Annotated in this window: 56 protein-coding genes and 1 tRNA gene (2 of these 57 running past the window's edge); 25 read left to right on the forward strand and 32 right to left on the reverse strand. The window is 60.7% G+C overall.

Annotated elements, in window-relative coordinates; translation table 11 throughout:
- The 4 genes from IG629_RS15525 to IG629_RS15540 all read left to right on the forward strand — a co-directional run.
- Positions 1–561: the 3' portion of a sensor histidine kinase gene (locus tag IG629_RS15525; protein ID WP_193172849.1), read on the forward strand. It extends 1,374 nt beyond the left edge of the window; 561 of the gene's 1,935 nt are visible here — the last part of the coding sequence; its start codon lies beyond the left edge, outside the window; it ends in the stop codon at positions 559–561.
- A gap of 641 nt (positions 562–1,202) precedes the next feature.
- Entirely contained in the window at positions 1,203–2,225 is a 1,023-nt protein-coding gene (locus IG629_RS15530; RefSeq protein ID WP_193172850.1) for a hypothetical protein, read from the forward strand.
- A 111-nt stretch (positions 2,226–2,336) separates the two neighbouring features.
- Complete coding sequence (locus IG629_RS15535; protein WP_193172851.1) at positions 2,337–2,795, forward strand: hypothetical protein; 459 nt, start codon at positions 2,337–2,339, stop codon at positions 2,793–2,795.
- Complete coding sequence (locus tag IG629_RS15540) at positions 2,792–3,481, forward strand: HTTM domain-containing protein (protein WP_193172852.1); 690 nt, start codon at positions 2,792–2,794, stop codon at positions 3,479–3,481. The genes IG629_RS15535 and IG629_RS15540 overlap by 4 nt, the downstream gene beginning before the upstream one ends.
- Positions 3,482–3,582: 101 nt before the next feature.
- Here IG629_RS15540 and IG629_RS15545 read toward each other — a convergent pair.
- Positions 3,583–3,659: transfer RNA gene (locus IG629_RS15545), tRNA-Pro, on the reverse strand.
- 88 nt (positions 3,660–3,747) lie between these two features.
- Complete coding sequence (locus IG629_RS15550) at positions 3,748–4,764, reverse strand: polyprenyl synthetase family protein (protein WP_193172853.1); 1,017 nt, start codon at positions 4,762–4,764, stop codon at positions 3,748–3,750.
- Between the two features lie 154 nt (positions 4,765–4,918).
- On the opposite strand from IG629_RS15550, the gene IG629_RS15555 reads away from it, so the two are divergent.
- From IG629_RS15555 to IG629_RS15565, 3 genes are read left to right on the forward strand one after another with little or no spacing between them, the layout of a single operon-like run.
- On the forward strand, positions 4,919–5,137 hold the full coding sequence (locus IG629_RS15555; RefSeq protein WP_193172854.1) for a putative signal transducing protein: 219 nt from the start codon (positions 4,919–4,921) through the stop codon (positions 5,135–5,137).
- Complete coding sequence (locus IG629_RS15560) at positions 5,115–5,888, forward strand: tRNA1(Val) (adenine(37)-N6)-methyltransferase (protein WP_319025103.1); 774 nt, start codon at positions 5,115–5,117, stop codon at positions 5,886–5,888. Before IG629_RS15555 ends, IG629_RS15560 begins: the two co-directional genes overlap by 23 nt.
- 12 nt (positions 5,889–5,900) lie before the next feature.
- Positions 5,901–6,758, forward strand: coding sequence for a S49 family peptidase (locus IG629_RS15565; RefSeq protein ID WP_193172855.1), 858 nt, complete (start codon positions 5,901–5,903; stop codon positions 6,756–6,758).
- 1 nt (position 6,759) lies between these two features.
- On the opposite strand, the gene IG629_RS15570 is transcribed toward IG629_RS15565, so the two are convergent.
- A complete protein-coding gene (locus tag IG629_RS15570) occupies positions 6,760–7,743 on the reverse strand; it encodes a zinc-dependent alcohol dehydrogenase family protein (RefSeq protein ID WP_193172856.1) in 984 nt (327 codons plus the stop codon).
- A gap of 297 nt (positions 7,744–8,040) precedes the next feature.
- Here IG629_RS15570 and IG629_RS15575 point away from each other — a divergent pair, with 297 nt between their 5' ends.
- Complete coding sequence (locus tag IG629_RS15575; RefSeq protein WP_193172857.1) at positions 8,041–8,268, forward strand: hypothetical protein; 228 nt, start codon at positions 8,041–8,043, stop codon at positions 8,266–8,268.
- A 43-nt stretch (positions 8,269–8,311) separates the two neighbouring features.
- On the opposite strand, the gene IG629_RS15580 is transcribed toward IG629_RS15575, so the two are convergent.
- Complete coding sequence (locus IG629_RS15580) at positions 8,312–9,094, reverse strand: Fe2+-dependent dioxygenase (RefSeq protein WP_193172858.1); 783 nt, start codon at positions 9,092–9,094, stop codon at positions 8,312–8,314.
- A 115-nt stretch (positions 9,095–9,209) separates the two neighbouring features.
- On the opposite strand from IG629_RS15580, the gene IG629_RS15585 reads away from it, so the two are divergent.
- Entirely contained in the window at positions 9,210–9,896 is a 687-nt protein-coding gene (locus IG629_RS15585; RefSeq protein WP_226886805.1) for a GntR family transcriptional regulator, read from the forward strand.
- A 110-nt stretch (positions 9,897–10,006) separates the two neighbouring features.
- Entirely contained in the window at positions 10,007–10,930 is a 924-nt protein-coding gene (locus IG629_RS15590; protein ID WP_226886806.1) for a DMT family transporter, read from the forward strand.
- Positions 10,931–10,939: 9 nt separating this feature from the next.
- On the opposite strand, the gene IG629_RS15595 is transcribed toward IG629_RS15590, so the two are convergent.
- Positions 10,940–11,794, reverse strand: a complete 855-nt coding sequence (locus IG629_RS15595) for a DMT family transporter (protein ID WP_193172859.1) — start codon at positions 11,792–11,794, stop codon at positions 10,940–10,942.
- 111 nt (positions 11,795–11,905) lie between these two features.
- Between IG629_RS15595 and IG629_RS15600 the strand changes: the two genes are divergently transcribed.
- On the forward strand, positions 11,906–12,613 hold the full coding sequence (locus IG629_RS15600) for a helix-turn-helix transcriptional regulator (RefSeq protein WP_193172860.1): 708 nt from the start codon (positions 11,906–11,908) through the stop codon (positions 12,611–12,613).
- On the opposite strand, the gene IG629_RS15605 is transcribed toward IG629_RS15600, so the two are convergent.
- The 8 genes from IG629_RS15605 to IG629_RS15640 all read right to left on the reverse strand — a co-directional run bounded on the left by IG629_RS15605 (position 12,583) and on the right by IG629_RS15640 (position 20,765).
- On the reverse strand, positions 12,583–13,470 hold the full coding sequence (locus tag IG629_RS15605) for an endonuclease/exonuclease/phosphatase family protein (RefSeq protein WP_193172861.1): 888 nt from the start codon (positions 13,468–13,470) through the stop codon (positions 12,583–12,585). The two genes, IG629_RS15600 and IG629_RS15605, sit on opposite strands and share 31 nt — an antisense overlap.
- Before the next feature lie 98 nt (positions 13,471–13,568).
- Positions 13,569–14,012, reverse strand: a complete 444-nt coding sequence (locus IG629_RS15610) for a GNAT family N-acetyltransferase (RefSeq protein WP_193172862.1) — start codon at positions 14,010–14,012, stop codon at positions 13,569–13,571.
- Between the two features lie 18 nt (positions 14,013–14,030).
- On the reverse strand, positions 14,031–14,999 hold the full coding sequence (locus IG629_RS15615; protein WP_193172863.1) for an ABC transporter ATP-binding protein: 969 nt from the start codon (positions 14,997–14,999) through the stop codon (positions 14,031–14,033).
- Positions 14,996–16,000, reverse strand: coding sequence for an ABC transporter ATP-binding protein (locus IG629_RS15620; protein WP_193172864.1), 1,005 nt, complete (start codon positions 15,998–16,000; stop codon positions 14,996–14,998). Before IG629_RS15620 ends, IG629_RS15615 begins: the two co-directional genes overlap by 4 nt.
- Before the next feature lie 36 nt (positions 16,001–16,036).
- Positions 16,037–16,945, reverse strand: coding sequence for an ABC transporter permease (locus IG629_RS15625; protein WP_226886808.1), 909 nt, complete (start codon positions 16,943–16,945; stop codon positions 16,037–16,039).
- A gap of 4 nt (positions 16,946–16,949) precedes the next feature.
- Entirely contained in the window at positions 16,950–17,867 is a 918-nt protein-coding gene (locus tag IG629_RS15630) for an ABC transporter permease (RefSeq protein ID WP_193172866.1), read from the reverse strand.
- Positions 17,868–17,972: 105 nt separating this feature from the next.
- Complete coding sequence (locus IG629_RS15635) at positions 17,973–19,490, reverse strand: ABC transporter substrate-binding protein (RefSeq protein ID WP_193172867.1); 1,518 nt, start codon at positions 19,488–19,490, stop codon at positions 17,973–17,975.
- Between the two features lie 213 nt (positions 19,491–19,703).
- A complete protein-coding gene (locus IG629_RS15640; protein ID WP_193172868.1) occupies positions 19,704–20,765 on the reverse strand; it encodes an Ldh family oxidoreductase in 1,062 nt (353 codons plus the stop codon).
- A 94-nt stretch (positions 20,766–20,859) separates the two neighbouring features.
- Between IG629_RS15640 and IG629_RS15645 the strand changes: the two genes are divergently transcribed.
- Entirely contained in the window at positions 20,860–21,771 is a 912-nt protein-coding gene (locus tag IG629_RS15645) for an SMP-30/gluconolactonase/LRE family protein (protein WP_193172869.1), read from the forward strand.
- Here IG629_RS15645 and IG629_RS15650 read toward each other — a convergent pair.
- Positions 21,768–22,838, reverse strand: coding sequence for a radical SAM protein (locus IG629_RS15650; protein ID WP_193172870.1), 1,071 nt, complete (start codon positions 22,836–22,838; stop codon positions 21,768–21,770). The genes IG629_RS15645 and IG629_RS15650 overlap by 4 nt on opposite strands.
- A gap of 235 nt (positions 22,839–23,073) precedes the next feature.
- Between IG629_RS15650 and glk the strand changes: the two genes are divergently transcribed.
- Positions 23,074–24,030, forward strand: a complete 957-nt coding sequence (glk, locus tag IG629_RS15655; protein WP_193172871.1) for a glucokinase — start codon at positions 23,074–23,076, stop codon at positions 24,028–24,030.
- On the opposite strand, the gene rocD is transcribed toward glk, so the two are convergent.
- Both rocD and rocF read right to left on the reverse strand, forming a co-directional pair.
- Positions 24,027–25,235 (reverse strand): ornithine--oxo-acid transaminase, encoded by a 1,209-nt coding sequence (gene rocD, locus IG629_RS15660; RefSeq protein WP_193172872.1) that lies wholly within the window; start codon positions 25,233–25,235, stop codon positions 24,027–24,029. The genes glk and rocD overlap by 4 nt on opposite strands.
- Positions 25,236–25,274: 39 nt before the next feature.
- Complete coding sequence (gene rocF, locus IG629_RS15665; protein ID WP_193172873.1) at positions 25,275–26,210, reverse strand: arginase; 936 nt, start codon at positions 26,208–26,210, stop codon at positions 25,275–25,277.
- Positions 26,211–26,358: 148 nt separating this feature from the next.
- On the opposite strand from rocF, the gene IG629_RS15670 reads away from it, so the two are divergent.
- Positions 26,359–26,799: an Lrp/AsnC family transcriptional regulator gene (locus IG629_RS15670; protein WP_193172874.1), complete on the forward strand. Its 441-nt coding sequence runs from the start codon at positions 26,359–26,361 to the stop codon at positions 26,797–26,799.
- Positions 26,800–26,807: 8 nt separating this feature from the next.
- Here IG629_RS15670 and IG629_RS15675 read toward each other — a convergent pair whose 3' ends face one another.
- Complete coding sequence (locus tag IG629_RS15675) at positions 26,808–27,368, reverse strand: TetR/AcrR family transcriptional regulator (protein WP_193172875.1); 561 nt, start codon at positions 27,366–27,368, stop codon at positions 26,808–26,810.
- A gap of 171 nt (positions 27,369–27,539) precedes the next feature.
- Between IG629_RS15675 and IG629_RS15680 the strand changes: the two genes are divergently transcribed.
- Both IG629_RS15680 and IG629_RS15685 read left to right on the forward strand, forming a co-directional pair.
- Entirely contained in the window at positions 27,540–27,833 is a 294-nt protein-coding gene (locus IG629_RS15680; protein WP_028467296.1) for a DUF1330 domain-containing protein, read from the forward strand.
- Between the two features lie 131 nt (positions 27,834–27,964).
- A complete protein-coding gene (locus tag IG629_RS15685; RefSeq protein WP_193172876.1) occupies positions 27,965–29,125 on the forward strand; it encodes a mandelate racemase/muconate lactonizing enzyme family protein in 1,161 nt (386 codons plus the stop codon).
- On the opposite strand, the gene IG629_RS15690 is transcribed toward IG629_RS15685, so the two are convergent.
- From IG629_RS15690 to IG629_RS15700, 3 genes are all read right to left on the reverse strand, one after another.
- A complete protein-coding gene (locus tag IG629_RS15690; protein WP_226886810.1) occupies positions 29,122–29,784 on the reverse strand; it encodes an alpha/beta hydrolase family protein in 663 nt (220 codons plus the stop codon). The two genes, IG629_RS15685 and IG629_RS15690, sit on opposite strands and share 4 nt — an antisense overlap.
- 184 nt (positions 29,785–29,968) lie before the next feature.
- On the reverse strand, positions 29,969–30,493 hold the full coding sequence (locus IG629_RS15695) for an NUDIX hydrolase (protein ID WP_226886812.1): 525 nt from the start codon (positions 30,491–30,493) through the stop codon (positions 29,969–29,971).
- Positions 30,494–30,591: 98 nt separating this feature from the next.
- The gene (locus tag IG629_RS15700) at positions 30,592–31,554 is read right to left on the reverse strand and encodes a pirin family protein (RefSeq protein WP_193172878.1); all 963 of its coding nucleotides are present in this window, start codon (positions 31,552–31,554) and stop codon (positions 30,592–30,594) included.
- Positions 31,555–31,797: 243 nt separating this feature from the next.
- Here IG629_RS15700 and dusA point away from each other — a divergent pair, with 243 nt between their 5' ends.
- On the forward strand, positions 31,798–32,778 hold the full coding sequence (gene dusA, locus IG629_RS15705; protein ID WP_319025104.1) for a tRNA dihydrouridine(20/20a) synthase DusA: 981 nt from the start codon (positions 31,798–31,800) through the stop codon (positions 32,776–32,778).
- A 21-nt stretch (positions 32,779–32,799) separates the two neighbouring features.
- Here dusA and IG629_RS15710 read toward each other — a convergent pair whose 3' ends face one another.
- The 8 genes from IG629_RS15710 to IG629_RS15745 form a co-directional block, all read right to left on the reverse strand.
- The gene (locus tag IG629_RS15710) at positions 32,800–33,981 is read right to left on the reverse strand and encodes an MFS transporter (RefSeq protein ID WP_193172879.1); all 1,182 of its coding nucleotides are present in this window, start codon (positions 33,979–33,981) and stop codon (positions 32,800–32,802) included.
- 21 nt (positions 33,982–34,002) lie between these two features.
- On the reverse strand, positions 34,003–35,679 hold the full coding sequence (locus tag IG629_RS15715; RefSeq protein ID WP_193172880.1) for an ABC transporter permease: 1,677 nt from the start codon (positions 35,677–35,679) through the stop codon (positions 34,003–34,005).
- Positions 35,673–37,685: an extracellular solute-binding protein gene (locus IG629_RS15720; protein WP_193172881.1), complete on the reverse strand. Its 2,013-nt coding sequence runs from the start codon at positions 37,683–37,685 to the stop codon at positions 35,673–35,675. The genes IG629_RS15715 and IG629_RS15720 overlap by 7 nt, the downstream gene beginning before the upstream one ends.
- Positions 37,686–37,746: 61 nt before the next feature.
- Entirely contained in the window at positions 37,747–39,171 is a 1,425-nt protein-coding gene (locus IG629_RS15725; protein ID WP_193172882.1) for a DUF4856 domain-containing protein, read from the reverse strand.
- A 240-nt stretch (positions 39,172–39,411) separates the two neighbouring features.
- Positions 39,412–40,518 (reverse strand): molybdenum ABC transporter ATP-binding protein, encoded by a 1,107-nt coding sequence (modC, locus tag IG629_RS15730; RefSeq protein ID WP_193172883.1) that lies wholly within the window; start codon positions 40,516–40,518, stop codon positions 39,412–39,414.
- A gap of 7 nt (positions 40,519–40,525) precedes the next feature.
- Positions 40,526–41,203, reverse strand: coding sequence for a molybdate ABC transporter permease subunit (gene modB / locus IG629_RS15735; protein WP_193172884.1), 678 nt, complete (start codon positions 41,201–41,203; stop codon positions 40,526–40,528).
- A complete protein-coding gene (gene modA / locus IG629_RS15740) occupies positions 41,200–41,997 on the reverse strand; it encodes a molybdate ABC transporter substrate-binding protein (RefSeq protein ID WP_193172885.1) in 798 nt (265 codons plus the stop codon). Before modA ends, modB begins: the two co-directional genes overlap by 4 nt.
- Before the next feature lie 68 nt (positions 41,998–42,065).
- Positions 42,066–42,467 carry a winged helix-turn-helix domain-containing protein gene (locus tag IG629_RS15745; protein ID WP_193172886.1) on the reverse strand — a complete coding sequence of 134 codons (402 nt, stop codon included), beginning with the start codon at positions 42,465–42,467 and terminating at the stop codon, positions 42,066–42,068.
- A gap of 78 nt (positions 42,468–42,545) precedes the next feature.
- On the opposite strand from IG629_RS15745, the gene IG629_RS15750 reads away from it, so the two are divergent.
- Positions 42,546–43,334, forward strand: coding sequence for an enoyl-CoA hydratase/isomerase family protein (locus IG629_RS15750; RefSeq protein WP_193172887.1), 789 nt, complete (start codon positions 42,546–42,548; stop codon positions 43,332–43,334).
- A gap of 25 nt (positions 43,335–43,359) precedes the next feature.
- Here IG629_RS15750 and IG629_RS15755 read toward each other — a convergent pair whose 3' ends face one another.
- Positions 43,360–43,821, reverse strand: coding sequence for a GNAT family N-acetyltransferase (locus tag IG629_RS15755; protein ID WP_028467309.1), 462 nt, complete (start codon positions 43,819–43,821; stop codon positions 43,360–43,362).
- Positions 43,822–43,946: 125 nt separating this feature from the next.
- On the opposite strand from IG629_RS15755, the gene IG629_RS15760 reads away from it, so the two are divergent.
- The 3 genes from IG629_RS15760 to sbmA all read left to right on the forward strand — a co-directional run bounded on the left by IG629_RS15760 (position 43,947) and on the right by sbmA (position 48,270).
- Entirely contained in the window at positions 43,947–44,780 is an 834-nt protein-coding gene (locus IG629_RS15760) for an amidohydrolase family protein (protein WP_193172888.1), read from the forward strand.
- 152 nt (positions 44,781–44,932) lie between these two features.
- Positions 44,933–47,152: a PAS domain-containing sensor histidine kinase gene (locus tag IG629_RS15765; protein WP_193172889.1), complete on the forward strand. Its 2,220-nt coding sequence runs from the start codon at positions 44,933–44,935 to the stop codon at positions 47,150–47,152.
- A 107-nt stretch (positions 47,153–47,259) separates the two neighbouring features.
- Entirely contained in the window at positions 47,260–48,270 is a 1,011-nt protein-coding gene (gene sbmA / locus IG629_RS15770; protein WP_193172890.1) for a peptide antibiotic transporter SbmA, read from the forward strand.
- 58 nt (positions 48,271–48,328) lie between these two features.
- Here sbmA and IG629_RS15775 read toward each other — a convergent pair whose 3' ends face one another.
- The 3 genes from IG629_RS15775 to IG629_RS15785 all read right to left on the reverse strand — a co-directional run bounded on the left by IG629_RS15775 (position 48,329) and on the right by IG629_RS15785 (position 53,085).
- Positions 48,329–49,360 (reverse strand): siderophore-interacting protein, encoded by a 1,032-nt coding sequence (locus tag IG629_RS15775; protein ID WP_193172891.1) that lies wholly within the window; start codon positions 49,358–49,360, stop codon positions 48,329–48,331.
- A 112-nt stretch (positions 49,361–49,472) separates the two neighbouring features.
- The gene (locus IG629_RS15780; protein ID WP_193172892.1) at positions 49,473–51,368 is read right to left on the reverse strand and encodes a bifunctional sugar phosphate isomerase/epimerase/4-hydroxyphenylpyruvate dioxygenase family protein; all 1,896 of its coding nucleotides are present in this window, start codon (positions 51,366–51,368) and stop codon (positions 49,473–49,475) included.
- Positions 51,369–51,420: 52 nt separating this feature from the next.
- On the reverse strand, positions 51,421–53,085 hold the full coding sequence (locus IG629_RS15785; protein WP_193172893.1) for an alpha/beta hydrolase fold domain-containing protein: 1,665 nt from the start codon (positions 53,083–53,085) through the stop codon (positions 51,421–51,423).
- A gap of 193 nt (positions 53,086–53,278) precedes the next feature.
- Between IG629_RS15785 and IG629_RS15790 the strand changes: the two genes are divergently transcribed.
- The 4 genes from IG629_RS15790 to IG629_RS15805 all read left to right on the forward strand — a co-directional run.
- Positions 53,279–54,166 carry a shikimate dehydrogenase gene (locus tag IG629_RS15790; protein ID WP_193172894.1) on the forward strand — a complete coding sequence of 296 codons (888 nt, stop codon included), beginning with the start codon at positions 53,279–53,281 and terminating at the stop codon, positions 54,164–54,166.
- A gap of 49 nt (positions 54,167–54,215) precedes the next feature.
- Positions 54,216–55,208, forward strand: coding sequence for a TRAP transporter substrate-binding protein DctP (gene dctP / locus IG629_RS15795; protein ID WP_226886817.1), 993 nt, complete (start codon positions 54,216–54,218; stop codon positions 55,206–55,208).
- 63 nt (positions 55,209–55,271) lie between these two features.
- The gene (locus IG629_RS15800) at positions 55,272–55,775 is read left to right on the forward strand and encodes a TRAP transporter small permease (RefSeq protein ID WP_205620708.1); all 504 of its coding nucleotides are present in this window, start codon (positions 55,272–55,274) and stop codon (positions 55,773–55,775) included.
- Positions 55,762–56,055, forward strand: the 5' portion of a protein-coding gene (locus tag IG629_RS15805) for a TRAP transporter large permease (RefSeq protein ID WP_226886819.1). 1,008 nt of this gene lie beyond the right edge of the window; 294 of the gene's 1,302 nt are visible here — the first part of the coding sequence; it begins with the start codon at positions 55,762–55,764; its stop codon lies beyond the right edge, outside the window. Before IG629_RS15800 ends, IG629_RS15805 begins: the two co-directional genes overlap by 14 nt.

The raw sequence follows: 56,055 nt of genomic DNA on the forward strand, positions 1-56,055 counted from the left end.
AATCTGCTGACGCGGGCCGGCATTGCGATCGACAAGGCGATCGGTATGGTCGGGGGGCTGCTTGAATATTCGCTGGCAACCGGTGGTGAGAAGATACACAAACCGGTATCGACCGCGTCCGTTCTGACCGATGTCCAGGCGAACCTGGCTCAGCTCGTCAAGGATACCGGCACCCGTATCGACGTTGAAAAACTGCCGCCGGTCGTCGGCAACGAGATCCAGCTTCTGCGGCTTTTCCAGAACCTGATCGAGAATGCGATCAAATACCGCCGTCAGGACGTCGCGCCGCTGATCCGTGTGGCGGGCCGGCGGGACGACGTGGACGGGCACTACGTTTTCACCATTGAGGACAATGGCCTCGGCATGTCCGAGGCGGATCAGAAGAGAATATTCGAACTTTTCACCCGGCTCGAGAGTGGCAACAGCCAGCCCGGGTCGGGGATTGGCCTGGCGCAATGCAAGAAGATTGTCGAAAAGCATGGCGGGTCGATCAAGGTGAGCAGTGTTCCCGGTGAGGGAAGTACTTTCTCCATCTCCTTGCTCGCGGCGGCTGCAAGCTGATCCGATAAAACAGCGGCGCTCGCCAGTGCAGGTGCTCTAGAGCAGGTGTTGATAGGCGGGAAGCTTGTCCGGATCGACTCCCGCCGTAGCTGGCCGGGCTACGGCGCCGCCGCGTCGAGGATTGCTAGCGCGCGCCGCTTGGGCGCCAAGCCGCTCGTCATGGCCTTGGCGTGCCAGTGGCGGGCAGGTGGGCCTGCGGGATCCGTTTTTCTGAAAAGCGGAAAATGGAAATTTGACACCGTCTCTGCCATGTCTTCTGGCACTGCCGCGTAGAGCCGATCCCACATCCGCACCTGCCGCGCCAACACCTAACTGCAGATAACGGTGCCGCCACCAAGCTATATCGGGAGGTGTTGGAAGTGGTTTGGAATTTTTGGAATTACCAATAATGACAATCTATCAATTTTTCGTTGTATTTAATCTGAATGAAACATCAAAAGAAAATACACGTTAATTATTGTCTTTTATTGATAATACTCTGGGAAATAGTGGGGATTATCACTGTCTAGTAATGATCATGCTACAATGCGGCTTCATTTTATCGCGCTGGTTCACTATATATAAGGGGTGAGGCGCGTGCCTCTGATTTCCAATTTTTCCAAAGGGTTTCTGGATTGAAAGGCTCCGACCGGATGAAAGGTGTGACTCAGAGTTTCGCCGACAAGCTCCGGCTGATTTTGCTGGTCACCGGATGCGAGACCCAGAAGGAGTTCTACGCCAAGCTGAAATCCGTTAGCCCGGAGACAGGATACGATCCGGTCAGGGCGTACAAGTGGGTTCAGGGCCGCTCCAGCCCGCGTAACCATTCAGTCTATGAAGATCTCGCCCGCCTGATCGATCTGGGCATCAGCGGCGACGAGCTGCGCACCTGCCCTTTTGAAGATTTCTACCGCCTGCTTCTTGGGCGTTACGGTGACCTGTTGGCGGATATACCCGCGCCGGACGCCGCCTCGGATCGCAACAATATAGCGGCGCCGGTGGAACGTGACGAGGCGCACCCGACCTATCCGCTTCCCGGGTATCTTGTCGGCAGGTATCTGACGCTTTCGCGGGCCTGGTCGCCGCACCGGCCCGGATGCCTGATCACCGGGGTGACGGACATCTCGCGCGGGCCGGACGGTGGCCTTTTCATAAGCTATATCGAGAATCTGCCCTGGGGCAGGCTGAAGCTGAACGGCCCGGCACAGCGGATCGGCCGCAACCTGACCACCCAACTTGTCAGCCGCGATCAGGAAATGGTGCTCACCTTTACCTACGCACTACCGCCGGCGCCGGGCGTCGTGCTGGCCGGAATCCTGAGCGGTGTGACTATGCACGATGCAGAGATGCGCCCGGTGGCGGGGCGCGTCATTGGTCTGCGGCTTCCGGAAGGATCTGAAGCCGGGATAGAGGCCGGGGCCGACGGGTATCTTGGACTGACAGCCGAAGATATTGCCGAACAGCTGGTGCGTTTTGATATGAAACCCGAGCAGGCGGCACCGCTTGCACCGGATATTCTGGAATTTCTGGTCGATACCGGTGATCGCGGCCTGATCGAGGCACCTGTCACCGCGATCAATACGATTATGGGCAAGGCCCTCAGCGAGCCTCCGGCGCCGACGACACCGCCTGTTCCGCCGAAATTCTATGTCGTGGATAAAAAATCCTCGACCCGAAAGCGCTAGGTCGAAAGCGGTAAGTTGGCGGTAGCCTGTTTCGCTCGATCTGGTCGATACTTGCAATACGCATGTGCGTACGACCTGTGTCACTAAGCGCTTCAGGAGCGGGCTGAGGTTTTGGCTATTCTGAAATTACTGAAACTGCTTTTGCCCGCTCTGTTTCCGTCATGGCGTTTCTTTGACGTGATCGGACCGTCCCCGCGCGTTGAGCTTTGCCTGCTCGATAACCCCGAAGACGATTCCGCAATTTGGCGGGAATGCCGCCCGAGGCCGGCGCGGCTCGGGTTTCGGGACAGGCTGACGGGTTTTTTCTGGAACGCGCGATGGAACGAAACGCTCTACCTGACGAATTGCGCCGAGCGGTTCATTCAGGGACAGGAGGAGCATGCCAGCCGTGAGATCCGGCGGCGCCTGCGGGGCGATCTATTGCGTGATGTGGGCGAGGGCGATGGCGAGGCCATGCCTGCGTTTTTCCGCTTCAGGATGGTATTTGTCAGCCGTGACGATGACCGTCTGAGACGGGACATCGCCTTCGTCTCACCGCCATATCAAACTGTCGATCCGCTCGACCGATGAGCCTGGAACTCGCCATCCGCCTGACGGAAATCCTGCTGTCGATCGCTCTCATCCAGCAGAGCCTGGAGCACGTCTTCGGGCTGCGAGACGAGCGGGTGCATTATTTCGTGCGCCTGGTGCTGAGCGTGTTGCTGCTTATCGGCATCCAGCCGCAATGGGTCTGCGTTGCCCTGTTTATCAACGCGCTGTTCATTCTGAGACGCTTTCAGGGGCCGTATAACGGCGGCAGCGATCTGTTGAGCGTGCTGTTGATCACATGCCTCTGCGCCGTACACCTGATGCCGAACGCGCAATGGCAGGAATATGTCTTCGGATACCTGGCGCTTCAGGTGGTGTTTTCCTACTTCAAGTCCGGCTGGGCCAAGGTCATCTACCGGGACTGGCGAAGCGGGCAGGCGCTGCGGGATGTCTTTGAATTTTCCGTCTATCCGGTCAGCGAAGCGACCAGAGAATGGGCCACACAGCCGCGCTTGCTCTGGGTAATGTCGTGGGCCGTCATCCTGCTGGAATTGCTGTTTCCACTGGCAATGCTGTCACCGGAGGCACTTGCGGCCGGACTGGTGCTCGCCATGGCGTTCCACGTCGCCAATTTCATCATGTTTGGATTCAACAGGTTCGTCTGGGTATGGGCGGCTGCCTATCCGTCCCTGATATGGCTCCAGGGGCGATTGGATTTGCTGGGCTGAAGACGGACTTCATGCGGGGCGATTATGGACGAGCGCATTAAACGCTAGCCCTGGCCACGTCAGTCAGATCAGAAAATTGGGGAGAGGCAGTGAGGTTTAAATGGTCGGGGAGAGAGGATTCGAACCTCCGGCCCCTGCCTCCCGAAGGCAGTACTCTACCAGGCTGAGCTACTCCCCGACCGAGGAGAGGCCGCTATATAGCGTGGCCTCCCGAGTGCATCAAGCGCTGTTTTACACTTGTGCGCATGTTTTCTCAGCGGCCCGTTTCAGTAGGCCCGCTCGACACAGAAATCGACCACGTCGACAAGGGCGTCCTTGGCGGGGCCATCTTCGAACAGGCCAAGGGCATCGCGGGCGATGGATGCATAGTGGCGCGCCCGGTCGAGGCTGTCGGTCAGCGTGTTGTGCTTTGCCATCAGCTCCTGGGCCCTGGCCAGATCGCCGTCCTGCTGATCCAGCTCTTCCAGAGTGCGGCGCCAGAAAGCGCGCTCCTCGTCGTCTCCGCGTCGGAAGGCGAGAATCACCGGCAGGGTGATCTTGCCTTCGAGGAAATCGTCCCCGACCGTTTTGCCGAGCTTTTCCTGCTGGGCCGAGTAATCCAGCACATCGTCGACCAGCTGGAAGGCGATGCCGAGGTTCATGCCGTAGCTTTCCAGCGCCTGCTGTTCCGCTTTCGGGCGTTCGGCAACCACGGCGCCGATCTCGGCGGCTGCGGCGAACAGTTTCGCTGTCTTGCCCCGGATGACTTCGAGATAGGCGCTTTCGTCCGTCTCGGTGTCGTTCGTAGTGATCAGCTGCTGCACCTCGCCCTCGGCGATCACGGCGGACGCCTCGGACAGAATCCGCAGCACCTCGATCGAGCCGTCGGCGGTCATCAGCTGGAAGGAACGGCTGAACAGGAAGTCGCCGACCAGCACGCTGGCCTGATTGCCCCAGACCGCGTTCGCCGATTCCTGACCGCGCCGCAGATCGCTTTCGTCGACCACGTCGTCATGCAGGAGGGTGGCTGTGTGGATGAACTCCACGCAGGCCGCTAGACGGATATGCCGGTCGCCCTTGTAATCGCAGAGAGCCGCCGCACCGAGTGTGAGCATCGGCCGTAGCCGTTTGCCACCGGCGGCGATCAGATGTCCTGCGAGCTGCGGGATCAATGCCACCGGGCTCTGCATATGTTCGATGATGGTCTGGTTGACCCGTTCCAGGTCAGCCTTGACCAGGTCCGTCAGACCATTGATTGAGGCTTTGCGCTTCCCGCTATCCTCAAAATCCACAACCACGCCCAAGGCAAACTCCGTGTCGCTTGACGCCTCACATTCGCGCAGCGAGCATAGGTCCGGTTTTCAGGCGGTCAAGTCTTGCGCCCGCTTCCCGGTGACGCACACGGGAATATGTGGCGGGTCGATGCCCGCTGGACACATTTTGCTCCAGGGAACGTCCATGAAGGAATTGCTGCGCACGACTGACATTGTCCGGCTCTCTTTTCTGAGTGCACTGCTGCGTGATGCGGGAGTGGAGCCGCTGGTGCTGGACAGTCACATGAGTGTGCTCGAGGGTAGCGCGAACGCGATTCCGCGCCGCCTGGCCGTGCGGGACGAGGATTTCGCCCGGGCAAAACGGGTGTTGGAGGATTTCGGTGAGCAGCTCGGCGAGGATTGATGTGCCAGTGGCCGTGACCGAGGACAGCCTGCTCGGCGGACGCGTGCAGTTTTTTCAGCCGGTCGATGGATACCGTGCTGCGGTCGATCCCGTTTTGCTGGCGGCATCCGCCCCGGCGCAGGACGGTGACCGTGTGCTTGATCTCGGGTGCGGTGCCGGAGCGATTTCCCTGTGCCTGCTGGCACGGGTGCCCGATCTTACCGTGACAGGTATCGAGCAGGCGCCGGAAATGCGCGATCTAGCCGAACGCAATGCCGCCCTCAACGGGGTGGCGGACAGTTTCTCACCGCTTCTTGGACGGGTCGAGGCGCGGCCGCCTCACTTCGACGAAGGCGTGTTCGATCTTGTCGTGACCAATCCACCCTATCTTGAGGCGGAGCGCGCGGATCTGCCGGAAAGCACGCTGAAGGCGGCGGCCCATGTCGAGGGCGAGGTGCCGCTGGCCGAGTGGGTCGAGGCCGCCTACCTGGCCCTTCGTCACAAGGGCAGGCTCGCCATGATACACCGGGCCGACCGGCTGGCCGATATGCTGGGGCCGATGCAGAAGCGCTTCGGCGGGATTGAAGTGCACCCGCTCTACCCAAAGTCCGGCCGGGACGCGAAACGCGTGATCGTCATGGCCCGTAAAGGGGTGCGGACGCCGCTTTCCCTTTCATCCGGGATCGTGCTGCACAATATGGATGGCAGCTATACACCGCCGGTTGCTGCTGCCCTGGACGGGGCGGAGCTGACGCTTGGCGAGCGGCATTAGAGGAGAACATCCATGTCCCGCCCAATCTGGTCGCGGCTGAACCCGTTTGGCCCGAAAGACCCGCAAGTTGCCGTGGTAAACCTGCATGGCCCCATTGGCGGGAGTTCCTCCTTCCGGCAGGGGCTGTCAATCGACCGGATGGAAGAGCCGCTGCGGGCAGCGTTCGAGTCACGCCGGACGACGGCGGTGGCACTTTCAATCAACTCGCCCGGCGGCTCTCCGGTGCAGTCCGATCTGATCAAGACCCGGATCGAGGCACTGGCCCGCGAGTTCGACAAGCCGGTCACCGCCTTCACCGAAGATCTCTGCGCGTCCGGCGGATACTGGATTGCACAGGGTGCGGACGAGATCATCGCGCATCCGTCCTCGATCGTCGGCTCCATCGGTGTGATTACAGCCGGCTTCGGGATGCAGGACGCCATCTCGAAGCTCGGCATCGAACGCCGGGTCCACGCCAAAGGCACGTCAAAGGGCATGCTGGATCCGTTCCAGAAGGAGAAACCGGCTGATCTTGAGCATCTCGATGCCCTGCAGCAGGATCTCTACGATTCTTTCAAGGACATGGTTCGTCTTCGCCGTGGCAAGAAATTGAAGGGCGATGAGGAAAAACTGTTCAGCGGGGCTGTCTGGACCGGCACGCGGGCGCTTGAGAAAGGTCTGGTCGACGGTCTGGGGGAGCTGCGCGGCGTTATGCGGGAACGCTATGGCGAGGACGTCCGTTTCCGCCGCTTCGGGCCCAAGCGCTCGCTCTGGCAGCGGCTGCGGCGCGGGACCGATTTCAGCGGTCCCGCCGGCGAAGCTCCATCACTCGCCCATTCCCTGATCGCCGCCATCGAGGAGCGGCTGCTCTGGAACAGGTTCGGGCTCTAGGTCACCCGTTCGGGCGCAGCAGAACCTTGCCGCTCCGGCTCTCGCGCTTGGCGTGGGCCATCGCCTTCTGGATATCGTCGAGGCCGTAACGCGCTTCGACTGCGACCTTCAGGGTACCGTCGATGAAGTAACCGCTGAGCTCGGCATACATGTCCCGGATCTGTTTCGGCTGCATGCCACGCATCAGCTTCGCCAGCCAGAAGCCCGTGAGGGTGATGTCCCGGAACACGACCTGATGTGCGTCCAGCGTGCAGGGCTTGCCGCTGAGAAGCCCGTAATTGACGATGACGCCGCCTTCGGCAAGGCATGCCGCCATGTCATTCACGGCGGAGCCGGCAATGGCATCCAGCCCGAGCTTGATTTCCGCTCCGTTGGTCGCCGCGGAAACCCGTTCGGCGAGGTCGGGGCCTTCGAGAACCACGACATTGGCGCCCATATCGTGCAGCGGCTTGATCAGCTCGTGCCGACGGACCACGCTCACCGTGTTGAGTCCGCGCTTCCGGGCAAGCTTGATGACGTCGGTGCCGACGCCGGAATTGCCGGCATTCTGCATCACCCAGTCTCCCGGCTTCAGCGTGACGTAGCTTTTCAGCATCAGCATCGCGGTGGCAGCATTGACCTTCATCATGGCCGCCTGTTCCGGGTCGATCTCGGCAGGGAGCTTTACCAGGGCCGCCGCCGGCACGGTAAGGCTCTGGCTCCAGTTGGCGCGGTGCAGGCTCATCACCAGGTCACCCACGGCGAGATCTCTTACGCCGGTGCCAACGGCGGTCACGCGGCCAGCCCCTTCAATGCCAAGCGGGGACGGCGTCTCGGGAATGCTCGCGTAATTGCCTTCGATGCCGAGGATGTCCGCCGGATTGATCGAGCAGGCAATCAACTCGATGCTGGCTTCACCCTTGCCTGGAGGTGGCGCATCCGCGACCTCGCGGCAGATCACGACTTCCTCGGCCGGACCAACGCGTGACAATTCGGCGGCTTTCATACGCTTTCTCCTCGGGTGCTTTCGGCTCGGGACGCCGGCATTGTAAAGACTTGTAGTGGAGAGATGATCGCATGAGTCGGCAAATCAATAAAAGGCAGGGTCATTCCCGTAATGTGGAAGGCGTTTTGTCTATGTTGTCTGTGTAGGCGGCCGCTAGCCGGGGCGCACATAGCGTGCTGGAAAACGGCCTTTGCCAGACGACGGGAAGGCCCCGGTTGTGCTCACAGAATGGTCAACTATGTGATCCACTGCGATTCCGGGTCTTGAACTCCCGGAACGATCCGCTAAAACGGATATATGTTCAGTATTCAGAAAATCCTCGTGCTCGTCGCTGTCATCACGGCGATCTGGTACGGCTTCAAGCTCGTGAGCCGGCTCGATGCCGCGCGTAAGCAGAAGCTGAAGGAGGCCGCGCGGAGCAATGGCGGCAACACGCCACGCACGACTCAAAAAGACGACGTGGTCGATCTGGTCCAGAACGAGGACGGAACTTACGGCGCTTCGAAGAAAAACCGGAAGGTCTGACACCTTCCGGCCGGCCTGCATCGTCAGCCCGGATGATTTCCCCTCAGCGTTGGCGTTTCTGCAGGTTGCCCCGGACTTTTTCCAGCTTGAGCGTCAGAAAATTCGCGAGCTGAGGTATCTGCTCGGCATTCTGCGATACGGCATTCAGACATTGCAGCAGGTCGGCATTCATCTGGCGCATGAACGGGTCGGCGATCTCGCTCTGGATCCAGGTAATGGCAACGTCGCGCTTGCCCGCGGTCACCGGGTTCACCCGGTGGATGGAATTGGTGGCATAGAGCACCGCGCCGCCCGCCGGCATCTTGAAGCTCGGTGCGAATGTCATGTCGCTGTCGATCACAAGCTCGCCGCCCTCATAGCTTTCCGGATCTGACAGAAAAATCGTTATGGAGAGATCGGAACGCAGCTCCTCCGGCGTTCCCTTGCTCATCACGTTGTTGTCCATGTGATCGCCATAGCCGCCGCCGGTTTCCGTGCTGGAAACCAGGAAGGTGCCGATCTTCGAGGGAGCGGCGAGGAATGTGAAGAGGAGGGATTCTCGTCTCTGATAGTCGCGCAGGACCGTCGTGATCGCATCCGAAATCTGCACGCGAAGTGCGCTGTCCGACGCAAGCTCCTGATTGTTCTTCTTGGAGGCTTCGCGGCCCGCAGTCTGTGCGCCGTCAACCCAGCTGTCCGGTTCGGCTTTTAGCCGGTTCCGGATTTCGGTGACCAGTTCGGGCGGCAGCAGGTTGGGGATCGGATAGACGTAAGGCATCGCGTTGGGTTCCCTCCAGACAAGATGACGCGCACCGTAGCCGAGGCGGGCGTGCCGGGCCAGCGACAAGTCTGTTTCCGGGCTGCCCGTGTTGTGGCCAATGGGGTGGGCGCAGGGCGAGCGTTCCAGTATCGTTGTCCCATAACGGAGGCGCCTTCAGACCGGCGTGGGGGAGGAAACGGCTATGACGCGTAAGCGGATGGCGAAGGATGGCGATGCGGCGCCTGCGGGTGAGCCGCGGGGAGAAACTGCCTATCTGAAGCTGAAGGACGCAATCCGGTCCGGCGAGCTGAAGCCGGGCCAAAGGGTCCGGGAAAGCGAGATGGCGGCGCGCCTTGATGTAAGTCGTACGCCGGTGCGCGAGGCTTTCCGACGCCTGGAAGCGGACGGTTTGCTCAGCTTCGCGCCTTATCGGGGGATGGTGATCTCGGAACTCGATCATCAGGCGGTGATGGAACTCTATTTCATGCGAGAGGTGCTGGAAGGCACCGCTGCCGGTCTTGCCGCTCACCGTGCCTCGGAAGCGGAAGTGTCGATCCTTCAGGAAATTGTCTCGATCGATCCCGCCGGTGAAGGCCCTCCCGCGGCAGTGGCCGGACATAACCGCCGCTTCCACACCAGCCTCTATCATGCCGCTCACAACAGATACCTGCTCAAGACACTGAATGTCCTGCAGGACGCGATGGCGTTGCTGGGGCCAACCACGATGCGTGTGCAGGGCAGATCCGATGCGGCGAAAGCCGAACATGCGGCAATCGTTCAGGCAATTGCGGATAAAGACCCGGAAAGTGCCGAGCGTCTGATGCGGGAACATATCCGGGGAGCCCAGAAGGCCCGTCTGCATTTGTTGTCGGCCGAGGAAGAGGCATAACGTTTGGATGAGTCTCGTGCCGGTATCCACCGATAGCGGTGCCGCGAAGTGGCCTTTGTCATTTCCCTTTGCAGGAGTAATGGTAATTATAGGTCCGTGATTATTTCCAAATGGCCAATATGCCTTTGATCGTCTTCAGGGATCTGAGATCCCGCTTTAACGCCATTCCGCCCAATGTTCAGGGCATGATCTGGATCGCCCTCTCGGGGCTGGTCTTCTCCTGTTTCATGGCAATCGTGCGCTATGTCGGCGCCACGCTGGATCCGATCCAGACCGGGTTCCTGCGTTATGCCTTCGCGCTGCTCTTCATGGCGCCGTTCTTTCTGAAGCTGCGGCCATCGGATCTGCGGGGAGCCAAGCTGCCGATGCATGCGCTGCGCGGCATCCTGCATGGCTCCGGCGTTTTGCTCTGGTTCTATGCCATGTCGCGCATGCCGCTGGCGGAAGTGACGGCCATGGGCTTCACGGCGCCGGTCTATACCACGCTGCTGGCCGCCCTGTTCCTCGGCGAGGTCATCCGCTTGCGCCGCATCGTTGCCATCGTGATCGGGTTGTTCGGCGCTCTTGTCATCATCCGGCCGGGTTTCGAGGTGGTCGATCCTGGCGCAATCGCCATGCTGCTCGCGGCCCCAATCTTTGCCTGCGCCGATATCGTCGCCAAGAAACTGACGGTGACGGAAACGGGCGCCGCAGTGGTTGCCTACCTGTCGGTTTTCGTGACCATTTTCACCTTCATTCCTGCCCTTTATGTCTGGCGCGCACCGACTGTCGAAGAACTCGCTCTGGTTTTTGTCACGGCAGGTTTGGCGACGTTTGGGCATTTGTTGATGACGCAAGGCTTCAAGGTTGCGGAGATGTCGGCGATCCAGCCCATCAAGTTCGTGCAACTGGTCTGGTCCGCCCTGATCGGCTTCGCGATTTTCGGCGAGGTGCCGGAGATTTTCACCTGGATCGGGGCCGCGATCATTGTCGGCAGCATTTCCTACATCGCGCACCGCGAAGCGGTCGCACGGCGCAAGCGCGCCGGGACCTGATGCTTAGGGCTATCTCCGGGGCCATTGGGACCAGAGGATGGCCGACAGGATCACGCCGCCACCGATAAAGGTCGCCGTCGGGGGCACTTCAGCCAGAAACAGAAATGCCAGCAGCGGCGCCACGGGTGTCTCCAGAGCGCTGAGCAGTGCGGTCTCGGCGGACGGCAGCAGCCGTGCGCCGGCCATCAACGTGATCGAGGCGACCGCGAAGACGAGACCGAAACCGGCCATGGCAGGCATGTATTCGGGCGCGGCATCGAGTGGGGTGGCTGCGAGCAGCGCGGCGGGAAGCAGCACGATGGAAGAGAGAGCCGAGGGTATCCCCGCAGGCGTCTCGGGCCATCGACGATAGAGCACCATTGAGCCCGCGAGGGTAATCGTCATCCAGAGTGCCAGCAGATCACCTGTCAGACTTGTGCCGCCGATGGATCCACCAAAGATGATCAGAACCCCTGCAAGTGTGGCGCAGCTGGCAAGGAGTGTTCTCGTCGTCGGCCGCTCCCGCAGACAAATCCAGGCAAGGATCGCGGCCAGAAACGGCACGGTGGCGTAGATCAGGGCGACATTGGCGATGCTGGTGAGTTTGAAGGAAGAAATGAAGGCGGCCGATCCGCTCGCTCCGAGCAGGCTGACGAACAGGGCGGGCCAGCCGAAGCTGGCAAGCTCCCGTCGCAAGCCGCTGGTCGTCAGAAGATAGCCGAGAGTGAAGCCGGCCGCTGCCAGACCGCGCCAGAAGACAATGGTCCAGGCGTCCTCCGGCACTCCTTTCGTGAACAGCCCGGCTGTGCTGAAGAACAGGACGGAGATGCCGACAAGGCCGACGCCCCTGAGGCGTGGCGACGGCGCGGGCAGACTGATGAGCATGGCGGCATTTCCTCGAGGGGATAATGGGGCGGCCAAACTCGTATCAATTTCCTACTGACAACATGATGTCAGGAATGATTTGTTAGTTTTCAGTAAGAAAGGCATCAGTAAATGCGCCCTACTGACAGATTGTTCGAGGTTATCCAGATTCTGCGCGGCGCCCGTACTCCGGTGATCGCTGCGCGTCTCGCCGAACAGCTTGAGGTCTCGGTGCGGACAATCTATCGGGACATCGCCGCGCTTCAGGCCATGCGGATACCGATCGCGGGCGAGCCCGGCATTGGGTATGTCCTGCAGCGCGGCTACGATCTGCCGCCGATCAATTTCGATACAGAAGAGGCGGAAGCCATCTCTGTCGGATTGTCCATGCTGGCACGGACGGGCGATGCGGGGTTGAAGCGTGCAGCTGAACGCGCGGCCCGCAAACTCAATGCCGCCACACCGCTCAGCGAGGCTTTGCTGACATCAAGTTGGGGTGCGCCGGATCTGAACCTGCTCCCGGAGATTCGGACAGCGATCCGGGAAGAGCGCGCCTTGCAGGTGGTTTATGAGGACGATACAGGCAGCCTGACCCGGCGTAAGATCCTGCCGATCGCACTGATCTATTACGCCGAGGTTGCCGTGCTGGCGGCCTGGTGCCGGTTACGGAGGGACTTCCGGCATTTTCGGCCGGACCGGATGCATGAATGCACGCCCCTGGATGAGCGGTTCGACGGCGAAGGCGGGCACCTCAGGCAGGCATGGGAGGCGAGCCGTTCTACAGACCCCGACGCGTCCCGCCTTGCCCGTCAGAGGTCGAATTCGACAAAGACCGGGTAATGGTCGGAGGCTGTTTCGTCGGTCGCGACCCAGCTTTTGGTCACCTTCGGCGCGAGATCGTCGGTCGTCAGCACATGGTCAATCTTGAAGTCGCCGTCCCGCTTATAGAGGGTCGAGACACCTTCTTCACCGTTTCCGGCGGCGACCCAGCTATCGACCAGCTGATCGTAATGCCGTGTCCGCCCACGCTTCGGGTGGGGCTCGCCGCAGAGATGGGCGTATTCCTCCGAAGTCGGGCGGCAATTGAGATCGCCCGCAAGGATGGCGGAGCGCGGCGCCGGGGCGAATTCCAGACCCTCCGTCCAGTCGAAAGCCGATTCCGGTGGCAGCGGATGCGGGCCGTCGATCGGGCCGCCTTCATAGGGGGCGCGGAAGATGTATTCTCTCAAGGCCTCGACCTGCGGCATGCGGTGTGACGGTGCCTGATGCGCCAGATGGGTGCTGTAGACCCGGATCGGGCCCGATGGCACCTCGACGATGGCTTCGACGGCACAGCGCTGCAGGTCGAACACGCCCGGCGACGGTTTCTTGCGCAGATGCAAGGTGCGGGAGGCCGTGATCGGCCAGCGGCTCGCGATCATGTTGCCGAAGGTCCGGCGCCGGTTCATGACTTTGCCGCTCTCGTCCCGGAAGCTGCCATCCACGTTGAAGCTGGAGCCGAAGACATAGAACAGGTTCAGCCGTTCCGCGATGCTGGCCGCTTGGTCTTCGTAATCATCCCGAGGCCAGTTCTGCACGACTTCCTGCATGCAGATGATGTCGGCGTTGGCAACCGCGTCGGCGATCCGGGCTGTATCGAATTCTCCATCCTGTCCGAGCCCGAACTGGATGTTGTAGGTCGCGAATGTGAGGGACATGACGGTTCCGGGAAGCAGTCTGAAGGAGGGACCGGAACCTTAGCGGGGGAGCATGACATCAGCATGACGCTGCATGGGAAAAATCATCGGGGGGATTGCTATGAAATTGCGCGGCGCAGGATCATCCCGTGCTTTTCATCACCGTCGAACCCCAGCTTTTCATAGAAGCCTCGTGCCTCGGCGCGCCGTCCGGTCAGCAGCATGATTTTGTAAGCATCGGCAGCCCATGCCCTGTCGATCAATGCGTTCATCACGCCGCGTCCGATACCTTGTCCCTGATACGCCGTCAGGGTCACGACATTCTCAACCAGCGCATAGGGCCGGCCGCCATAAGTCATGTTCGGCATCAGGTGGAGCGTTGCCATGGAGACTATGCGTCCGTCCGTCTCGGCACCGTGGATTGCGGTGCCGTCACGCTCGAGGATTTGCCGGAAACGGTCGCGGCCTAAATTTCCGTCGGCAACCGGCCGCGATCCGGTCAATTCCCGATACAACGCCAGAGCGTCATCGAAATCGTCAGGGCACAAAGTCCGGTAATGCATCGCTCCGTCCTTTGGACGTCAGGCGTAGAGATGGCATTCCACGCTGCCATCTGCATCCTGGATGACAGGCGGCTTGTCCACGGAGCAGGGACCGAATGCCTTGGCGCAACGCGGGTGGAAGGTGCAGCCGCTCGGCGGATTGATCGGGTTCGGAAAGGCGATGCCGAGACCGCTGTCCGGCACGCCGAGACCGGGTTCCGGTGTCAGTACGGAGCTGAGCAGAGCGGACGTGTATGGATGCCGCGCAGCTTCGAATAGCTTGTCAGTACCAGTCTCTTCGACGATCCGGCCGAGATACATCACCGCCACCTTGGTCGCGATATGCTCAACCACGGCCAGGTTGTGACTGATCAGGACATAGGTGAGGTTCAGCTCTTCGCGCAGATCCATCAGCAGGTTGAGAATCTGGGACTGCACCGAGACGTCGAGCGCTGAGGTCGGCTCGTCGCAAATGACGATTTCCGGTTTCATGATAAGCGCACGGGCGATGGCGACGCGCTGGCGCTGACCGCCGGATAGTTGGTTCGGATAGCTGTCATAGACCCGGCGCGGCAGGCCGACGATATCGAGGATGTCCTCGACCGCTTTGCGCCATGTCGAAGGATCGCCGACTTTGTGCACGCGCAGCGGCAGCGAGACGATCGAGCCAATTGTCTTGCGCGGGTTCAGCGAGGAATAAGGGTCCTGGAAGATCGGCTGGATACGGCGGGCGATAGCTGTGCGGTCGCCGTTCTGATAGGCAGGTTCTCCATCGATGAAGATCTCGCCCGAGCTTGGCAATTCGAGGCCGAGCAGAATCTTGGCAAGGGTCGACTTGCCGCAGCCGGATTCCCCGACCAGACCGAGGACGTCGCCTTTATTGATCTTCAGGGAGATTCCGTTCACCGCATGCAGCGGCTGCTTCGGGCTGAAGATTCCGCGGCGGATCATATAGGTTTTCGTGACGTCCTGCATTTCGAGGACGGGGGGCGGGGTCTGTCCGGTCATGCCGACGCCAGCTCCTTCGCATTAGCTTCACACGCGGGCACATCGAGGGTGCAGCGGTAACCGCGCCCCGGGTTCAGCGTGTGGAACGGGTCATTCGTATCGCATGCGTCATGGGCGAAGCCGCAACGGTTGCGGAAGCTGCATCCCTTGATGTCGCCGATCAGTGTCGGAACGATGCCGGGTATGGAGCCGAGGCGGGAGCCGCGCGCGGTCTTGCCCGGCACTGGAATGCAATTGATAAGGCCCTGCGTATAAGGGTGCAGTGGCTGATTGAAGATTTCTTCGACCGTGCCGGCCTCGACGATCTTGCCCGCATACATCACAGCCACCTTGTCCGCGACCCGGGCGACAACGCCGAGGTCGTGGGTGATCAGGATCAGGGCTGAGTTGAACTCGTTCCGCAGCTCCGCCAGCAGGTGCAGGATCTGCGCCTGGATGGTGACGTCGAGCGCCGTGGTCGGCTCGTCCGCGATGATCAGTTCCGGGTCGCACATCAGCGCCATGGCGATCATCACACGCTGGCGCAAGCCACCGGAAAGCTGGTGCGGATACTGCGAGAGACGACTGGCTGCGGCCGTGATGCCAACCCGCTCCAGCAGGTAGATCGCGCGCTCGCGAGCTTCCTTGTCGCTGGATTTTTTATGCCGGAGATACGGTTCCATCAGCTGGTTGCCGATAGTGTAGGCCGGGTTCAGCGAGGTCATTGGCTCCTGGAAGATCATCGCCATCCGGTTTCCGCGAATGGCTGCCAACTCGCGTTCTTTCAGACTGAGAAGATCAGTCCCGGTGAACTGCATTTTGTCCGCGTTGATCTTCGCCCGTTTGGGCAGCAGTCCCATGATGGACAGGGACGTCAGAGATTTGCCGCAGCCTGACTCACCGACGATGCAGAGCGTTTCGCCCTTGTCGACCGAGAAGTCGATGCCGCGCACGGCATGCAGATCGCCCGCCGCGACCGGGATGTCGACCGTAAGGCCGCTGATTTCAAGAACGGCTGACATGCGTCGCTCCATCTAGGGTAATTCGGGGGGCTTGCATCAATTCCTGTGCTCCGGCGCGGTAACGTCACGGATACCGTCGCCAACAAGATTGATTGCCAGCACGAGGAGGAACAGCGCGATGCCTGGAATGGTGATCATCCAGGCCTCGAAGTAGATCTGCTCCTTGCCCTCGGAGACCATCAGCCCCCAGGAAGGCATTGGCGGCTGGACGCCCATGCCGAGGAAGGACAGTGCCGCTTCAAGCAGGATGGCATGCGCCATTTCCAGAGTCACAACCACGATCAGGCTATTCACGATGTTCGGCAGGATCTCGGTCAACAGGATGCGGGGGGTCGAGCAACCGACCGCCTTTGCCGCTGCGACATAGTCCATCTGCCGGATCTGCATGGTAGCGGAGCGCATAACGACCGCAAAACGATCCCAGAGCAGTAGTCCGAGAACGCTGATAACGACTGTCAGCGATCCGCCGATCAGGGCAACCACAGCAAGGGCGACCAGAACCACCGGCATGGACAGGCGAACCGTGATCAGGAAGGTGACGACCATGTCCACACGGCCGCCGAAGTAGCCGGCCGCGACTCCCAGGGCGGTACCAATGACGCCGGAGATGAGGGCGGCGGCAAAACCGATCAGCAGTGAGATCTGGGCGCCGTACATCAGGCGGGTAAGAAAATCCCGGCCCAGATGGTCCGTGCCAAGGATATGGTCCCAACTTCCACTCATCCAGACCGGTTGCTGCATGCGTCCGAGCAGCTCCTGGAGGTAAGGGTCGTGCGGCGCGATGAGCGGAGCCAGAATGGCCATGAGGAACATGATGCCGAGGATGGTGCCGCCGAACAGAAGGCCATAATGGCCGAAAATGCGGCGGCGCATCTGTTGTCCCGGCGTCGGCCCGACAATGTCTTCGGCGGCGGGCAGGCCTCGATTTGCGATTGTTGTGGTCATTGTCTTAGCCCACCCGGATGCGCGGATCGAGCCAGGCATTCAGCAGATCCGAGAGAAATGTCAGGACGATGTAGAAAAGCGAGAAAACCAGCACGACGGCCTGCACAACGGGCAGATCGTTCCGGCCGATTGATTCCCAAGCGAGGTAGCCGGCCCCGTGCAGAGCGAAGATGCTCTCGATAACGATCGAGCCGCCAAGCATGAAGCCGAACTGGACGGCTGCGAGGGAGACCACAGGGATCACCGCATTACGCAGGGCATGCTTAAAGAGGATGACAGGCAGGGACAAGCCCTTGGCCCGGGCCGTGCGGATATAATCGGATCCGAGCACTTCGAGCATCCCTGTCCGGGTCAGTCGCATGATGGCCGGTGTTGCGTAATAGCCGAGCACGATCGTCGGTAGGATGAAATGCTTCCAGGTCTCGGATCCGGTGATCGGCAGAAGATTGAGATTGACCCCGAAGATCAAGATCAGCAGCAGTGCTAACCAGAAGCTTGGCATGGCCTGTCCGACAACCGAAATGCCGAGCGCCATCCGGTCGAGAAAGCTGTTCGGACGGATGGCTGCGAGCACGCCGAGCGGGATCGAAAGGATGATCGCGAAACTGATCGCGCATACGCCCAGGATCATGGATACGGGCAGGCGCTCGAACAGCAGCGTAGATACTGGAAGCTTGAAGTAGAAGCTCTCGCCAAAATCTCCCTGGATCGCTCTCCCGGCCCATTCCAGATACTGAACGGTGATTGGCCGGTCAAAGCCATACAGTGTCCGAATATATTCGATATCTGCGTCGCTCGCGGTTTCGCCGGCCATGGCCGTTGCCGGGTCGCTCGCGAGGTATGTAAGAGAGAAGGTTATGGCCGAAACCGTCAGCGCGACGAGAAAGGCCAGAAACAATCGTTTCAGGGTGTAGACCAGCATATCTCAATATCCGGTAAGGCCGGGTTCCGGTGCATCGAGCACGTCCCGGCCCTTGTTATAAGCCCCGCCCCCACAGCGTGGGAGCGGGGCCAAAAAGTGTTCGGATTACTTCCAGGAAGCTGTGAAGAACCGCGGAATCTCATCGGAGGTCGGGGTGAAGTTCACATCATTCGAGAAAGCGTAGTTGGTGTTGTACGACCAGAGCGGCAGCCAATAGGCTTTCTCTGAAATCAGATTCAGAGCCTTGCCGTAGGCTTCCTTGCGCACAGCCAAATCGACGGTGGTGTCTCCTTTGACCAGATATTCCTTAACCTCCGCATCAAGGGCGAGATCGTCCTTGCCGTGGGTGAAGAAGTTGCTGGTGATCGCCGAGACATCGTTGATCGAGTAGGAGCCCCAGGTCATGAAGGCCATCGGCACTTCCTTGGCCCGGATCTTGTCACGCAGGGCCGCGTATTTCAGGAAGTTGAAGTTGGTCTTGATGCCGACCTGGCCGAGGAAACCGGCCATGGCTTCGGCATAGTCCCGGTTGCGATAGGCATAAAAGTCAATGCTGAACCCATCCGGATATCCGGCTTCCGCCAGCAGAGCCTTGGCCTTGGCCGGGTCATAGGCGTATTTCTGCACTTCGGTCGTGCAACCGACCTGGCTTGGGAAGCAGGCAGAATCAACGACAGCTGACTTACCCCGGACCAGAGCCTTGACGATTCCTTCACGGTCGATCGCGTGGGAGATAGCCTGGCGCACGCGTACGTCTTTCAGCGGTGTGTCGCCGGTCGTTCCCGACGCATCCATGGTGATGTACCCGATGCGGAAGGTCTGCTCGTTGACAATCTGGACGCGGCCCGAGGAACTCAGGCGATCTGCCTGATCGGCGGGAACCCGCCACATCCAGTCCGCACGTCCGGAGAGCAATTCAGCGATCTGCGTGTTGCGTTCCGGAATGGTCCGCTGGACAATCTTGCCGATTGTCGGCGTACCCTTGGGGCTGCCCTGCATGTAGCCGTCGAATTTTTCCCAGACAATCTTACGGCCAGGCTCGAGTTCGGTGACTTTGTACGGCCCGGAGCCAACCGGCTTCAGTGCCATGCCGTCAGGGCCGACCTTCTCGTAATAATCTTTCGGGTAGATGGAGACGGCACCCGATACGAATTCAAGAGCGGCCGGGAACGCCGCTTTCAACATCACCTGGACTTTGTATTTTCCAAGCTTCTTCGCGCCCTTGATCCAGCTGACATTGCGTTGGGTTTTCACACCGTTGGCCGGGTCGGCAACCCAGTTGTAGGTGAACACCACATCGTCCGCATCAAGCTCTTCGCCATTGTGGAAGGTGAGGCCTTCGTTCAGTTCGAATTCCAGTGTGGTATCGTCGACCCACTTGTAGGATTTCGCGATCAGCGGCTTGTATTCCATCGTCGCCGGATCGCGGTACAACAAGGCATCCCAAGTCATGCGGGAGACGATGATGCCTTCACGCGCAGTGTTGAAATAGCTGTCGACATTCTCCAGTTCGCGTTCCCAGACAATGTTCAGCGTGTCGTCGGCTTTGCCGGCGAGGGCTGCCGGGGTTGCCGAAGCCAAAGCCACCAGCGATAGCGCCGAAGCTGCAACAAATCTTTTCATGTCCACTCCTGTTCGTTAGGCCGGTTTCTAGGTAGCGAGGCGAGGTGAGGATGGGATTGGGCGCTTCGCTTCCGTCGGACTGACTGTCCTGACCGATTAGGAACGGCAGCATTGCAGGGTCAAATTGTCATTGCAAGAACTTGGGATCGTATTCCCATGTTATTATTCCGCATTGCAACATGCTTGGTTGAGCGCTGCGCGCTGTGGTCCGCGCTATGCGGGTGCAGAGGCTGAAGGCAAGGTGGCATTGTATTTTTGGGCCCATGGTTGCAATGCCTCGATGATGCCCGGATAGAGTTGGATGCCGTTTTCCAGCGCATCGCGGCGCTTTTGGATCGCACTTTGCCCGGGCAGGCGCACTGGGGTCCCGGGAGTAGCCGGTTTGTTGGCGAGGCACTTCGCGACGATATGGTCGATCTGCCGGTTAAAGGCGTCTCTGCCGGAGAAGGCGGTTGGATCGGAGACCTGTATATGGACGCCGGCACCCCAGCCGTCAGCGGGGTCCGCACGGCCATGACCGGCGAGCCCCTGCGTCAGTGCCTCGATCATCAGGGCAAGGCCATATCCCTTATGCCCGTATTCCTGGCCCCCGATGGGCAGGATCGTGCCCGGCGGGTCGGTGAAGAGGGCGCCCGGGTCGTCGGTTGCCATGCCGTCCGCATCCTGAACCCATTTGCCGGGAAGCTTCTTTCCCTCGCTGTGCAACCGGCCGGTCAGCCCGTTCGTGGTGATCGAGGCGCTGGTGTCGATCAGGATCGGATCGCCGCCGGTGGGGATGCCGACCGCAATTGGGTCCGGTGTAAAGAGAGGCTCGGTTCCGCCATAGGGAGCGACGCTGGCAACGGCCGGATCGGAAGAGGTGATCTGCATCATGCAGCCTTCCCGCGTCGCCCGCTCAAGGAAGACTGCGAGACAGGCGATGTGGTGGCTGCGCCGGATTGCGATGCCCGCGGTGCCGTAAAGTTTCGCCCGTTCGACGGCCTGATCCACCGCCCGGGCAGTGAGCCAGACGCCGGGCAGGCGGCGGCCGTCCCAGGTCGCCACGGCGCCCCGGTCGCTCAGCACTTCCGGGCCGCCTTCCTTGCGCATGGTGCCGTCCTCAAGCGCTTTCAGATAAGGGGCGCAGAGCTGCAGGCCGTGGGTCGTATGGCCCATAAGATCGGCTTCGACGAGCAGGGGAGCGATTGTACTTGCCTTGTCTCGATCGAGACCCGCGGCTTCGAACAGGCCTGTGGCGAAGGCCGTGAGCGCGTTTGCGTCGTAACGGTGTTCCATTGTTCCCCCCAATGCATTTTCTTTTGTCATAGCGAGCCTGCCGATTTGTGAAGACAATGGGAAGACCGGGGTTTCATGCGGGGAGAAAACAACAATGAGTGCGAGCGATTACGAGATCCGTGACGATCGTTTCCGCCGATGCGTCAAGGCGATCGAGACCGTCGAGCAGATCTGGACCGGCGGTAAATGGACCGAGGGGCCGGTCTATGTCCCGGCCTACAAGTCGCTCATCTGGAGTGATATCCCGAACGACCGCCGCCTGCGCTGGGACGAATGCAGCGGCGCGGTCGGCGAGTTCCGCATCAACGAGGGCGCCAATGTGAACGGCAGCACCCTTGATCGCGAGGGCCGGGTGATCTGTTGCGAGCACGGCAGCCGGAGTGTCACGCGCATGAACCACGATGGCTCTATCGAGACGCTTGCCGACCGGTTCGAAGGAAAACGCTTCAACAGCCCGAACGACGTGGTTGTGAGATCGGACGGATCGATCTGGTTCACGGATCCAGCCTACGGCATTGAATCCGACTATGAGGGTTTCGAAGGCGAGGAGGAGATCGGCGGGCAGCACGTCTACCGGATCGACGGTGGGACAGGCGCGATCACTCAGGTCACGGACGATTTCACCTGCCCGAACGGTCTCGCGTTCTCGCTTGATGAGACGAAGCTCTACATCGCGGACAGCGGGGCGACGCGCTATCCGGGCGCGCCGAAGCATATTCGCGTGTTCGACGTCACGGACGATAACCGGCTCCGGGGCGGCGATGTCTTTGCCGAATGCGAGGCCGGTGTCTTCGACGGGTTCCGCTTCGACAATAAGGGGAAGATCTGGACCAGTGCGGCGGACGGTGTGCATTGCTACACGCCGGACGGCGACTTGATCGGCAAGATACTTGTTCCGGAAGTCGTCTCGAACCTCTGCTTTGGAGGGCCGAAGCGGAACCGGCTTTTCATCACCGCGACAAAAAGCGTCTACACAGTCCTGCTGGCGACGAGCGGTCCGCGCTAGTCGGCCGCGTCCTGGCTCCTGGCGGACAGTCGTTGGTGCCTTGCCGTTTCTAGCACGCCGGCCAGTACTTCGGTATGGAACCGGTCGCAGCCGATACAAAGGTTGCGATAGGGCTCCCCTTTCACGGTGATGGTCTCCGACTTCTTCAGGAAGGTCTCGACATCCCAGCCGTGGGCGATGCCCATGCGTTCTGGATGGCCCATCGAGATCGCCTCGAAGGCGGGATGGCCGACCAGGCTGTCGATGATATCTTCCAGCGGCTCTTCCGTCAGGTTGCCAAGCGGCGCCTTGGTTTTCAGGCAGCAGGGAAAGACATCCCCGTTCGGGTCGATGGAGACCTCGGAGCCGGAATAGCGCCGATTCAGGAAATTCAGGCCGCCGGACCAGACATTGCAGAAATTGTCGTTGATGGTGGCTTTCGAAAGCCCGTTCTTCCAGGCCCGGCCGCGCGGCCAGATCTTGCCGATCCAGGCATCCTCGGTCGCGCCGAAGAAGGAAAAGGCCGGCCCGTCATCGTCCCAGGCACGTTCGGACGGCTCGTGCACGAAATCGCGCATGCCGGCGGCCTTGAACCACTGGGTTAGCCGCTCCTGTAGCGGAACCCGCTTCTCGCCCTCCATGCCGACATGGAAATCGTCCATCCCGGCGACGGAGATCATGTAGATGCCGCGTTCAAGCAGCTCGTCGATGATCTTCTCGGTGAGGAGGTCGCCAGTGGTCTGCACCACCAGCCTGACGCCGCCCTGCTCCTTGTATTTGTCGCGGATCATTTCCAGCGCGGGGTAGAGGATGGTCTCCCGTATGGGGTCGATCAGGACTTCGCCGCCGGAGACGATGATCCGGCTGTTTCGCTCGACATAGCCGCCGGGCGCATTGTCGTCCGGTTGCTCGAGGTCGAGGTAGGTTAGGCGTTCAGGAAGGTTCGCGATGATCCGCGGGAAATTCTCCTGCGCTGCGCCAACGACCGCTTTCAGCTCGTCACGGACATAGGGGCGGAACTTGTCTTCGTAGCAATGCTTGCACCGCCGATGACAGGCCCAGGAGAGGACGTAATAGATACTTTCCATTGGTATTTCCCACGTTCACCAAGGTTATGCATATGCCTGTTCCGGCCCGTCCTGTGAAATCACGCCTCCGTCAGGAGCCTGCAATCTCCGGCAATGTCAAAGCCTGCAGCTCTGCCCGGCCGGCAGTCGGGCCGGGAGCTGTTACTGCGTCCCGGTTGCACAGAATGTCGGCTTCCGGTACCCCGTGAGTGTGAAATTCAAAGGGACGGCTCGCGCTGCGCGCGACCGGTAGTGCATGACGGCAAGGATATTGATCGGCGATCTCGGCGGGACGAACTTGCGCCTTGCGCTGACAAACGGCACGTCCATCGAAGCCGAGGCCCGATTCAGGACAGCGGATCATCCGGGACTGGAATCCGTTCTCGATCAGTATCTTGACGGCTTGCCTGCTACGGCCCGACCGGTCTCCGCCCTTCTGGCCGTGGCAGGTCCCGTATCCGGCGACCGGTGTCGGTTGACCAACTGTCCCTGGAGCTTTTCCCGCCGCGCCGTTGCGGAGCGCTACGGCTGGGGCCGTTTCCGGCTGATGAATGATTTTTCCGCCGTCGCGGCGGCGTTGCCTTACTTCTCGGGTGAGGATCTACAGATAGTTCAGGCCGGTGAGAACAACGAAGGAGCACCAAAACTCGTGCTCGGTCCGGGCACCGGGCTTGGAGTCGGTGCGGCGGTTCCTGCAGAGCGAGGCTGGACGATCCTTGATGGCGAGGGTGGTCATGTCGATTTGCCCTGCCGGGACGAGGCGGAAGCCGAGCTTCACCGGATGCTCCGCCGCAACGGTCCCGTCTCGGCGGAATCAGTGCTCTCCGGCGCGGGGCTTGCGGCTTTGTTCAATGCCATCGCGGAAAAGAACGGTGCCGGGGTGCGGGTGGTATGTGGTGAGGACGTCACGGCAAGGCTGGCGGACACGGACTGCCCGGTGGCGCGGGAGGCGCTGGACCGGTTTTCATCCTTCCTCGGCGCTGTTGCCGCTAACGCCGCTCTCACGGTCGGGGCACGCGGCGGTGTCTATCTGAACGGCGGCGTTCTGGGACATATAGGCGCCGATTTCCGGGAGGATCTGTTTCGGGCGCATTTCGTCGGGGACGGTCGGATGGCGGACTATCTCGCCGCCATTCCTGTCTATCGCATCAGGCATCCGGAGCCGGGTCTGTTCGGACTCCGGATGCTGGCGCGTGGTGCGTACGCCGCTTAGTGAAGGTTGGTCAGCACGTCCTGGAAACGCTCCAGCGCCCAGTCGACCTGATCGCGGGTGATGACCAGCGGCGGGGCGATGCGGATCGAATGTTCGTGCGTGTCTTTCGCCAGAATGCCGCGATCCTTCAGGGCCTCGCAGTATTTTTTGGCGCCGCCCGCTTCCGGTTGTAGCTCAACGGCCAGCATCAGGCCGCGTCCGCGGATTTCCTTGACCGCGTTGGAGCGTATGTCTTCCAGGCCGGCCTTGAAATAAGAGCCTTGCTCGGCGGAATTCTCGATCATGCCCTCGCTCACCAGCACGTCGAGCGCGGCCCGGGCGATGGCGCAAGCCAGCGGGTTGCCGCCAAAGGTGGAGCCATGCTGGCCCGGTTGCAGCACGCCGAGCACTTCGGTGTTCGAAAGCACGGCGGAGACCGGATAGAAGCCGCCGGACAGCGCCTTGCCGACCAGTGTCACATCCGCCTCGATCTCCTCATGCTCTTCCGCCAGCATCTTGCCGGTCCGGCCGAGGCCTGACTGGATTTCGTCCAGGATCAGCGTGATGTTGTGCTCGGTGCAGAGCGCCCGCATCCGCTTCAGGTAGCCTGCGGGCGGAATGATCACGCCGGCCTCGCCCTGGATCGGTTCGATCAGCACGGCCACGGTGTTCCGCGTGATAGCCTGCTCGAACGCCGTGATGTCGCCGAACTTGACCACCCGGAAGCCTGGTGCGAAGGGGCCGAAGCCACCGCGCGCGACCGGATCGGTGGAGAAGCCGACGACGCCGATGGTGCGGCCATGGAAATTGTTGGAGAAGACGATGATCTCGGCCTGGTTCTCCTCGACGCCCTTCTGCTCGTATCCCCATTTGCGTACGGCCTTGATGGCGGACTCGACCGCTTCGGCGCCGGAATTCATCGGCAGCACCTTGTGGGAGCCGGTCAGCCGGGCGATGTCTTCGTAGAAACCGGCGAGTTGGTCATTGTGGAAGGCGCGGGAGGTCAGGGTGATGCGTTTCGCCTGCTCGACCATCGCCTCGAAGATCTTCGGGTGGCAATGACCCTGATTGACCGCCGAATAGGCGGACAGGCAGTCGAGATACTGCTTTCCGTCCACGTCCCAGACATGCACGCCTTCACCTCGGGACAGTACCACGTCCAACGGCTTGTAATTGTGTGCGCCGAGGCGCTGTTCGGTGGCGATGAAGTCTGCGGCGTTTGCCATGATTGTCTCCGTGGTTCGGGGTATCAGAAAGGCCAAGGCTCAGAAAGAACGTGTCGGGCGATCCATGACCTTGCGGCCGAACAGGCTCGCGGCCAGGTCGACCATGAGGCGCGCGGTCTTGCCGCGCTCGTCGAGAAACGGGTTCAGTTCGACCAGATCAAGGGAGCCGACGCGCCCGCAATCGTTCAGCTTCTCCATGATCAGATGCGCCTCCCTGAAAGTCGCACCGCCGGGAACGGTGGTGCCGACGGCCGGCGCGATTTCAGGGTCGAGGAAATCGACGTCGAGGCTGACATGAATGATGCCGTCCGCCGCTTCGACCCGCGCCAGGAAATCCTTGAGCAGTGTGTTGACGCCATGCTCGTCGATGGCACGCATGTCGATCACTTCGATTGGCTGGTCCAGCAATTCGCGATGTTCCGCCGGATCGACGGAGCGGATGCCCATCATGGTCATGTTCTCGGGCTTCACCGGCACTTCCAAAGGAGGGAAATAGCTATCGAAGCCGTCCCGGCCGGTGAAATAGGCGACCGGCACGCCATGCAGGTTGCCACTCTCGGTGCTGTTCAGGTCGTGGTAGTCGGTATGGGCGTCAAGCCAGAGCACGAAGAGTTCGCGCCCTTCTTCCTTGGCGGCTTTGGCGATGCCCGGAAGCGTGCCGGCCGCCAGCGCATGGTCGCCGCCGAGGAAGATCGGCGTGCGGCCGTTCTGCTTCGCCTGATAGGCGGCTTCGGTGAGGGTCTGCACCCAGCCAGCGGTTTCCGTCAGGTTCTTGATCGCCTTGTTCGGATGACTGCGTTCCGGAAGCGCGGCAGCGGTGCAATTCCCGAGATCCTCGACGGAATGGCCAAGACTTTCCAGCGCCCGGCCAAGTCCAGCCGTGCGGAATGCGTCCGGCCCCATGATGCAACCCGGCTGGCCCGCACCGATCTGAACGGGGGCGCCAACAAGAACACAGGAACGACGATCGGTCATTTTTGGCTCCATGAATGTGCACGGTTGATTTGCCCGGCACGAACTGTATTCAGTATGCGGGCAAGTCTCTGGCGCAAAATAGATGGCAATTTGCGCAATTTGATCCATGATATGATCAAAATGATAACTTAAATGTGGCGATCTGAAAATGGATGCTGTTGACGAGAAACTGATCGCCGCGCTGCGCCGGAATGGCCGTACGGGTATTTCCGAGCTTGCCGGCACGGTCGGGGTCTCGCGTGCCACGGTGCGCAGCCGGCTGGAGCGGCTGGAGCGTGACGGCCATGTGCTCGGCTATACGGTGGTGCTGCGCGGGGACGCGACGGAAATGCCCGTGCGCGGCATCATGCTAATCGAAATCGAGGGGCGCGGGACGGAGAACGTAGTGCGCCAACTCACCGGCATCGGTGAGGTTGGCGCGGTGCACAGTACGAACGGCAAGTGGGATCTGATTGCCGAGATCGGCGCCGAGACCCTGACGGATTTTGACGATGTGCTACGCCGCATCCGGCTGATCGAAGGCATCGCCAGTTCGGAGACAAACCTGCTTCTGGCAACCCGGCGCAGTGCCCGGGCCGCCCGCGGGTAACGTTCACATCACACCGCGGTATCTTCCTCAAGCAGGTCGAGAGCCTTGAGGGCGGTGCGGGCGGAGAGCCAGAGTTCCTCCTCCTCGCGGATCACCTTGCAGACGACATTGAGACCGACCAGCACTGTCTTGAGCGCGAGCGCGGTGGCGTGGCTGTCGAGGGTTGAGGGAAGCTCGTCGGTTGCCTTGCCGAATTCGAGCAGGCGTTCCAGCCGTGCGACATTGGCCTGGACGATCTCATCAAGCATCGGGCCGAGCGCTTCGTCCCGATTGCAGAGTTCAGCCACGCTTTTCACCGCAAAACAGCCCTTGGCGTCGGGATCGGCGGCGCGGGCGCTACAGGCGGCGCGGAACGTGTTCGTGATCAGCCGCCTGACACTACCGGCGGAGGACGGCTCGCTTGCGAACGCGCTGTCGGGCGATTGCTCGCCATAGAGGGCAAGAGCCTCGCGGAACAGATCCTCGCGGCTACCGAACGCGTTGTAGAAGCTTGACCGGGTAATCCCGAGACGCTCGGAAAGCGCCTTGACGGAGCAGGCCTCATAGCCCTCACGCCAGAAGATTTCCATGGCCGTATCGACGGCTTCGTCTCGGTCAAATTTGCTCGGTCGGGCCAAAATCACTCACGAAAATATTATTTATACAGCAGTGGACAAAACGATGGACGCGTGTTTTATCCACTTCTGTACATAACGTGCCCGGCAAGTTCTGTCGAGCGTTCAGGGAATGAGGAGATATTCATGACGGCGTTTTTTGTGGCTGTGGTTGCAGTCAAGGACCCGGCCAAGATGCAGGACTACTCAAAGCAAGCCGCGGAAACCTTCAAGCCGTTTGGCGGTGAAATGGTGATGCGCGGCAAGGTCGGGGAAGTTCTTACCGGCGGTAATGCCAATCATCAGGCGACGGGCATAGCCTCCTTCCCGAGCATGCAGGACCTGAAAGCCTGGTACGCTTCGGACGCCTATCAGGCGATCATTCCGCTGCGCGAGGAAGCGGCGGACATGACGATTACCGCTTACGACGTTCCGTCCTGATCCGGCACATGAGGCGGCCCGGCACGGCCGCCTCACGCCGGGAGTTGGATCGTTCCGTGAAAAGGCCATGGCCCGGGCGATCCCGGATGATCTAGGCTTCCCGTGTTGGCAACAATGCGGGGCTGCCGGGTATGAAGATCACAGGCATCCGGAGCCATGTGCTCCAGTACGATCTCGATGAAGAGCTCGGCTATTCCCAGCAATATTACCTGAAGCGCACCACCCATCTGGTGGAGATCACGACCGACGAGGGGCTGGTTGGCTGGGGCGAGTGTTTCGGTGGCGGCGATATCGCTTTCGCCAACAAGGCCATCGTTGAGCGCGTGATCCAGCCGATGGTGCTCGGCATGGACCCGCTTGAGCGCGAGGTGATCTGGCACAAGGTCTACAACCTTCTGCGAGATCACGGCCAGAAGGGCATGCCGATCCAGTCTCTCTCCGGCGTCGATATCGCGCTCTGGGATCTGGCCGGCAAGATCCACGGCGTGCCGGTCTACCGGTTGCTCGGCGGTGCCTTTCGGGACCGTATCCAGGTCTATGGCTACGGCATGATGTTGCAGAGGGTGCCTGACCTGAAGGAGCGCTTCGCTGTCGAGAGCGCGGCGATCAGCGCAGCCGGCTACAAGGCGATGAAGATGAAGGTCGGGCGCGGCGTGAAAGAGGACATCGCGTTGGTCGAGACTGTCCGCGGTGCTATTGGCCCCGATATTGGTCTGATGGTGGATGCGAACCATGCCTATACGGCACGGGAAGCGATACCGCTCGGGCGCGAACTGGAGCGGCTCGGCGTTGCCTGGTTCGAGGAGCCGGTCGCGCCGGAGGACAGGCAGGGCTATCGCGACCTCTGCCTTGCCCTCGACATGCCGGTTGCCGGAGGGGAGGGTGAGTTCACCCGCTGGGGCTTCCGCGATCTGATCCATAACCGCTGCGTCGACGTTCTGCAGCCGGAAGTCTGCGGGCTTGGCGGTATCACCGAGTATCTGAAGGTCCGGGCTCTGGCGGAGGCCCATTTCATGCCGATCGTGAACCATGTCTGGGGCTCGGCTGTGGCCGTGGCCACCAACATGCATCTGCTGGCCGCGTTGCCGGACCTGCCGGGCGGCGCGCACCCGGTCCAGCCGATGCTGGAATACGACACCACGCCGAACCGGTTCCGGGAAGAGTTGCTGGTCGAACCGCTCCGGGTCGGCGAGCAGGTGAAGGAAAGCGGCGGCAGCGTCGGTCTGCCGGGCGGGCCGGGGCTCGGTATCGAGCCGGACCCGGATTTTGTGAAGCATTTTTCTGTTAGCTAATTGCGACCCAAAGCGGATGGGGCGAATATCTGTTCTAAGAAGGGGCGTAGAACTCCCTGAGAATATTCGAGCGGGATGCGATGTCCGCATTCGAACAGGCTGAGAGTGACCGGAACTCCGGCGTCTGACAGGGTTTCGGCGAATATCTCGGCTTGGGAAACTGGAGCGCGGTCGTCCTGCCTTCCGTGCAAAATCAAGATGTTCGAGTGAATTTTATGCGTGTGGTACAAGGCCGAGCGCGCCAGAAAGGCTTCGTTCGACAGGCCTGCCTCGTTCTGGATTGCCTGTCGCACGCCGCCGGAACTGCTGTCAAAAGCCGCCTTAAGATCGTAGACGCCGCTAGACAGTATAAGGGCCTCTAAATCAGGAACTTGAGTGGCGACCATTGCCGAGGCAATGGCTCCCCGGCTGTATCCATAAAGAACGATCCGGTCAGGATCGATGGACGGTTGTTCCTTGAGAAAGGAGAGAGCAGCCATAATCGCCTGCTGTGTGCGCGGACCGCAGAAATCGGCAGGGCCGTCTGACGCGCCAAATCCAGGCTGTGAAACTGCCGCCGCAGTGATATTCAAGCTGGACGATAACTGAAGCAGCACCCCACGCTCGACGACCTGTTTTGCCCCCTTAAAAAGGCCGCCCTGATAGCCATGGACAAGCAATATTGCTCCTCGGGGCGTGCTGCCTGAAGCCTGAGCTTGAAAAAGCTCAACAGTTGCTCCGTCCTCCCGTTTAATGAGATGTCGCGTAACCATTGGCATAAATACCATTACGTTTATTGGCGTGCTGGCGAGACACTGACTCGAGAGCCTCTCAATATCCGCAAACGGCAAAAGCGGCCGTTCGTCAATCGGGCTTCATCGTACCGTCTTGAAGGGCGCCCTTTAACCCAGTTGGGTAGAGTTCCAGGCCACCACGATCCAGCGTGTTCACATCGAACCAGGATGCGCGACAGGGCGCTCCATTATCTTCCAAATACTCTATCGGCCCATCATGCGTATAAGCGTCATCCGGGAAGGCAATGTTGGACACAAATGCAACCTCATGCCCAACGACGCCATGATGGGTATAGATGCTTTCCAGGATCACCGGGGTTCCAATGATATGAACCGATACCCCGAGTTCTTCATTGAATTCCCGTACCAGCGCATCCCGCCAACTCTCCCCAAACTCCAGCCGCCCGCCAAGCGGTCTGACGCCTTTGATGCTTCCATCGTCATTCTGAATTTCACTGGCCAAGAGGAGCCCGTTCCGCCACACGAGGCCGAGCGCTTTGACTTCAATAGTTTGTGACGGGCGCCAGGTTTGCATTGGGTCAGCCAATAATAAGGTGAGGTGGATACAAGCACAGATTGAGCGCGAAAGAATCATGCAAGATCACGCGCGTCAACAAGTCCGGCGTCTGGGAGATGAATGCGGTTCAGGCGGTTTCGGCTATCTTTCTCAAAATATCCGTCGCTCTGTGTTTGTCAGTCGAACGCGCGGCCACCGATTGCCTTGCGCGGTTTGGTCTTGTCTTCCGGCAGTGGGATGAAATCCTCCTCGTCGCCCGGCACCGTATCGAACCGGCCTTGCCGCCATTCCTCCTTCGCCTGCTCTATGCGCTCGAGCCGGGAAGAGACGAAGTTCCACCAGATATAACGTGGCCCTTCCATCGGCTCGCCACCGAAGACCATAAAGCGTGTGGATTCCGTTGCCTTAACTTCCACGGGAGCGCCGCTTCGCAATATCAGCAGTGTCGCATTGCCGTGCTGGATACCCTCCACGGAAAGCGAGCCGGACAGGATGTAGAGGGCGCGTTCCTCATGGCTTGCCTCGATCTGAAAGCGGCCACCGCGTTCCAGGCTGAAATCGGCATAGAGCGTTTCCGAGGCGGTTTTCAGCGGAGAGCGCACACCCTGCATCTCGCCCGCAATCAGCCGGAGGGAAAGCGCGCCATCGGTGATCGTCGGAATATCGTCGACCCCGTGATGATGAAAGGCCGGAGCTGTTTCTTCTTCGGCTTCCGGCAGGGCGACCCAGGTCTGTAGCCCGAACAGGCGCTGGCCAGTCTGTTTCAGGGCGTCTGAAGTGCGTTCGGAATGCACGATGCCGGTGCCCGCTTTCATCCAGTTCACTGCACCGGGGCGGATGGCCTGTTCCGTGCCAAGACTGTCCCGGTGCAGGATTTCGCCTTCCAACAGATAGGTGACGGTCGCCAGATTGACATGCGGGTGCGGGCGCACATCAATGCCCTGATCGGTCAGGAATTCGGCCGGGCCCATCTGGTCGAAAAAGATGAAGGGGCCGACCATCTGGCGCTGCCTGGTCGGCAGGGAGCGTCGTACCGTCATCTCTCCGAGATCGACCGCGCGCGGGACAATCACGGTCTCGACGGCATCGACAGAGGCGCTGTCGCCAAGGGTGGGGTCGGGGCAGGGGCTCCAGCTCATGTGACGTGTCCTTTCGCCGATTGATGTAGAAAAGAGATTGTGCCGATGCTGCGTGCGGACGAGGGGTCGTTTAAAAACAATTCGTTTCTTTTCGTATCCCTCAGGGCTATCCGGAGCGGCACGAGGAGTGACAGGCGCGACTGTCTGCATGCGTCCGCAGGGCTGATCTGCCGTTTTCCCGTTGGAAACCTGGCCCTGCAGACGATATGAAAGGGCAGATTGCAGCCAGAGGCTAAAAGACACGTGACTGAACTTCACCGCATATCCGTCGCACCGATGATGGACTGGACTGACCGGCACGACCGCTATTTCCTGCGGCAGATCAGCCGGCATGCCGTCCTCTATACGGAGATGGTGACAACCGGCGCCCTGCTGCACGGCGATGCCAAGCGTTTCCTGCGCTATGACGCGTTCGAGCATCCGCTTGTCCTGCAGCTTGGCGGCAGCGAGCCCGATGCCATGGCGGAATGTGCTCGTATGGCCGAGGATTGGGGCTATGCGGAAGTGAACATCAATGTCGGTTGCCCGAGCGACCGGGTGCAGTCCGGCAGTTTCGGCGCCTGCCTGATGCGGGAGCCGGATCTGGTCGCCCGCTGCGTCGCGGCGATGAGCGAAGCCGTCTCCATACCCGTTACCGTGAAATCCCGCATCGGTGTTGACGATCAGGAGCCGGAGACGGTTCTGCCGGGTTTCATCCGTCAGGTTGCGGATGCAGGATGCCGCCACGTCATTGTGCATGCCCGGAAGGCCTGGTTGCAGGGGCTCAGCCCGAAGGAAAACCGCGACGTGCCGCCGCTGGACTACCCGCTGGTTCATACCATGAAGCAGCAGTTCGACGCGCTTGAGCTCTCGATCAACGGCGGTATCGCCACGCTCGACGAAGCGGAAGCACAGTTGGTGCATGTCGATGGTGTGATGATCGGCCGTGCAGCCTATCAGACGCCGTGGATACTGGCCGATGTTGACCGCCGGTTCTACGGCGCTGGCGAGACGGATCTCACTCCCTGGGACGTGGCCGATGCAATGGTGGAATATGCCGCCCGCCGCATGGCCGAGGGCGTACCGCTGAAAAGCATTACCCGGCATATGCTCGGGCTTTTCCAGGGTTGCGCCGGAGCCCGCGCCTGGCGCCGCCATCTGTCCGAGAACGCGTTCCGGGACGACGCCCGTCCCGAGCTGATCCGCGAGGCAGCGGAGCTGGTGCCGAGGCGCCAAGCGGCCTGAATCAGTCGGCCTGAGCCCGGCTCAGACTTCGGCCATTTTCCTGTTCTGCATTCGCCAGAGAATGAACAAACCCGGCAGGGCCAGGGCCGAGCAGACGCCCATCGCGTTATAGGCGGCGGTACCGACATCCTCATACATCATGCCGGCAAGCGGCATCGTCACGCCCATCAGGACGCCGCCGGTTAGCGCGTAATAGAGGCTCTGACCGGTGGCGCCGAGATGATCCGGAATGGCGCGGGTCAGATAAGCCATCGCCCCCAGATGCGCCGCCCCGAAGGTCAGGGCATGCAGGCATTGCAGCGGCATCAACAGAACTGGATCGTTGGTCAGCGGCGTGAGTGGCCAGCGTATCAGGCCGCCGATGGCGGCAAATGCAAGAAAGCCGAGCGGGCCGATTTTGCGGGAGAATCTCCCGGCGAAAGCAAACAGCAGGACTTCGGCGACCACCCCGACCCCCCAGAGAAAGCCGATCATGCTCTCGTCCAGCCCGGCATTGCGCCAGGAGATGGAGCCGAAAGCGTAATAGACGGCGTGGCTGACCTGCAGCAGACCGGCGGTGGCGACGAACAGCAGGAAATCAGGCCGGGCCAGTAGCGAGAGCGGGTTGCTCCGGCTTGTCGTTGCCGGACGCGCGCGTTCCGGCATACCCCAGCAGGCAATCAGGATCGTGCCGACCGCTCCAGCCGCAATCCACATGATCCAGCCCGGGTCACGGCCTGAGAGAAAGGCACCCGTTGCCGTTGTCCCGACGATGAAGCTGATGGAGCCCCAGAGCCGCACCCGGCCGTAATCCAGCCCGGCATCGCGGACCACGCGGAGCGCGATATTCTCCATCACCGGAAGGATCGGATTGTAGAGCGCGGCAAACAGGCCGCAGAGCAGGGCTATTGGCCAGAACCCGGTGGCGCCGGTGAGCAGGAGGCAGGTACAGAGCGACAGCATGGCGAGCACGATGGAGAGCCATCGACCGTGGCTGCGCCGGTCGGCGATATGAGCGACCAGCGGGTGGGAGATCATCTTCACCCAGAACACCGCCGCCATAATCGAGGCGATCTCGATCGGGCTCAGCCCGCGGCTGTCGAGCCAGACCGGCTGGAACGGCAGCAACACACCGAATAGCAGGAAGAAGGTGCCATAGAAGCCAGACAGCCGGAAAAACAGGCTCCGGCGCTCCGCCGCAGAAATTGCAGCCTCAGCACTCATTGCGAACTCGCGATACCGGCCTCAGGCGGGGCGGCGATGTCCGGGCCGGGAGGCGGATATCGCGCGGCTCAGAACTATCACCGGCAGGATGCCTGCCGCAATGATCAGGAGGGCCGGGAGGGCAGCTTCCTCCAGCAGTTCATCTTTTGCGTATTGATAGACGAAGGTCGCGAGCGTCTCGTAGTTGAACGGTCTGAGCAGCAGCGTCATCGGCAGCTCTTTCATCACGTCGACGAAAACGAGGACGCCGCCGGCCGCGACCGAGGTCCGGATCAGAGGAGCAACGATTTCGACCAGGCCCCCGGTCAATGTGCGTCCCAGAGTCCGGCCCGCTTCGATCAGGTTTGACGGGACGCGCTGCAGGCCCGATGCCACCGCGCCGTAGCCAACGGCCTGAAAGCGGACAACGCAGGCCACCACGACCAGCCCGATGCCGCTTGTCAGCCATCCGCCTTGCGCGTGTCCGAACAGGTATCCGGTAAGCGAGGCCATCCCCCGATCCAGCAGCCCGGCCGCGGTTACGACACCGACCGCAAGGATCGTCCCCGGAAAGGCATAACCGATGGATGCCAGGGCCGTCAGTTTGCGGAGGAGCGTGCCGCCGCCATAGACGGCAATCAGCCCCATGAATGTCGCGGACGCGACCACCAGCGCGGCAACCATGGCCGATAGACTGAGGGAGTTCACCACGGCTTCCGCGGCGGCACCCGTCAGGTCGATCGAATACCCCTTCAGCACGAAGGAAAGCAGAACGCCAACCGGGATCAGAAACCCGATCGTTATCGGCGTCCCACAGACGAGAATGCAAACAACGGCGTTCCATTTGCGGGCCGGGAGGGCCGTCATGGTGTTGGCGCGACGCGATGTGTCGGCGAACCGCCGCCGCGTTCGGGCCATGGTCTCAAGCGTGAGCAATGCAAGGATCAGAATGAAGGCCACGCAGGCAATTTGTGAGGCCGCCGCCAGATTGTTCATACCCAGCCAGACATTGAAGATGCCGAGGGTGAGGGTCTGGATGGCGAAGAACTCGACGGTGCCGAAGTCGGAAATCGTCTCCATCAGCACCAGAGCGAGCCCGGCCACGATTGCGGGCCGCGCCAGGGGGAGCGCGATGCCCCAGAACAGGTTGCGGTTCGCCAGACGCCCCGCGTCGAGCATCGAGGCCGGTGTCGTCAAAAAGGCGGCTCGGGCCATCATGTATATGTATGGATAAAGCACCGCGCCCATCACCAGTGCGGCGCCATGCATCGAGCGGATTTCCGGAAACCAGTAATCGCGTGCGCTCGTCCAGCCGAAAAGCGCGCGCAGTGCCATCTGCACCGGTCCGGCATATTCCAGGAAGTCCGTATAGGTGTAGGCAATCAGGTAGCCGGGCACGGCTGCGGGCAGAAGCAGCATCCATTCGAAAAAACGGGATCCGGGGAATTCATAACGGGTCACGACCCAGGCCGAACTGACCCCGAAACAGAGGCTGACGACGGAGACTCCGGCCATCAGAACCAGAGTGTTGCCGACATAATAGGGCAACACGGTCGAGGCCAGGTGCGACCACAACCCCTCGCTGTCTCCGGAGGCGGCAACGAAAACAGCGGCTATGGGGAAAAGCAGGACAATCGCCAGCAGCCCGCTGGCCAGAAACAGTGGGTTGATGAAGGTCCGGACGCCTGCGGGTCCGGGCGCAACTGGTTCTGCTACCATCTAACCCGGTCGATGATCATCTGTGCCTGTGGCGCCAAATCGGCGATGCGTGCGATCGGCATCTGATCTTCCTTGAATGTTCCCCACGACCGGAGTTCATCCGGAATGTCGACGGCAGGGTTCACCGGATACTCGAAGTTGATTGCGCCGTAAAGCCGTTGGGCTTCGGATGAGGTCAGGAATTCAAGAAAACGGACTGCCTCGGCTTTGTTCCGCGAGTGTTTCGCCACGCCGCCGCCGGAGATGTTGATGTGGGTTCCCCGGTCTTGCTGATTGGGGAAAATGAGAGTGACGGCATCCGCCCATTCTCGCTGCGACGGCTTGTCCGAGAATTTCAGTTTGCCGAAATAGTAGTTGTTGATAATCGCGATATCGCAAACGCCTTGGAAGATCGCCCGAACCTGGGCGCGGTCGTTGCCTTGCGGCCGCTGTGCCAGATTCTGGACGACGCCGAGGGCCCACTTTTCCGCACCGTCCGCTCCATTGGCCTCGATCATGGAGGCAACGAGTGCGCGATTGTAGACGTGGCTTCCGGGGCGCGAGCAGATGCGGCCTTCCCACTGGGGATCGCTGAGATCCTCGTAGCGGGAGATTTTGCGCACATCTTCGACGTCTTTCGAGACCGCGATCACACGGGCGCGTTTGGAGAAAGCGAACCAATGGTTCTTCGGATCGCGCAGATGTGCCGGGATGTTCTTCGTGAGCACGGGGGAGTCGACGGCAGAAAGCAGGTTCTTGTCCGCATAAACATGAAGCCGGCCGATATCCACCGTGAGGATGACGTCCGCCGGACTGCTCTCGCCTTCCGCCTGGAGGCGCTGGGCAAGCCCGCGCGAGGCATAGACGATATTCACCTTGGTGCCGGTCTGCTCGGTATAGGCGTCGATGAAGGGCTGGATCAGAAAGGGCTGCCGGTGGGAGTAAATATTCAGTTCCTGCTGCGAGAACGCATATCCGGCCGTGGTCAGGACCAGGACCAGAAACATCAAGCCCCCGGCTACGGTGCGCCGAAGAGCTGTCGATAGTATGGACGACATTAAGAACAGTCCTTTCCTCGCCGAGCGCCGGGCACAATGTGCGGCCTCGAAAACGGGGGTGATATAAAGCGATCTAAGGGCGTGCGGCGTCGGCGCTTCTTCTTCGGTAACACCGAACGAGACCGGCTTCCGGCGCCCCGCAAGGCACAGGCTGCCGCCAACCCAATCCCATATCGCCAGCACCGCTCCAAAATTCTTGTCGTAGTGCTCGGGCGCGATGGAATGGTGGATCTGGTGTTGAGCCGGCGAGATTAAAAGGCGTTCGATCCAGCGGCCGTAGGAAATCCAGACATGGGAGTGCCGGAGGTTGGAGCCTGCAGCGTTAAAGATGAACAGAACCGCATTCGCGCCAAGGATCGTGACCAGTTCGGCGCGATCACCGAAAAAGTAGATGAAAATCGCAACGACGGCACCTTGTACGAGGATGCCGCGCAAGGCGAATATCACGCCTTCAACCGGATGGGTCCGGTAAACAGTGAGTGGCGTCAATGTCTCGGCGGAATGGTGGACCTTGTGAAAACACCAGAGCAGGGGCCAGCGGTGCAGAGCCCGGTGCGTGAGGTATTTCGCGAGATCGTCCAGCAAGAACAGGGTGAGGGTGAACAGCGTGCCGACGGCCCATACCGGAGCGTCCGGCCATATCAGGGTCCGGCCGTCCATCCATATGTGCAGTGCCTCGAAGATCACGGTCGCGACGGCAAGCTTCGATAAAAGACGGGGCATCACCCCCATCAGAACGGCCTGATTGATCAGGAGAACCTTGTAGTCGGCCTTTGCCGAGGAGGACCACCAGATCCGCCGCCCGAAGGCGTCTGCCAGCGCCCGGCGCCAATTTCCCGGCGCGGTCAGACTATAGAAAAGCGCGGCGAGCAAGAGTGCAGCAGCCAGATAGCCCAGGAACACCCGCTTTTCCGGGTTCCAGAAAGGAGCAATGACCTGCTCCATGTAGCTGTATAGGACGTCGTCCATGGCTGATGACACTCGAATGTGGCCGGCGGGCGCTGTAATAGCACCCGCCGGATGGTTCAGGTCAGTCGTTTTCGGCGCTGTTGGTTCCGCCGAGGCTTTTGGTCAGCTCGGCCATGCCCCCGGTGACGTCATTATTCCGGGCCTGTACCCCGAACTTGTCGATCATCAGCTGCTGAACTTTTGCCATATGCAGCATGTATTCGCCCCAGGGCGAGCCCTGGTCGCGGACATAGTTGCCTGAATTGTCGATATCGACGACCTGGCTGGCATTGGTCAACAGCGGGCCGTAGCCGATCATCCGGTTCAGGCGTGTCGCTGTCTCGCCGAGATTGTCCTTGCCGGTCTGCAGTGCCAGGCTGAAGCCCTTGAGCTCACCCCAGTGCTTAATGTAGTTGCGTTCGACCTTCGCCGTGTCGCCATTGGCTTCCATGATCGTCTGCAGCTTGACCATGTCCTTGTAGACGGAGCCGGCATATTTGAAGACCGCTTCCGCGAGAACCTTCTCCCAGTTCTTCCCGATGACCTTGGCATAGGCCCGGAGCTGTTCCCGCTGGGCGGCTGTCAATTTCTCGCCGTTGGCATCCGTCAGCAGGTGACGGCCGTCGAGGAACGCGCCGGTGATCGCGTGCAGGTAATTTGTGGCGTTGCCCTTGTCGTAGACCGAGGCGTCGAAGCCGGCAGCGTAGTAAGCCGGGCCGAACGTCATCTCGGTCTTCAGGTCGACTTTGCCGTCCTTGTTCAAGTCCGCGGCGGCGAGCGCATCGCCCTTCCTTTTGGAGATGTCATAGACCTGACGCGCGGTCAGCTGCATCGTGTGGGCCGGCGTGCCGAAGTAACCGAAGGCTTCGTCCCAGGCGTGTTCCTTGCCCGTATAAGCCGCGCCGTCACGGTATGGCTTGTCGTTCGGTTTCTTGTCCGGACCCAGATATTCATCGAGATAGCCGTCCACAACCTGGTTGTAGGACACCGCACCCATGACGAATTTGGAAATCAGCTGGCTGTAATCGTAGCCATTTGCCAGATCGACCCCGCCTTTGGTTTGCGCCGCTTTATCGATCCAGAATTCGACCAGCTCGGGACCGGTCATGTTGTTGGGCATGCCGGTAACCGTTGCCTTTGTGGTTTTTCCGGCAAGGTTCTTTTTCTTGGAAATCTCGTCGATCTTGCTCTGCTTGATGACGAAAGGACCTTTGCTCTTCGGCGCCAGGATGTCGCGTCCGGCATCGCTTTTCGCGAAGTAGGCCATCATTCTGGTCTTGAGGTCTTCCGGGCTGCTTCCGTCGCCGGAACCCGCGAGCTTCTTCAACGAATCATGCAGGGCGTGCCGGGCAATCTGGCCGGAGTACGAGACCGATGAGGTCTTGCTGCCGGTATAGCCTTTCACGGTGACTGGAAAGTCTGCATAGACGCGGTCGTCGGCCGCAGCAGGTAACGAGAACACCAAAGCCGTTAGCATTGTGGTGGCGAGAATTGACGATCTGCGCATGAGCTTTCCTCCGAGTGCTTTTTATAAGAATCAGCCGTTAGAGGAAGTGTGATAATGAGAGTTTTTATCAATAGCAATAACTGTAATTATGAGAATCATTATTGATATCCTCAGAATTTTTAGGATGAAAGACGCTTATCCCATTGTCCTGACGCGTTTTTGGGGTGCCTGCGGCCCTCCCGGCACTCTTCGGTCCAGGGAGGGGGCAGAATAACGATCTCGTTATCTCTTAAAACCGTTCTAAATCCGCCGCTTCCCGCCACCGGGGATCAGACGGCGGTCGATTGCGCTGCTCTTGATCAGGGCGTAGACATTCATTCCGGCTTCAAGCTTTAACAGGGCAACGCTTTCACGGGTTACCCTTGCCCTGAGGCCGAACCCGTCCAGGTCCAGCAAGATCTCGGCGAATGCGCCGTCTTCCAGAACGATATCCGAAATCCTGGCCCGCAGGGCATTGCGGATGCTGAGGCCGGCCGGCTCTTCGATGGCGATCGAAACGTCACGCGCGCGGACACGAATACGGACCATTGTGCCGGGCTCGGCGTCGATATTCGGCATGCGCAGGACCTGGTTGCCAATTGCAAGGTCTGTCATGGCGTAGTCGGCGTCCTGCGCGAGGACCGGACCTTCCAGGATCACGCCAGCCTCGAAGCGTCCCAGCATCGGGCCGAGATCCATGCGCTGCATCACCTCTGGGACACTTCCCTCCGCCGCGACGCCACCGTTCCTGATCAGGAGCACGTGGTCCGCAAGACGGCTGAGTTCGTCGAGGGAATGTGTGACGTAGAGGACGGGGATGTCCATTTCCTCCCGCACGCGCTCGATATAGGGAAGAATCTCCATCTTGCGCCGGATATCGAGGGATGAAAGTGGCTCATCCATGAGCAGCAGGCGGGGTCGCGAGACCAATGCCCGGCCGATGGCCACGCGCTGTGCCTCGCCCCCGGAAAGCTCTTCCACTCTGCGGTGCAACAAGGGAGCGAGGTCCAGCATGTCGACGATTTGCCCGCGGGTCGGATCGGCGCGACCGGGATTTGCCCTCTTGGCCGCATAGTCGAGATTGCCGCCGGCGGAGAGGTGGGGGAACAGCCGGCTGTCCTGAAAGACAAAGCCGATCCGTCGCTTGTGCGGCGGGACGAAAATCCCGTTTCTGTCGTCCTGCCAGATCTCGCCGTCATGCTCGACATAGCAGTCCGTGCCGCGCTCAAGACCGGAGGCAAGCCGGAGCAGGGTGGTCTTGCCGTGCCCGGACGGACCGAACAGACCGACAATGCCGGAGAGCGGAGCCGAGACATCGACGTTCGCTGTGAATTCCGGGAACCGGATTGTGCCGCGCATGATCAGCATGACCGGCTCATCCCGCCCGCACAGGCGCTCGACGGTGCAGGATTGTCACCGCCATCAGCACCAGGAATGAGAAGATCAGCAAACCGATCGAAAGTCGGTGGGCCTCTGTGTAGGAGAGGGTTTCCACATGCTCGAAGATGGCGATGGAAATCACCCGGGTCTTCTCCGGAATGTTTCCGCCGACCATCAGAACCACGCCGAATTCGCCGACCGTGTGGGCAAAGGTCAGCACGGCAGCGGTGATATAGCCCCGGATGGCTATCGGAGAGGCGACCGTCATGAACGCGTCGAGCGGCGAGGCGCCAAGTGTGGCGGCTGCTTCCATGTGCTTGGTGCCGACCGACTGGAACGCGGTCTGCAGTGGCTGCACGGCAAAAGGCAGGGAATAGATCACCGAGGCGATCAGCAGGCCGGAGAAGGAGAAGGCCAGGGTCTCTCCGGTGAGCTGAACCCAGGCGCCGCCGATGGCGCCGGCGGGGCCGAGCAGGATCAGCAGGTAGAAACCGAGCACGGTCGGCGGCAGGACGAGCGGCAGGGCGACGGCGGGCTCGATGATCCAGCGCAGGCGGGAGCGCGTGTGTGACAGCCACCAGGCGAGGGGCGTGCCAATGAGAACGAGGATGACCGAGGTTGCGCCGGCCAGCTTCAGGGTCAGCAGAATGGCGGAAAGATCGCCCGGGCTCATTTGCAGGCGTCGGGCGGCTGGTACCCGGCCTCGCGAATGGTCGCGCAGCCGGCGGGTGAAGTCAGGAAGGCAAGGAACCCTTCGGCGGCAGGGTTATTCGCGCCCCGTTTCAGGAGCACTGCGTCCTGCCGGATCGGCGTGTGCAGATTTGCTGGAACGGGCCAATGACTGCCGCGCAGACTATCCGGCGCGGCGAGCAGTTGCGACAGCGCGACAAAGCCTGCGGGGGCACCGCCGGCGGCAACGATCTGGAACGCCTGGGCAATATTCTGGCCCATCACGATGCGCTTCTCGTAGGTCTGCCAGAGGCCGAGGGCGGTCAGGCTCTCCTTCGCGGCTACGCCATAAGGCGCCAGTTTCGGATTGGCGATGGAGATGCGCTCGAGTTCGGCCAGGCTGAGAAAGGCGGCACCGTCCTCCGGTATCGTGGCCGGATCGGGGCTCCAGAGGGCCAGGCGACCGGTGGCATAGGTGAAGGGCGCTCGCGCCGCCGTGCCGTCCTTCTGCAGGAGTGCCGGACGGGCCTGATCGGCGGCAAGGAAAGCGTCGAACGGCGCGCCTTGCTGGATCTGGGCATAGATCTGCCCGGTTGACCCGTTTGCGATGACAACAGTCTCGCCGCTTTCTGCCTTGAAAGCCTTGGCCAGCTTGTCTGCGGTGGAGGCGAAATTAGCCGCGACGGCGATGGTGGCTTCGGCTGCGTGAGCTGAAACAGCCCCGGCGATGGCGATCACGAGGCAAGCCAGCAAGGACAGGGTTTGCCTGGTCAGTCGCCTGGAGAATCGCGGTTTCATGATCGGTCCTGTGGTGTGCACGGGTGTCGCGAAAAGAGCGTTATATATCATCGGATATAACGCTCTCGTCAAGGTGAGGCCGCGCCCTCCTCATCGTCCGCTCCGCTTTCCATATTGCTGGCCAGCAATCCGCGCAGTCTTTCCATCTCCGGCGCCAGCACGTCGGCGGCCCGGGCTTCCATTTGCCGGTAACAGGTGGCGATGTCCTGTCCCAGCGCTGTCAGCCGTGCACCACCGCCGCTGCTGCCGCCCTTGGCGGTTTCCACAAGCGGCGCCTGGAAATGGGAGTTCATCCGCTGCACCAGCAGCCAGGCACGGCGGTAACTCATGCCCATGGATCGTCCGGCCTTACTGATCGATCCGGTCTCAGCAATGGCTTCCAGAAGATCCGCCTGACCGGGGCCGATGGCGACATTCGTGTCCAGCACGACGCGAAGACGTGGACCGAGGGTTTTGTTTCCTGCTTTCATGGGGCCGACTCTGCCACGGAGTTCTCCGGGGCACACCGGCAAAATCGAAAACCCGTCAAAGGGTGAAGGGGAGGCGTTGTGGAACACGCGACCGAAGATCTTATCTATGAGGTGAAGGGCGGCATCGGCTGGATCACCTTTAACCGACCCAAGGCCCGTAACGCCTTCACTTTCGCCATGTATGAAGGTGTTGCGGAGATCTGCCGGGATGCCGGCAAAGGCGAGGCGGTTTCCGCCATCGTAATGTGCGGCGCCGGAGACAAGGCCTTCGCGGCGGGCACGGATATCGGCCAGTTCAAGGATTTCTCAACGGCCGAGGACGCCTTCGCCTACGAGGAGAACGGCAACAGGATGATGGCGGATATCGAGCGCTGCCCGGTGCCGACCATCGCGGCGATCCATGGGGCCTGCACCGGCGGCGGCGCAGCGGTTGCGGCTTCCTGCGACATTCGTCTGACGGCGGCGGATCTGAAATTCGGCTTTCCGATTGCCCGTACGCTCGGGAATTGCCTGTCGAATGAAAACCTGCGGCGCCTGTCCTGGCTGGTTGGACCGGCGCGGGTGTCCGAGATGCTGCTGACCGCCCGCCTTGTCGGCGCGGAGGAAGCCAAGGCGATCGGTCTTGTCTCCGAAGTGCTGCCGGACCGGGATGCGGTCATGGCCCGTGCAACGGAGCTGTCGGAGACCCTGAAGGGGCACGCGCCGATCACCATGCGGGTGACCAAGGAAGCGTTGCGGCGCTTGCGCACCAGTGGCGCGGTCCCGGAAGACCGGGATCTGATCGAAGCGGCTTATACCAGCGCCGATTTCCGCGAAGGCATGTCGGCCTTTCTGGAGAAGCGCCGGCCGACTTGGCAGAACCGCTAAGATCGACCGCCGATACCCGGACGCTTCAGGCGGCCAGGCCGCGGGTCATGAAAACGCTGTGCGGGTCGAGGGTGTAGCTGCCGAAAGGCGGGCATTCCTCGAACCCGAAACGGCTATAGAGCGCGCGTGCCGGTGCGAAGGCTTCCATGGAGCCCGTCTCCAGGCTGACCTGCCGGTACCCGCGTTTCTTCGCCTCGGCCAGAATATGCTCCACCATGAGCCGGGCAACGCCCTTGCCGCGATGCTGCCGAGCCGTGTGCATGGATTTCAGCTCGCCCTGATCCGGCGAGAGCTCCCGCAGCGCACCGCAGCCAAGCAGGCTGCCGTCCTGCCAAACGCTCCAGAACGTGATGTCCGGATGTCGCAGCCCGTCGAGATCGAGGGCATGGACGCTTTCCGGCGGCGAATTTGCGTTGCCGTGCTCCAGGTGCGCGGACAGCAATTCCGCGATTTCCGGACCGGTCAAATCGTCGACCCTAATCTCCATTTTATCTCTCCGTTATTGGGTTAGATGCGGAGCATATCGTCAGCGCGGATCGGAGCTCAAGCTGGACGTTGAGCACGAATGCGCCACATCATTTCAACTGATTCGCGGTAGGAGGGAGACGTTCGATGAAGGCACTGGCGAGAAGCCTGGCGATGCTCGGATTCGGGCTGATGCTTTGCGGCAATGTCGTGAAAGCGGAAGAGTTGCGGCTCTTCGATACCCATATTCACTACAGTCACGATGCCTGGGAGCGGTATTCCGCTGAGGACGCCGTGGAGATATTACGGCAGGCAGGACTCCGCAGGGCCTTCGTTTCCAGCTCGCCGGATGAGGGGACTCAGAGGCTTTATCGTGCGGCACCGGATTTCATCGTGCCGGTGTTGCGCCCTTACCGGAAACGGGGGGAGCTCCAAAGCTGGGTGGACGATCCGACTGTGGTGGAGATGGTGGCCGGACGGCTTGCGGCCAATCGCTATGCGGGGATTGGCGAGTTTCATGTCTCGGGCGCGGATGCGGATAAACCGGCCGTCCGCGGTCTTGTCGATCTGGCCCGTAAGCACGGACTTTTTCTCCATGCACATGCGGATGCCGACGCTATTGCGCGGATTTTCAAGCACGATCCGGAGGCGCGGGTTCTGTGGGCGCATGCCGGTTTTGAGGGCCGCGAACGGGTTGAAGCCACGCTGGCCGCTTATCCAGAACTCCGGGCCGACCTGTCCTTCCGTTTCGAGCATGTATCGGGCGGCAAGATAACCCCCGCCTGGCGCCGGACCTTCGTGCGTTTCCCCGGGCGCTTCACCATCGGCACCGATACCTACACGCCGTCCCGCTGGGAAGACGTGGCCGATTATATAACGTGGGTTCGAGGCTGGCTCGCCGACTTGCCGGAGCCTGTTCGGAGTAACATAGCATTCCGGAACGCTGAGGCATTACTCGCCTCTAATCCGAATGCGATGTAAGGCCTTCACCCGCTTGTGAAATTATTGTCGAGATAGCGATTTAGACTTGCCCGTACTGGAGGTGCGCGGCTTAGTGTGTGCTAGTGCACTCAAAATAATTACGGTTTCGGCGTATCAATGAAAACCGTATGGACAGGCAGGACTACCCCACGATGGCTATTTCACTGCATACAGCAGCGCTCAGCGCAATGCTCGCGTCGTTGTTGCTTGCGGCTGCATTAACGTATTTGCGGTCGATACCGAATGCGCCAAGCGGGCTGAGTTGGTGGGCCGGCGGGTTCTGGGCCTATGCCGGGGCGAATGGCTGCGTCGCATTCATTGCGCCGGAACCCGCTTCGATCTTCCTTGAAATCCTGCTGGCCATGTCCGCGGTTATGCTCGCGGCCGGAACGCGCAGGTTTCTTGGATATGCAGTTCTGGCCCAGCTTGTTGTTCTTGGCATCAGCCTGATCGTTTTCTGGGTCCTCGCCGCTGAAATCTTCCAGCTTCCGCCGCTCGTCCGGGCCGTCCCGGTTTTCATTCTGGCTGTGGGCGGCTTGATCTTTAGCGGCCTGTCGCTCTGGCGAAAGAGCGGTACAGGCAGCATCGGAGCCGGGTACCGGATAACCGGGGTGCTCTTCGTATTCTGGGGATTGCTTCAGCTGGATTACCCGATTTTGCGCGATGTGGAGTGGATTGCGCCCTACGGGTTTCTTCTGGCGCAGGTTTTGGCCATTGCCTGCGCGATTGGGCTGATGATTATCGCCCACCATAAAATGATAGCGCGGGCTGAAACGGAAGCTGCTGCGCGGCATGCCGCGGATGACGCGTTACTTCTGCAGCTCGACTTGCGGCAGCACATCATCGATGCCGTGCCGATGCCGATTTTCGTTGAAGACGATAATGGCCTGCTGGTGAATGCGAACAGTGCGTTTGCGCAGCTTACGGGCTGCAACCAGCCTGATGTCGCCGGAAAGAATATCGATGAGATCTGGTCGGACGCGGGCATCGTTCAGGCTCTGGAGCCGGAAAATGCCGCCGGGCCGGAAGGCATGATCCAGCCAGTCTCGATGGTGCTGGCCCTTCCGTCGGGGCAGGCCCGCAGCTACGCCGTTTCCAAAATGTCTCTCGCGATGCCGGGCGAATCCCGATCCGGCAGTGTCGTGGTCATGCAGGACATGACAGACCGCAATCGCACGGAGATGCAGCTCCATGAAAGCGAGAAGCGGTTTCGGGATTTCGCCGAGGCGTCTTCGGACTGGCTGTGGGAAACCGATGCAGAAGGGCGCTTCAGCTATTTCGCGCATGGCGCACGGGACTACAGCGGGCTGATCCCGGAAAGCAATCTCGGGAGGACCCGTTTCGAGGCGACGATTGAAGACCTGACCTCGGAGAAATGGCGAACGCATATCTCCGACATCGAGGCGCAGCGGCCTTTCAGCGGGTTCCGTTATCTTTTGCGTGGCGAAGAAGGGCACGAAGTCGCGGTGATGATCAATGGCATGCCGTTCTACGACGATGACGGCACGTTTCTCGGGTATCGCGGAACAGGCAGCGACGTTACCCGGCAGCGGGAGGCGGAAATATCCCGCGACCGGGCCTTGCTGGATGCCGAAAGGGCGAACCGGGCGAAGTCTGAATTTTTGGCCACGATGAGTCACGAGTTCCGCACACCGCTGAATGCCATTCTCGGTTTCAGTGAGATGCTCTCGCAGGAAGTCCTCGGTCCGGTCGGTGCGCCGGCTTACCGGGAATATGCCGATGCCATAAATGACAGCGGAAACCACATGCTGGCGCTGGTGAACGACATCCTCGATATATCCGCCATCGAGGCGGGCAAGCGCGTGATCATGAAGGAGGAAATAGGCCTCCTGGAGTTGCTGCGGGAAAGCACCGTCGAGGTTTCTAAAATCGCGGCCGACAAATCGATCAATCTCGAGGTGGGTGTGCCTGGCGAGCCGTTGCGGCTGTTCGCTGATCTCCGGTCCGTGCGCCAGATCATTCTGAATTTGCTGTCCAATGCCGTGAAATTCACCCCGGAGAGTGGCTGGATACGGCTCTCGGCACAGTCGGACCGGGGGGATATGATTGCAATCGTCGTCGAGGATAGCGGCGAGGGTATTGCGGCGGACAAGCTGCCCACCATCACCGACCCCTTTTCCCAGGCGAGCAATCATCCGCATCACAGCCATGAAGGCACCGGCCTTGGCCTTAGTATCGTCAAATCTCTGGTGGATGCTCATTCCGGTGAATTGAGGATAGAGAGCACTCTTGGAGTGGGCACCAAAGTGACAGTCTGGCTGCATGCGGCACTCGGCCCGAAACCGGCGCTTCAGGAAACCACGTCAGCGGGGCCCAAGGTCGATATCGAAGAAGACTCGGACGACATCTAGCCGAGGCTTTCAGGCGCGTCAGACGGGGCGTGTGTATGTCCGGTTGTTCCGGGGGCGATCTGTCTATACATCCTGAGCATTGAACAGAACCGAAAACAGGTGACCTGATGTTTCGATCCTTCTTTCTGAACCGCGAATGGGCGGTCTGGGCGTGGGTTGGTATGGCGTTGATCGTCGGTGGTACCTGGTATCAGGTTCAGCTCGATGTTCAGATCAATGAGTGGTTCGGCGGTTTCTATGACACGGTTCAGAAGGCGCTCGGCGAGCCGGGCAGCATTTCTATCGGAGAATTCTACAAGCTGCTTCTGACATTTGGACAGATCGCAGGGATCTACATCGTCGTCGCCGTCTTCCTCGGCTTTTTCACCAAGCACTGGGTGTTTCGCTGGCGCCAGGCGATGAACGGTTTCTACATGTCGCACTGGCAGCATCTTCGGCATATCGAAGGCGCAAGCCAGCGCGTTCAGGAAGATACAAGGCGGTTTGCGACGATCATGGAATCGCTCGGCAGTAACCTGCTCGACTCCCTGATGACCCTGCTCGCATTCCTGCCGATCCTCTGGGGACTTTCCAAGCAGGTGAAAGTGGTCCCGTTCTTTGGGGAGGTAGATCACGCGCTGGTCTATGTCGCGATCATCTTCGCGCTTTTCGGGACGGCCGTACTTGCCGTGGTCGGTTTGAAGCTGCCGGGCCTGGAATTCAACAATCAGAAGGTGGAAGCGGCCTATCGCAAGGAACTGGTTTACGGCGAGGATCACGAGGACCGTGCCACGCCGCCGACCGTGTGGGAATTGTTCCAGAATGTCCGGAAGAACTATTTCCGGCTGTTCTTCCACTACATGTATTTCGATGTCGCCAAATGGAGCTATCTGCAGTTTGGTGTTCTGGTGCCCTATATCGCGCTCGCCCCCACCATTGTCGCCGGAGCCATCACGCTCGGTGTCATGCAGCAGATTGTCCGGGCATTCGGCCGGGTGGAATCGTCTTTCCAGTTTCTGGTCCGGAGCTGGGGCACCATCGTCGAGCTGATCTCAGTCTACAAACGCCTGCGCGCTTTCGAAGCTCAGCTCGAAACGTTGCCACCGGAGCCGCGACCGCAACCCGAAGCGGCTGACTAACCCGGAGCTGGACTGACAGCGAAGCGCGGCGAAGACGGGAGCTTTTGGCCAGACAGTTTTACGCCGGCTCTGTGCGCCGCCAGTAAGCAGCGCTGGACCGGCGTTCGGCCGGAAGTTCGAGAGTGGATTTGAAATGTGTCCGGAGGGCTCTGGCCTGTTCGGCTTCGCCGGCAAACCAGTAAGTGCCGTTCCCGGTTGCGGGTGCCGCGATGGCTTTCATGGCATCGACAAGATCGGCGGTGCTGACCCAATCGATCATGAAATTCGCCGGCAGGGCGATCTCGAATGGGGCCTGATGCGAATGCAGACCGATGACGACATGTCCGCCGGTCTGATTCGGACGATTTTCCAGAATGCGCAGGATCGCTGGGACAGCCGTATCGTCGCCGCCGATCGCGAGCCACCCTTCCGGCGGGAAATAGCCGCCACCCGGGCCGAGCATGCCAACGGCATCGCCCGGTTGTGCCGTTTCTGACCAGTCTGCAAAAGCGCCGCCGGCATGGCGGACAATATCGATGTCGACCTCACCGCTCTCGGGGCGAATCTGCCGGATCGTGTAGACCCGGACCGTCAGACTGTTGTCACCGTCCGGATAATGGACTGCGCCGGACGGCTCTATCGTTGGCCATACCGTTTCACGGTCGCCCGGCACCTCCGGAAACATCAGGCGGACATGCAAACCGCGCTGATCGAACGGGGCCAGATCCTCGCCCTTCAGCGTCATCCGCAACAGCCAGCTGGAGAGAGGCTGTACCTGCGCGACCGTCATTTTCCGGAAATTTTTCGGCTGGCCGGGCGCGGGGGCGACGCCGCTCCAGGTGATGGTTTTCGCCAGAACGGGATCGGTTTCCGCCAGATAGTGGGTGATCGATCCCTGAAGGGTTGTCAGTGCCGCTTCGTCGGGTGACTCGATCCTGACCTGAAGCGCGCCATCCTGTGCCAGCAAGTAGATGCGACCGAAATCGGTCTCATACGTCGCGTCATTCGCGGCGCGCGCCACCGGCAGGATATCGTGGGATTCCAGGTGACGGATATGTTCGTCCAGCCAGATCCCGGCATTGCCCACCGAAACCAAAAGTTCTGCTTGCATGACCCCGCGCCGATCCCGGCGTCAACTGGCCGAGTCTGATAATGAGAGTTGTTCGCAGAATCAGTCGCAATTCATGACGGATGTCAAGTTTTCGTGGAACGATGGATCAAGATCACCGGGTGACTGTTGCAGATCCGCTTTCAAGTGCGCGCTTCTGGGCGGCGATCCGGAACTGTGCGTTGCTCGCGCCATAACCGGCATATCCGCCCCTGCGCTCGACGATCTCGAAGAAGAATCCCTCGCCATAATTGGGACTGTAAATCTGGAAGTATTCGCCCAGATCATCGCGGTCATAGAGGATGCTGGCCTCTTTCAGCCGGTCGAGCAGGTCGCCGTCGAGGGCAAAGCGCGCATCCAGGTCGTCATAATAGTTCGGGGAAATCGGCAAGGGGACGAAGCCGGTTTTTTTCAGCTGGTCCGCCGTGGCGAAAATATCGTCTGTTCTGAAGGCCACGTGCTGGACGGCCGAGCCGAAGCTCTCGGTGATGAAGTGTCCGGCGAGAGTCCTCCGGTTCTCGGCACCGTTCAAGGTGATTCGGAGCGAGCCTTCGGGATTCTCGATGGCCTGGCTCCGGACCAGTCCGGCGGGATCGACGACATCGACCATTGGCGTTTTCCGCGTGTCGAAAATCGATGTGTAGAACAGCAGCCAGGTCAGCATTTCCTCGTAGTTCATGGTCTGGGCGAGATGGTCGATACTGGTCAGGCCGGCGTCCTGTCCCTGTATCTGCCCGTCTTCCGCCTTGAACTCGATCTCCCACACCCGGGCGAGCTCGCTGTGATTGTCGAGGAAATGCATGATGCCGCCACCGACTCCGCGAATGGCGGGAATGCTCAGCTCGCCGGGGCCCACAGGCTGTTCGAAAAGGGTGGCGCCGAGCTGGCGCGCCCGTTCCACAGTCGCGGCGGCGTCCTCCACCTTCAAGCCGATATCGCAGACGGTCGTGCCATGCACTAGGTAGGAGGAATGGGCGAAGCCTTCCCGTTCGGTGTTGATGACGATGTTGATGTCACCCTGGCGCCAGAGCTTCACATCCTTCGCGATGTGCTGGCCGGCTTTCTGAAAGCCGAGAGCGGTCAGTTGGGCGCCGAGCTCTTCCGCCTCCTTCTCATCGGCCGCGAATTCGATGAACTCGATGCCCGAGGCACGGACCCGGTCCGGCATGTCCGGAACGTCCATCGCGATCCCGGGCTCGGAGCGTTTCACCCGGTCCATCAGATAGACCAGGGAGCGGTGCCCATCGATGGAAATGGTCTTGGGGGAGCCGCCACGGAACTGGTCGTTGAAGATTTCGAGGGAGACATAGCCGTCGTACCCGGTGGCGGCGACGGCGCTCATAAACTTGGTGACGTCGAGATCGCCTTCCCCCGGCATGCAGCGGTAATGCCTGCTCCAGTGAAAGAGATCCATGTCGATCGCCGGTGCGTCGGCAAGTTGAACGAAAAAGATCTTGTCGCCCGGAACGGACCGGATGGAATTCGGGTCCAGCTCCCGTGCGAGCGTATGGAAGGAGTCGACGATCAGGCCGATATTCGGATGATCGGCCCGGCGGACGATTTCCCAAGCGTCCCGGTGGTCGTTGATATGCCGCCCCCAGGCGAGCGCTTCATAACCGACGCGGATTCCCCGTTTGGCCGCACGCTCGCCAAGTTCGGCGAAATCCGCTGCCGCCCGGTCGATGCCGCCAAGAGAGAGCGGAGAGACGTTGGAGCAGATCAGCACGAGGTCCGCACCGAGCTCTCTCATCAGGTCGAACTTCCGCTCTGCCCGGTCGAAGGTGCGGGCGCGTTGCGGCTCGGGCATGCCTTCGAAGTCGCGGAACGGCTGGAACAGTGTGATCTCCAGCCCATGGTCGCGCACAAGCTGCCCGGCATCCCGGGGCGATCCGTCGAAGGCGAGGAAATCGTTCTCGAAGATCTCGATCCCGTCGAACCCGGCGGCGGAGATGGCCGCCATTTTCTCCTCGAAGTCACCCGAAATCGAGACGGTGGCGATGGATGTTTTCATCGAAGTCACTTCTCCATGTGTCCGGGGATTGTCATGCGGTATCCGCCGTCATTTATGCGCATGTGGCTTTGAGCCAGGCGCACATCCGGCGCAGCGAAGCTTCCGTTTCAGGGCAATATTCCATCGCCCGCAGATAGCCATGGATCAGGCCTTCGCCCGGGGCTCGGGCGACCGGCACTCCGGCCGTCTCAAGCGCGTCCGCATAGGCAATGCCGCTGTCGCGCAGCGGGTCGTACTGGGCGACGGCAATGAATGCCGGGGGCAGCCCGGTATGGCTGCTGGCGGCGAGCGGGGCGATATAGGGATCGCTGTTCAGTTGCGCCGCATCGGCGCAATAGAGCGCGTTATTTTCCGCCATGCCGGCGACCTTCAGCAACGGGCCGTTAGCGTTCTCGACATAGGAAGGCCGGGTGCGGTCGAAATCGCAGGAAGGATAGACGAGCATCTGCGCCCGGAGCGGTATGTTCAGCTCCCTGCATTTCAGGGCGACCGCCGCGGCGATGTTGCCGCCTGCGCTATCGCCGCCGACGGCGATACGGGCCGGGTCGATACCGAGTTTCCCGGCGTTCTGGTGTGCCCATTCCACGACCGAGGTGCACTGCTGGAAAGCGGCGGGGTAGGGGTGTTCCGGTGCCAGTGCGTAATCGACGCTGATCACCGTTTGCCTGTTCCAGTCAGCGATGCGAGCCGTAATGTCCCAGTGAGTTTCCGGGCTGCCCTGCATCCAGCCGCCGCCATGCATGTAGATCAGGGCGGATTGCGGCGCGCTGTCGGCATGACGGAATACCCGAACGCGAACGGGGCCACCGGGACTGTCGATCCAGTGCTCCTCGTCCGTCTCCACACCCTCCGGCGTCTCCAGCCGCATTTCGCGGGCGATGGCTTCGAACCTGACACGGCGGTCAGCCGGTGTGGCACCCGGTGCCAGGCTGGCCCACTTGCTGTCCCAGACATCAAGGAACCGGACAATGCCGGGAAGAATCCGGCGCGTTTCATCCAATGAATTAAGCACGCTGCGTCCTTTGTCTGTATCGGTCCGCATGACGAAGCGCAGGATCATGTCGCCGACATGCCGGCGCAGCATCTGCTGGCCTCTGGGGCTGAACAGGTCGTCTCCGAAAATCCGGGAGAAGGTCGATCGGTTGGAAACGTTGAAGTAACAGAGAGCCGAGATGTGCCAGTGCAGTTCAAGCGCCGTCAGTCCGCGCCGGAACAGGCCAAGCTCGCAGCCGCGTGCATAGATGTTCTCCAGCAACCGTATCGCTGAGCTGTTCTGCCCGACGATACCGTCGGACCGGGACATATGCTCTCCGTTATGGATGTTTTCGATGGTCACAAGGCGGACGAAATTGACCGCGTTGCGATGGTGGTCGAAGGTGAATTCGGCAAGCTGACGCAGCGCTTCGACCGGCGGGACCTGTGCCAGGTCGAGGGCATCCTCGGACCGGCGCATTTCCTGATAGGCGTCTTCCAGAGCGGCCCGGTATAGGCCTTCCTTGTCGCCGAAATAGTAATAGATCATCCGCTTCGAGGTCTTGGTCTTGGCCGCAATCTCCGAGATGCGCGCGCCAGAGAGTCCCTTCGCCGCGAAAATCTCGCGGGCAATCTGAAGAATGTTGGCCTGAACCGCGTCGGGGTCCTGCTTCCATCCCTTGCGGAACAATTCTCCCGGCTGGTCCCCCGGCTGGTCTGATGACGTATCAACCTCGCCCAACATTTCCTCCCATCGTGTTCTTCAGTTTCTTTCGTTGGTCTCAGCATAACGGAGTACTGCACCGGGTGCGCGCCTTCGTGCCGAGCCTCCCCTGGGCTGTCAGGAGGGGTTGAGCGCATCACTATTGACATATTTAACCGTGATGAACAATATCGAGAAAAATAAGCCCGACTGTTAACGGTCGTGGACATAAGGGATGGGCGTTGTGGAAGTTGAAGTCGAGGGCATCGGTGGAGCCTCGCTGCCGGATTGTGTGCTGGCTGGCCTGATTGGCAACAGCATTCAGGCTTCGCGAACGCCCAGAATGCATATGGATGAAGGGGCCGCGCTCGGGTTTCCTTACGAGTACCGGCTGATCGATCTGCCCCGCGATCTGGAAGAGGCGGCGATTGCCCGGATCCTTGCAGGTCTGGAAGATACCGGATATCGCGGCGTCAATGTAACCGTACCGTACAAAAGAGACATTCTGACGCATCTTGATGCGCTGTCCGATGACGCGCATGCAGTGGGTGCCGTCAATACCGTACTGTTCACCAAGGACGGCAGGATCGGGCACAACACGGATTATTGGGGTTTTGCGGAAAGCCTGCGACGCGGCCTTCCGGATGTTGCGCGCGATAAGGTGCTGCTGATGGGGGCGGGGGGCGCCGGCCATGCGGTCGCGCATGCCCTGGTGGATTCCGGCGTTGGAACGCTGCTGGTTTGCGATACGAACCGGGAGCTGGCCACGTCCCTTGTCTCCGAGCTGAATGAGCGCGCCGGAGCCGGGCGCGCCGAGCTTGTAGAGGATGTCGCGGAAGCGGCGAAAGCTGCCGACGGCATCGTCAACGCCACCCCGGTGGGCATGCTGAAAATGCCGGGAATGCCGATCGACGGCGCACTTGTCGAGCCCCGTCATTGGGTCGCGGACATTGTCTATTTTCCATTGGAGACAAAGTTACTTGCACATGCCCGCGGAAAGGGCTGTGCGGTTTTGTCGGGTGCCGGTATGGCGCTCTTTCAAGCAGTCCGGGCTTTCGAGCTGTTCACCGGCGTTACGCCGGATGCCGACCGGATGAAGGCGGTGTTCGACTCGTTCGACTGACCGTCGCGGGACGCAGGGTCCGCAAAATTCGCAAAAAAGGGAGGAAACAATGCGAAGTCAAACGATGAAAGGCACCCTTCGTGGTGCCGTTGCCGCAATGGCGCTTCTGGTCACGGCAGGAGCCGTCAATGCGGCCGACAAGGTTGAGATCATCTATTCCGATACCGTTCAGGAAACGGACCGCCGCAGCGGTATCCTGAAGGAACATTTCGCCGGGTGTTTGGGCGATGGCTTTGAGTTCAAGCCCTATTTCGGCGCCACTCTGTTCAAGCAGGGCACCGAGCTGACCGCCATGCAGCGCGGCAATCTCGATATGGCCAACCTCGCCAGCTATGACTTCGAAAACCAGGTTCCGTCCGCCTCCATCCTTGGCACCGGATATCTGTTCCGGGGCTACGAGCACATGCGCAAGGTGTTCGACGGCGATGTGATGGACGGCCTGTTCGGTGAGATCCAGGAGAAGACCGGGGTCAAGGTCCTGGCCAATCCTTATATCGGCACCCGCCACGTCAACATCAAAGGCGACAAGAAGATCATGACGCCGGCGGACATGGCCGGCATCAAGCTGCGTATGCCGGGTGGTGAGGGCTGGCAGTTCCTGGGTAAGGCGCTTGGCGCCAACCCGACGCCGGTGGCCTTCACGGAGGTTTATACGGCGCTGCAGACCGGTACCGTGGACGGGCAGGACAATCCGCTGCCGACCAATAAGCAGATGAAGTTCTACGAGGTGACCAATCAGATCATCCTGACCAGCCACCGGGTCGCCACCAACATCTTCGCCATGTCGGGCAAGAAATGGAACAGCCTGAACGATGCCCAGAAGGCGAAGGTCAAAGAATGCTCCATGAGTTTCCAGGCAGCCATGGACAAGAGCACGCTCGGACTTGAGAAGGAAATGGCGGACTTCTTCGAGAAGGAAGGCCTGAAGCTCTACAAGCCGGACATCGACGCGTTCCGCAACCACGCGCTCGATATGTACAAAAACTCCGATTATTCGAAGAACTGGCCCGCCGGACTCCTCGAAAAGATCAATAAGACCTAATATCCGAGACGGCACCGGCGCTCGTGCGGCGCCGGTGCGGCCGTCTTTTCCGGAGGGACCGCTTTGCTGGGTTGGCTATCGCGTCGCGCCGAGAATTTTCTCGCGCTGGTGCTCGCTGCATTGTTCGCGAGCTTTCTCATACAGATTGTTTTCCGCTACGTGCTGAACCTGCCGCTGGGCTGGACGGTCGAAATGGTCTCGATCTGCTGGCTGTGGGGCATTCTCTTCGGCTACGCCTTTGTCGTCCGTGACAACGACATCATCCGGCTCGACATCATCTATGACATGTTCCCGCGCGGCGGACGCCGTGCCCTCGATGTGATCACGGGCCTGATCTGCGCCGGCCTCTTTGCCTGGACGCTGCCGAAGGCCTGGGAATTTATCGATTTCATGAAGATCGAGAAGACGGCCTATATCCGCCTGCGCTTCGATTATGTCTTCGCCATTTACGTTCCCTTTGCGCTGGCTGTGATCTTCCGGTCCCTGCGCAGTGTCTGGTACGGCCTTTCCGGCAAAGGCCCCGCCTTCAGCCCTACGCACGGGGCGGAGACCCATGACTATGATTGATCCGTTTACAGTCGCGCTGCTGCTCATCCTGTTTTTGGCTTTCGGCGGGCTCTCGATGGGCCTGGCGATGATCTGCGGCGCCTTCACCTACCTTCTGCTCGGCGGTTACGATCCCTCGATCGCCTCCGAGACGCTGCTGCAGGGCCTTTTCCACGGTTACACGCTGCTTGCGATCCCGCTCTTCATCCTGGCCGCCGACATCATGAATATCGGCACGCTGGCGGACCGGCTGCTGCGTTTCAGCCAGGCCCTGGTCGGGCGCTTCAAGGGCGGGCTCGGC

Origin of the sequence: Nisaea nitritireducens (genome assembly GCF_014904795.1) — a bacterium.
Lineage (GTDB): Bacteria > Pseudomonadota > Alphaproteobacteria > Thalassobaculales > Thalassobaculaceae > Nisaea > Nisaea nitritireducens.

Excerpts from the sequence above, each read along its gene's own strand:
- IG629_RS15540 (WP_193172852.1), top strand. The coding sequence starts at position 2,792 with ATGAGCCTGGAACTCGCCATCCGCCTGACGGAAATCCTGCTGTCGATC.
- IG629_RS15555 (WP_193172854.1), top strand. The coding sequence starts at position 4,919 with ATGAAGGAATTGCTGCGCACGACTGACATTGTCCGGCTCTCTTTTCTG.
- IG629_RS15565 (WP_193172855.1), top strand. The coding sequence starts at position 5,901 with ATGTCCCGCCCAATCTGGTCGCGGCTGAACCCGTTTGGCCCGAAAGAC.
- IG629_RS15570 (WP_193172856.1), bottom strand. The coding sequence starts at position 7,743 with ATGAAAGCCGCCGAATTGTCACGCGTTGGTCCGGCCGAGGAAGTCGTG.
- IG629_RS15575 (WP_193172857.1), top strand. The coding sequence starts at position 8,041 with ATGTTCAGTATTCAGAAAATCCTCGTGCTCGTCGCTGTCATCACGGCG.
- IG629_RS15585 (WP_226886805.1), top strand. The coding sequence starts at position 9,210 with ATGACGCGTAAGCGGATGGCGAAGGATGGCGATGCGGCGCCTGCGGGT.
- IG629_RS15590 (WP_226886806.1), top strand. The coding sequence starts at position 10,007 with ATGGCCAATATGCCTTTGATCGTCTTCAGGGATCTGAGATCCCGCTTT.
- IG629_RS15595 (WP_193172859.1), bottom strand. The coding sequence starts at position 11,794 with ATGCTCATCAGTCTGCCCGCGCCGTCGCCACGCCTCAGGGGCGTCGGC.
- IG629_RS15600 (WP_193172860.1), top strand. The coding sequence starts at position 11,906 with ATGCGCCCTACTGACAGATTGTTCGAGGTTATCCAGATTCTGCGCGGC.
- IG629_RS15605 (WP_193172861.1), bottom strand. The coding sequence starts at position 13,470 with ATGTCCCTCACATTCGCGACCTACAACATCCAGTTCGGGCTCGGACAG.
- IG629_RS15610 (WP_193172862.1), bottom strand. The coding sequence starts at position 14,012 with ATGCATTACCGGACTTTGTGCCCTGACGATTTCGATGACGCTCTGGCG.
- IG629_RS15615 (WP_193172863.1), bottom strand. The coding sequence starts at position 14,999 with ATGACCGGACAGACCCCGCCCCCCGTCCTCGAAATGCAGGACGTCACG.
- IG629_RS15620 (WP_193172864.1), bottom strand. The coding sequence starts at position 16,000 with ATGTCAGCCGTTCTTGAAATCAGCGGCCTTACGGTCGACATCCCGGTC.
- IG629_RS15625 (WP_226886808.1), bottom strand. The coding sequence starts at position 16,945 with ATGACCACAACAATCGCAAATCGAGGCCTGCCCGCCGCCGAAGACATT.
- IG629_RS15630 (WP_193172866.1), bottom strand. The coding sequence starts at position 17,867 with ATGCTGGTCTACACCCTGAAACGATTGTTTCTGGCCTTTCTCGTCGCG.
- IG629_RS15635 (WP_193172867.1), bottom strand. The coding sequence starts at position 19,490 with ATGAAAAGATTTGTTGCAGCTTCGGCGCTATCGCTGGTGGCTTTGGCT.
- IG629_RS15640 (WP_193172868.1), bottom strand. The coding sequence starts at position 20,765 with ATGGAACACCGTTACGACGCAAACGCGCTCACGGCCTTCGCCACAGGC.
- IG629_RS15645 (WP_193172869.1), top strand. The coding sequence starts at position 20,860 with ATGAGTGCGAGCGATTACGAGATCCGTGACGATCGTTTCCGCCGATGC.
- IG629_RS15650 (WP_193172870.1), bottom strand. The coding sequence starts at position 22,838 with ATGGAAAGTATCTATTACGTCCTCTCCTGGGCCTGTCATCGGCGGTGC.
- glk (WP_193172871.1), top strand. The coding sequence starts at position 23,074 with ATGACGGCAAGGATATTGATCGGCGATCTCGGCGGGACGAACTTGCGC.
- rocD (WP_193172872.1), bottom strand. The coding sequence starts at position 25,235 with ATGGCAAACGCCGCAGACTTCATCGCCACCGAACAGCGCCTCGGCGCA.
- rocF (WP_193172873.1), bottom strand. The coding sequence starts at position 26,210 with ATGACCGATCGTCGTTCCTGTGTTCTTGTTGGCGCCCCCGTTCAGATC.
- IG629_RS15670 (WP_193172874.1), top strand. The coding sequence starts at position 26,359 with ATGGATGCTGTTGACGAGAAACTGATCGCCGCGCTGCGCCGGAATGGC.
- IG629_RS15675 (WP_193172875.1), bottom strand. The coding sequence starts at position 27,368 with ATGGAAATCTTCTGGCGTGAGGGCTATGAGGCCTGCTCCGTCAAGGCG.
- IG629_RS15680 (WP_028467296.1), top strand. The coding sequence starts at position 27,540 with ATGACGGCGTTTTTTGTGGCTGTGGTTGCAGTCAAGGACCCGGCCAAG.
- IG629_RS15685 (WP_193172876.1), top strand. The coding sequence starts at position 27,965 with ATGAAGATCACAGGCATCCGGAGCCATGTGCTCCAGTACGATCTCGAT.
- IG629_RS15695 (WP_226886812.1), bottom strand. The coding sequence starts at position 30,493 with ATGATTCTTTCGCGCTCAATCTGTGCTTGTATCCACCTCACCTTATTA.
- IG629_RS15700 (WP_193172878.1), bottom strand. The coding sequence starts at position 31,554 with ATGAGCTGGAGCCCCTGCCCCGACCCCACCCTTGGCGACAGCGCCTCT.
- IG629_RS15710 (WP_193172879.1), bottom strand. The coding sequence starts at position 33,981 with ATGAGTGCTGAGGCTGCAATTTCTGCGGCGGAGCGCCGGAGCCTGTTT.
- IG629_RS15715 (WP_193172880.1), bottom strand. The coding sequence starts at position 35,679 with ATGGTAGCAGAACCAGTTGCGCCCGGACCCGCAGGCGTCCGGACCTTC.
- IG629_RS15720 (WP_193172881.1), bottom strand. The coding sequence starts at position 37,685 with ATGGACGACGTCCTATACAGCTACATGGAGCAGGTCATTGCTCCTTTC.
- IG629_RS15725 (WP_193172882.1), bottom strand. The coding sequence starts at position 39,171 with ATGCGCAGATCGTCAATTCTCGCCACCACAATGCTAACGGCTTTGGTG.
- modC (WP_193172883.1), bottom strand. The coding sequence starts at position 40,518 with ATGCTGATCATGCGCGGCACAATCCGGTTCCCGGAATTCACAGCGAAC.
- modB (WP_193172884.1), bottom strand. The coding sequence starts at position 41,203 with ATGAGCCCGGGCGATCTTTCCGCCATTCTGCTGACCCTGAAGCTGGCC.
- modA (WP_193172885.1), bottom strand. The coding sequence starts at position 41,997 with ATGAAACCGCGATTCTCCAGGCGACTGACCAGGCAAACCCTGTCCTTG.
- IG629_RS15745 (WP_193172886.1), bottom strand. The coding sequence starts at position 42,467 with ATGAAAGCAGGAAACAAAACCCTCGGTCCACGTCTTCGCGTCGTGCTG.
- IG629_RS15755 (WP_028467309.1), bottom strand. The coding sequence starts at position 43,821 with ATGGAGATTAGGGTCGACGATTTGACCGGTCCGGAAATCGCGGAATTG.
- IG629_RS15760 (WP_193172888.1), top strand. The coding sequence starts at position 43,947 with ATGAAGGCACTGGCGAGAAGCCTGGCGATGCTCGGATTCGGGCTGATG.
- IG629_RS15765 (WP_193172889.1), top strand. The coding sequence starts at position 44,933 with ATGGCTATTTCACTGCATACAGCAGCGCTCAGCGCAATGCTCGCGTCG.
- sbmA (WP_193172890.1), top strand. The coding sequence starts at position 47,260 with ATGTTTCGATCCTTCTTTCTGAACCGCGAATGGGCGGTCTGGGCGTGG.
- IG629_RS15775 (WP_193172891.1), bottom strand. The coding sequence starts at position 49,360 with ATGCAAGCAGAACTTTTGGTTTCGGTGGGCAATGCCGGGATCTGGCTG.
- IG629_RS15780 (WP_193172892.1), bottom strand. The coding sequence starts at position 51,368 with ATGAAAACATCCATCGCCACCGTCTCGATTTCGGGTGACTTCGAGGAG.
- IG629_RS15785 (WP_193172893.1), bottom strand. The coding sequence starts at position 53,085 with ATGTTGGGCGAGGTTGATACGTCATCAGACCAGCCGGGGGACCAGCCG.
- IG629_RS15790 (WP_193172894.1), top strand. The coding sequence starts at position 53,279 with ATGGGCGTTGTGGAAGTTGAAGTCGAGGGCATCGGTGGAGCCTCGCTG.
- dctP (WP_226886817.1), top strand. The coding sequence starts at position 54,216 with ATGCGAAGTCAAACGATGAAAGGCACCCTTCGTGGTGCCGTTGCCGCA.